General features: G+C 56.8%; 50 protein-coding genes, 1 tRNA gene and 3 pseudogenes (1 of these 54 running past the window's edge). 22 read left to right on the top strand and 32 right to left on the bottom strand.

The annotated features are described in order from the left end of the window. Window positions 1-22: 22 nt before the first annotated feature. Window positions 23-1,396, bottom strand: coding sequence for a nucleotide 5'-monophosphate nucleosidase PpnN (ppnN, locus tag AC3ISI_RS15430; protein ID WP_489332698.1), 1,374 nt, complete (start codon window positions 1,394-1,396; stop codon window positions 23-25). Window positions 1,397-1,612: 216 nt separating this feature from the next. Here ppnN and AC3ISI_RS15425 point away from each other — a divergent pair, with 216 nt between their 5' ends. After that, window positions 1,613-2,140 (top strand): DUF3087 domain-containing protein, encoded by a 528-nt coding sequence (locus AC3ISI_RS15425; RefSeq protein WP_489332697.1) that lies wholly within the window; start codon window positions 1,613-1,615, stop codon window positions 2,138-2,140. Between the two features lie 256 nt (window positions 2,141-2,396). Then, entirely contained in the window at window positions 2,397-3,845 is a 1,449-nt protein-coding gene (locus AC3ISI_RS15420) for a sensor domain-containing diguanylate cyclase (protein WP_489332696.1), read from the top strand. Window positions 3,846-3,847: 2 nt separating this feature from the next. On the opposite strand, the gene AC3ISI_RS15415 is transcribed toward AC3ISI_RS15420, so the two are convergent. Both AC3ISI_RS15415 and AC3ISI_RS15410 read right to left on the bottom strand, forming a co-directional pair. After that, complete coding sequence (locus tag AC3ISI_RS15415; RefSeq protein WP_489332695.1) at window positions 3,848-4,765, bottom strand: LysR family transcriptional regulator; 918 nt, start codon at window positions 4,763-4,765, stop codon at window positions 3,848-3,850. A gap of 23 nt (window positions 4,766-4,788) precedes the next feature. Next, complete coding sequence (locus AC3ISI_RS15410; protein WP_489332694.1) at window positions 4,789-5,163, bottom strand: DUF2784 domain-containing protein; 375 nt, start codon at window positions 5,161-5,163, stop codon at window positions 4,789-4,791. 181 nt (window positions 5,164-5,344) lie between these two features. Between AC3ISI_RS15410 and AC3ISI_RS15405 the strand changes: the two genes are divergently transcribed. The 3 genes from AC3ISI_RS15405 to AC3ISI_RS15395 are packed head-to-tail and all read left to right on the top strand — an operon-like array spanning window position 5,345 to window position 6,569. Then, the gene (locus tag AC3ISI_RS15405) at window positions 5,345-6,046 is read left to right on the top strand and encodes an AzlC family ABC transporter permease (RefSeq protein WP_489332693.1); all 702 of its coding nucleotides are present in this window, start codon (window positions 5,345-5,347) and stop codon (window positions 6,044-6,046) included. Beyond that, a complete protein-coding gene (locus AC3ISI_RS15400) occupies window positions 6,046-6,357 on the top strand; it encodes an AzlD domain-containing protein (protein ID WP_162830874.1) in 312 nt (103 codons plus the stop codon). Before AC3ISI_RS15405 ends, AC3ISI_RS15400 begins: the two co-directional genes overlap by 1 nt. Window positions 6,358-6,416: 59 nt before the next feature. Continuing rightward, a complete protein-coding gene (locus tag AC3ISI_RS15395; RefSeq protein WP_489332692.1) occupies window positions 6,417-6,569 on the top strand; it encodes a hypothetical protein in 153 nt (50 codons plus the stop codon). A gap of 91 nt (window positions 6,570-6,660) precedes the next feature. Here the strand turns inward: AC3ISI_RS15395 and AC3ISI_RS15390 are convergent, their stop codons facing one another. Next, window positions 6,661-6,939: a hypothetical protein gene (locus AC3ISI_RS15390; RefSeq protein WP_489332691.1), complete on the bottom strand. Its 279-nt coding sequence runs from the start codon at window positions 6,937-6,939 to the stop codon at window positions 6,661-6,663. A gap of 270 nt (window positions 6,940-7,209) precedes the next feature. Continuing rightward, window positions 7,210-7,890, bottom strand: a complete 681-nt coding sequence (locus AC3ISI_RS15385) for an SOS response-associated peptidase family protein (RefSeq protein WP_489332690.1) — start codon at window positions 7,888-7,890, stop codon at window positions 7,210-7,212. Between the two features lie 227 nt (window positions 7,891-8,117). On the opposite strand from AC3ISI_RS15385, the gene AC3ISI_RS15380 reads away from it, so the two are divergent. Beyond that, entirely contained in the window at window positions 8,118-9,017 is a 900-nt protein-coding gene (locus tag AC3ISI_RS15380; RefSeq protein ID WP_489332689.1) for a polysaccharide deacetylase family protein, read from the top strand. Here the strand turns inward: AC3ISI_RS15380 and AC3ISI_RS15375 are convergent. After that, window positions 9,014-9,904: a LysR family transcriptional regulator gene (locus AC3ISI_RS15375; RefSeq protein ID WP_489332688.1), complete on the bottom strand. Its 891-nt coding sequence runs from the start codon at window positions 9,902-9,904 to the stop codon at window positions 9,014-9,016. The genes AC3ISI_RS15380 and AC3ISI_RS15375 overlap by 4 nt on opposite strands. A gap of 127 nt (window positions 9,905-10,031) precedes the next feature. Here AC3ISI_RS15375 and AC3ISI_RS15370 point away from each other — a divergent pair, with 127 nt between their 5' ends. From AC3ISI_RS15370 to AC3ISI_RS15350, 5 genes are all read left to right on the top strand, one after another. Beyond that, window positions 10,032-11,180 carry a muconate cycloisomerase family protein gene (locus AC3ISI_RS15370; protein ID WP_489332687.1) on the top strand — a complete coding sequence of 383 codons (1,149 nt, stop codon included), beginning with the start codon at window positions 10,032-10,034 and terminating at the stop codon, window positions 11,178-11,180. 9 nt (window positions 11,181-11,189) lie between these two features. After that, on the top strand, window positions 11,190-11,480 hold the full coding sequence (catC, locus tag AC3ISI_RS15365) for a muconolactone Delta-isomerase (RefSeq protein ID WP_008053771.1): 291 nt from the start codon (window positions 11,190-11,192) through the stop codon (window positions 11,478-11,480). Between the two features lie 55 nt (window positions 11,481-11,535). Continuing rightward, window positions 11,536-12,465, top strand: a complete 930-nt coding sequence (gene catA / locus AC3ISI_RS15360; RefSeq protein WP_489332686.1) for a catechol 1,2-dioxygenase — start codon at window positions 11,536-11,538, stop codon at window positions 12,463-12,465. A gap of 111 nt (window positions 12,466-12,576) precedes the next feature. Next, complete coding sequence (locus AC3ISI_RS15355; RefSeq protein ID WP_489332685.1) at window positions 12,577-13,530, top strand: AraC family transcriptional regulator; 954 nt, start codon at window positions 12,577-12,579, stop codon at window positions 13,528-13,530. 93 nt (window positions 13,531-13,623) lie between these two features. Further along, on the top strand, window positions 13,624-14,427 hold the full coding sequence (locus AC3ISI_RS15350; protein WP_489332684.1) for an alpha/beta fold hydrolase: 804 nt from the start codon (window positions 13,624-13,626) through the stop codon (window positions 14,425-14,427). Window positions 14,428-14,448: 21 nt separating this feature from the next. Here the strand turns inward: AC3ISI_RS15350 and AC3ISI_RS15345 are convergent, their stop codons facing one another. Then, on the bottom strand, window positions 14,449-14,811 hold the full coding sequence (locus AC3ISI_RS15345) for an NUDIX hydrolase (RefSeq protein ID WP_489332683.1): 363 nt from the start codon (window positions 14,809-14,811) through the stop codon (window positions 14,449-14,451). Window positions 14,812-15,021: 210 nt separating this feature from the next. Here AC3ISI_RS15345 and AC3ISI_RS15340 point away from each other — a divergent pair, with 210 nt between their 5' ends. Continuing rightward, entirely contained in the window at window positions 15,022-15,219 is a 198-nt protein-coding gene (locus AC3ISI_RS15340) for an SPOR domain-containing protein (protein ID WP_489332682.1), read from the top strand. 92 nt (window positions 15,220-15,311) lie between these two features. Here AC3ISI_RS15340 and osmE read toward each other — a convergent pair whose 3' ends face one another. Both osmE and AC3ISI_RS15330 read right to left on the bottom strand, forming a co-directional pair. Then, the gene (osmE, locus tag AC3ISI_RS15335; protein WP_489332681.1) at window positions 15,312-15,656 is read right to left on the bottom strand and encodes an osmotically-inducible lipoprotein OsmE; all 345 of its coding nucleotides are present in this window, start codon (window positions 15,654-15,656) and stop codon (window positions 15,312-15,314) included. Between the two features lie 13 nt (window positions 15,657-15,669). After that, entirely contained in the window at window positions 15,670-15,909 is a 240-nt protein-coding gene (locus AC3ISI_RS15330) for a hypothetical protein (RefSeq protein WP_489332680.1), read from the bottom strand. Window positions 15,910-16,088: 179 nt separating this feature from the next. On the opposite strand from AC3ISI_RS15330, the gene AC3ISI_RS15325 reads away from it, so the two are divergent. Together AC3ISI_RS15325 and AC3ISI_RS15320 are read left to right on the top strand one after the other, a co-directional pair. Continuing rightward, the gene (locus tag AC3ISI_RS15325; RefSeq protein WP_489332679.1) at window positions 16,089-16,307 is read left to right on the top strand and encodes a hypothetical protein; all 219 of its coding nucleotides are present in this window, start codon (window positions 16,089-16,091) and stop codon (window positions 16,305-16,307) included. A 72-nt stretch (window positions 16,308-16,379) separates the two neighbouring features. Then, a complete protein-coding gene (locus AC3ISI_RS15320; protein WP_489332678.1) occupies window positions 16,380-16,715 on the top strand; it encodes a hypothetical protein in 336 nt (111 codons plus the stop codon). 26 nt (window positions 16,716-16,741) lie between these two features. Here AC3ISI_RS15320 and AC3ISI_RS15315 read toward each other — a convergent pair whose 3' ends face one another. From AC3ISI_RS15315 to AC3ISI_RS15295, 5 genes are all read right to left on the bottom strand, one after another. Then, window positions 16,742-17,146, bottom strand: coding sequence for a DUF6555 family protein (locus AC3ISI_RS15315; RefSeq protein WP_489332677.1), 405 nt, complete (start codon window positions 17,144-17,146; stop codon window positions 16,742-16,744). Continuing rightward, entirely contained in the window at window positions 17,085-17,285 is a 201-nt protein-coding gene (locus AC3ISI_RS15310) for a hypothetical protein (RefSeq protein ID WP_489332676.1), read from the bottom strand. The genes AC3ISI_RS15315 and AC3ISI_RS15310 overlap by 62 nt, the downstream gene beginning before the upstream one ends. A 120-nt stretch (window positions 17,286-17,405) precedes the next feature. Beyond that, entirely contained in the window at window positions 17,406-18,734 is a 1,329-nt protein-coding gene (locus AC3ISI_RS15305) for a TolC family outer membrane protein (protein ID WP_489332675.1), read from the bottom strand. 1 nt (window position 18,735) lies between these two features. Continuing rightward, window positions 18,736-20,076 carry an HlyD family type I secretion periplasmic adaptor subunit gene (locus AC3ISI_RS15300; RefSeq protein WP_489332674.1) on the bottom strand — a complete coding sequence of 447 codons (1,341 nt, stop codon included), beginning with the start codon at window positions 20,074-20,076 and terminating at the stop codon, window positions 18,736-18,738. A gap of 6 nt (window positions 20,077-20,082) precedes the next feature. Further along, on the bottom strand, window positions 20,083-21,819 hold the full coding sequence (locus AC3ISI_RS15295; RefSeq protein ID WP_489332673.1) for a type I secretion system permease/ATPase: 1,737 nt from the start codon (window positions 21,817-21,819) through the stop codon (window positions 20,083-20,085). A 672-nt stretch (window positions 21,820-22,491) separates the two neighbouring features. Here AC3ISI_RS15295 and AC3ISI_RS15290 point away from each other — a divergent pair. Next, complete coding sequence (locus tag AC3ISI_RS15290; RefSeq protein WP_489332672.1) at window positions 22,492-33,330, top strand: peroxidase family protein; 10,839 nt, start codon at window positions 22,492-22,494, stop codon at window positions 33,328-33,330. 287 nt (window positions 33,331-33,617) lie between these two features. Here the strand turns inward: AC3ISI_RS15290 and AC3ISI_RS15285 are convergent, their stop codons facing one another. From AC3ISI_RS15285 to AC3ISI_RS15230, 12 genes are all read right to left on the bottom strand, one after another. Next, the gene (locus AC3ISI_RS15285; protein ID WP_489332671.1) at window positions 33,618-35,321 is read right to left on the bottom strand and encodes an arylsulfatase; all 1,704 of its coding nucleotides are present in this window, start codon (window positions 35,319-35,321) and stop codon (window positions 33,618-33,620) included. Window positions 35,322-35,586: 265 nt separating this feature from the next. After that, on the bottom strand, window positions 35,587-36,495 hold the full coding sequence (locus tag AC3ISI_RS15280; RefSeq protein ID WP_489332670.1) for a MurR/RpiR family transcriptional regulator: 909 nt from the start codon (window positions 36,493-36,495) through the stop codon (window positions 35,587-35,589). A gap of 127 nt (window positions 36,496-36,622) precedes the next feature. Continuing rightward, window positions 36,623-37,387: an ABC transporter ATP-binding protein gene (locus AC3ISI_RS15275; RefSeq protein ID WP_489332669.1), complete on the bottom strand. Its 765-nt coding sequence runs from the start codon at window positions 37,385-37,387 to the stop codon at window positions 36,623-36,625. Between the two features lie 18 nt (window positions 37,388-37,405). Then, window positions 37,406-38,518 carry a succinylglutamate desuccinylase/aspartoacylase family protein gene (locus AC3ISI_RS15270; protein ID WP_489332668.1) on the bottom strand — a complete coding sequence of 371 codons (1,113 nt, stop codon included), beginning with the start codon at window positions 38,516-38,518 and terminating at the stop codon, window positions 37,406-37,408. 9 nt (window positions 38,519-38,527) lie between these two features. Continuing rightward, on the bottom strand, window positions 38,528-39,226 hold the full coding sequence (locus AC3ISI_RS15265; protein ID WP_489332667.1) for an ABC transporter permease: 699 nt from the start codon (window positions 39,224-39,226) through the stop codon (window positions 38,528-38,530). A gap of 12 nt (window positions 39,227-39,238) precedes the next feature. Beyond that, window positions 39,239-39,928: an ABC transporter permease gene (locus AC3ISI_RS15260; protein WP_489332666.1), complete on the bottom strand. Its 690-nt coding sequence runs from the start codon at window positions 39,926-39,928 to the stop codon at window positions 39,239-39,241. A gap of 91 nt (window positions 39,929-40,019) precedes the next feature. Then, entirely contained in the window at window positions 40,020-40,796 is a 777-nt protein-coding gene (locus AC3ISI_RS15255; protein WP_489332665.1) for an ABC transporter substrate-binding protein, read from the bottom strand. 609 nt (window positions 40,797-41,405) lie between these two features. Then, window positions 41,406-41,849 (bottom strand): TM2 domain-containing protein, encoded by a 444-nt coding sequence (locus AC3ISI_RS15250; RefSeq protein ID WP_489332664.1) that lies wholly within the window; start codon window positions 41,847-41,849, stop codon window positions 41,406-41,408. Window positions 41,850-42,758: 909 nt separating this feature from the next. Next, window positions 42,759-43,667 carry an IS5 family transposase gene (locus AC3ISI_RS15245; RefSeq protein ID WP_489337723.1) on the bottom strand — a complete coding sequence of 303 codons (909 nt, stop codon included), beginning with the start codon at window positions 43,665-43,667 and terminating at the stop codon, window positions 42,759-42,761. 364 nt (window positions 43,668-44,031) lie between these two features. Further along, window positions 44,032-44,970 (bottom strand): hypothetical protein, encoded by a 939-nt coding sequence (locus AC3ISI_RS15240; protein WP_489332663.1) that lies wholly within the window; start codon window positions 44,968-44,970, stop codon window positions 44,032-44,034. A 117-nt stretch (window positions 44,971-45,087) separates the two neighbouring features. Beyond that, window positions 45,088-45,396, bottom strand: a complete 309-nt coding sequence (locus AC3ISI_RS15235; RefSeq protein ID WP_489332662.1) for a hypothetical protein — start codon at window positions 45,394-45,396, stop codon at window positions 45,088-45,090. A gap of 55 nt (window positions 45,397-45,451) precedes the next feature. Then, window positions 45,452-45,841 carry a hypothetical protein gene (locus AC3ISI_RS15230; RefSeq protein ID WP_489332661.1) on the bottom strand — a complete coding sequence of 130 codons (390 nt, stop codon included), beginning with the start codon at window positions 45,839-45,841 and terminating at the stop codon, window positions 45,452-45,454. A gap of 383 nt (window positions 45,842-46,224) precedes the next feature. On the opposite strand from AC3ISI_RS15230, the gene AC3ISI_RS15225 reads away from it, so the two are divergent. The 3 genes and pseudogenes from AC3ISI_RS15225 (at window position 46,225) to AC3ISI_RS15215 (ending at window position 48,160) form a co-directional block, all read left to right on the top strand. Continuing rightward, window positions 46,225-46,560, top strand: a complete 336-nt coding sequence (locus tag AC3ISI_RS15225) for a phage holin, lambda family (protein WP_489332660.1) — start codon at window positions 46,225-46,227, stop codon at window positions 46,558-46,560. Between the two features lie 379 nt (window positions 46,561-46,939). Then, window positions 46,940-47,302, top strand: a pseudogene (locus AC3ISI_RS15220) (NUDIX domain-containing protein). Between the two features lie 30 nt (window positions 47,303-47,332). Beyond that, window positions 47,333-48,160, top strand: a complete 828-nt coding sequence (locus AC3ISI_RS15215) for an EamA family transporter (RefSeq protein WP_489332659.1) — start codon at window positions 47,333-47,335, stop codon at window positions 48,158-48,160. A 322-nt stretch (window positions 48,161-48,482) separates the two neighbouring features. Here the strand turns inward: AC3ISI_RS15215 and AC3ISI_RS15210 are convergent, their stop codons facing one another. Together AC3ISI_RS15210 and AC3ISI_RS15205 are read right to left on the bottom strand one after the other, a co-directional pair. Next, a complete protein-coding gene (locus tag AC3ISI_RS15210; RefSeq protein ID WP_489332658.1) occupies window positions 48,483-49,523 on the bottom strand; it encodes a DUF1214 domain-containing protein in 1,041 nt (346 codons plus the stop codon). Between the two features lie 373 nt (window positions 49,524-49,896). Further along, entirely contained in the window at window positions 49,897-50,826 is a 930-nt protein-coding gene (locus AC3ISI_RS15205; RefSeq protein WP_489332657.1) for a LysR family transcriptional regulator, read from the bottom strand. 318 nt (window positions 50,827-51,144) lie between these two features. Here AC3ISI_RS15205 and AC3ISI_RS15200 point away from each other — a divergent pair, with 318 nt between their 5' ends. Then, window positions 51,145-52,581: a purine-cytosine permease family protein gene (locus tag AC3ISI_RS15200; RefSeq protein ID WP_489332656.1), complete on the top strand. Its 1,437-nt coding sequence runs from the start codon at window positions 51,145-51,147 to the stop codon at window positions 52,579-52,581. A gap of 109 nt (window positions 52,582-52,690) precedes the next feature. After that, a complete protein-coding gene (locus tag AC3ISI_RS15195) occupies window positions 52,691-53,668 on the top strand; it encodes a carbon-nitrogen hydrolase family protein (protein ID WP_489332655.1) in 978 nt (325 codons plus the stop codon). A gap of 253 nt (window positions 53,669-53,921) precedes the next feature. On the opposite strand, the pseudogene AC3ISI_RS15190 reads toward AC3ISI_RS15195, so the two are convergent. Together AC3ISI_RS15190 and AC3ISI_RS15185 are read right to left on the bottom strand one after the other, a co-directional pair. Then, window positions 53,922-54,130: pseudogene (locus tag AC3ISI_RS15190) on the bottom strand (hypothetical protein). A gap of 206 nt (window positions 54,131-54,336) precedes the next feature. After that, window positions 54,337-54,424, bottom strand: a tRNA-Ser gene (locus AC3ISI_RS15185). 123 nt (window positions 54,425-54,547) lie between these two features. Here AC3ISI_RS15185 and AC3ISI_RS15180 point away from each other — a divergent pair. Both AC3ISI_RS15180 and AC3ISI_RS15175 read left to right on the top strand, forming a co-directional pair. Then, the gene (locus AC3ISI_RS15180) at window positions 54,548-55,219 is read left to right on the top strand and encodes a Bax inhibitor-1/YccA family protein (RefSeq protein ID WP_489332654.1); all 672 of its coding nucleotides are present in this window, start codon (window positions 54,548-54,550) and stop codon (window positions 55,217-55,219) included. Between the two features lie 766 nt (window positions 55,220-55,985). Further along, a pseudogene (locus AC3ISI_RS15175) lies at window positions 55,986-57,017 on the top strand (IS110 family RNA-guided transposase). 138 nt (window positions 57,018-57,155) lie between these two features. On the opposite strand, the gene AC3ISI_RS15170 reads toward AC3ISI_RS15175, so the two are convergent. Then, entirely contained in the window at window positions 57,156-57,482 is a 327-nt protein-coding gene (locus AC3ISI_RS15170; RefSeq protein ID WP_489332653.1) for a YceK/YidQ family lipoprotein, read from the bottom strand. Between the two features lie 57 nt (window positions 57,483-57,539). Further along, window positions 57,540-57,671, bottom strand: the final stretch of a protein-coding gene (locus AC3ISI_RS15165; protein WP_059182827.1) for an Lrp/AsnC family transcriptional regulator. The gene runs 306 nt beyond the window's last position; 132 of the gene's 438 nt are visible here — the last part of the coding sequence; its start codon lies off the right edge, out of view; the stop codon is at window positions 57,540-57,542.

Below are 57,671 nucleotides of genomic sequence, written 5' to 3'. Positions count from 1 at the left end.
TAGGTGTTAATCGGGTCGAGGGCTATGCCACGACCTGATAACACGGCACATAAGCTGCACCACCCGGCAGTTTCATCCGGTGCTGGGCGACGAAGGCTTTGAGCAGTTGATCCAGTGGATGCATGATCGCTGCATCGCCGCGGATCTGGTAAGGCCCGTGCTGTTCAATCAGGCGGATGCCCTTGTCCTTGACGTTGCCGGCGACGATGCCGGAGAACGCGCGCCGCAGGTTGGCCGCCAATTCGTGGGCCGGCAGTGCCTGGCTCAGTTTCAGGTTGGCCATGTTTTCGTGGGTCGGGTCGAACGGGCGCTGGAAACCTTCGTCGATCTTCAACAACCAGTTGAAATGGAACGCGTCATTGCGCTCGCGGCGGAACTGTTTGACCGCTTTGAGCCCCTGCGTCATCTGCCGTGCGACTTCAGCTGGATCGTCGATGATGATTTCGTAATGTTTCTTCGCGGCGTCGCCCAGCGTGGCGCCGACGAACGCGTCCAGTTGTTGCAGGTACGGGGCGGCATGTTTAGGGCCGGTAAGGATGACCGGGAAGGGCAGGTTCTCGTTGTCCGGGTGCATCAGGATGCCGAGCAGGTACAGGAACTCTTCAGCCGTGCCCGCGCCGCCGGGAAAAATGATGATGCCGTGGCCGACGCGCACGAACGCTTCCAGGCGTTTTTCGATGTCCGGCAGAATCACCAGCTCATTGACGATCGGGTTTGGCGCTTCGGCCGCGATGATGCCCGGTTCGGTCAATCCAAGGTAGCGACCGCCGTGGATACGCTGCTTGGCGTGGGCGATGGTCGCGCCTTTCATCGGGCCTTTCATCACGCCGGGGCCGCAACCGGTGCAGATGTCGAGGCTGCGCAGGCCCAGTTCGTGGCCGACTTTCTTGGTGTATTTGTATTCTTCGGTGTTGATCGAGTGTCCGCCCCAGCAGACCACGATCTTCGGCTCGACGCCGGGGCGCAGGGTGCGAGCGTTGCGCAACAGGTGGAACACGTAGTCGCTGATGCCTTGGGAGGTGCTCAGGTCAATGCGTTGGCTGTCGAGTTCGTTTTCGGTGTAGACGATGTCACGCAGGGCGCTGAACAGCATCTCGCGTGTGCTGGCAATCATTTCGCCGTCGACGAAGGCGTCGGCCGGGGCGTTCAGCAGCTCCAGGCGTACACCGCGGTCTTGCTGGTGGATGCGGATTTCAAAATCTTTATAGGCTTCAAGGATGGTTTTGGCGTTGTCGACATGGGCGCCGGTGTTGAGGATGGCCAGGGCGCATTGGCGGAAGATGTCGTAGGTGCTGCCGGAACCGGCTTCGCTCAGTTGTTGGACTTCGCGTTGAGAAAGGGTTTCCAGGCTGCCTTTAGGGCTGACCGAGGCGTTGATTACTTGTCGTTGGGTCATTCAATAATCCTTAAAACGATGTCACTCACCGAGCCGCGCGAATGGCATCCGAATAGAGTGTATCCATGGATGAAGATGGCACGAACTGCGCTGTACCGCCATGTCCCCCGTTTGACGATGAAAAGATGAAAAGGAGCCCCAGCATAGCTAAATCCCTCGCAGAGGCGATAATGCCTGGCCTACTTTTTTGCTCATGCCCCAAGGAACCCTGTCGCGATGTTCGAAATCCAGCCGAAGAATGCCCAAGCCTATCGACAGCAGACGCGCCGCAGCACCCTGATAATTGCCCTGATTTTCCTGGCGCTGGCCATGGTGCTGTCCACGGCGGCGGTGGCGTTGTTCGGTGAGCCCGGCGGCGACAACCTGCGGTTTAACGTCGGCGGTGTGTTTATCGCGGTGTTGCTGATGGCGGCGCTGATGCGCGGCAAATTCTGGAACCAGCCATGGATGGCGCCCGCGGTGTACGGCTGGCAGCTCAAGCGCAGCCTGATGAGCATCACCAACATCATGCATCAGGTTACCGCAGCGGTTGAGACGGGTGATCCGGTGGCCATGAAGTTGCTGCGTTTTTACCACCTGGGCTTGAACCAGATGCACGAACTGGACGGCAACTCCAGTGACCACAGTCAGTTGATCCGCGAGATGGATCAGCACAAGGCGCAGATGGATGCGCTGGGCATCGACACCGATCAAACCCGTCTGGATCCGGCCTGGCTTGAGGCGGTGAAACAGTCCTCGAAGTAAGACTTTCAGGGCGGATCTCCCACACAATCCCATCATGAAGCTGGCAAATCGCCTATCTTGTTGCTGGTACGGCATTCATGGGGCTAACAGGAAAAGTTGCCCTGTCATAACGAATCAGGGACCGTTTTGGGGGCATTCGTCCATTAAAGATCCAACTGAAAGCTCCCGTTCCGCCACGCCGTGGAAGCCCAGCCAGCGTGCGTCAACGCTCAAGGTCCGATACGCGGTAGTTCTGCTCGTGGCGGTGTGCCTGTCGATGACGGCAATCGTAATCTGGGAAGCCTGGAATTCGCGCCAGTACCATCTGCATGACAAAGAAGTGGCGATGTCCAACCTGGCGCAGACCCTGGCGTCGCAAACGCAAGCGTCAATAAAACAGGCCGATACGCTGCTGTTTGCCCTCGTGGATCGCGTTGAAAACGAGGGCGTCGGTGCGCAACAACTGCCCAGATTGCAACGTTTGCTCAGCGCTGAACGCAGCGAACTGAAGCAACTGCATGGCTTGTTCGTCTTTGACGAAGAGGGGCGCTGGATCACCAACTCCAATGGCGCCGAGGTGCCTGACGCGAACAATTCCGACCGTGAGTATTTCATTTTTCATCGTGACCATCCCGACCGCGGCCCGCATATCGGTCAGTCGATAAAAAGTCGCTCGAGTGGTGAATGGATCATGCCTGTGTCACGCCGGATCAATCATCCGGATGGTCGATTTGCTGGTGTGGCGCTGGCAACGATCTATCTCAGTCATTTCCTTGAGCTTTACGACAGTATCGAAATGGGCCGCAACGGGGTGATCAGCCTGTTTGCCGATGATGCCAGCATTGTTGTGCGGCGGCCGTTCAATGAGGCTGACATTGGCATCAGCGTGGCCAAGGCGCCGCTGTTTACCCAGCTGTTGCCCAAAGGCGATTCCGGCACGGCCACCGTCAAGTCATATGTGGACGGTGTGGAGCGGGTAGTGGGGTTTCGGCGTGTCAGCGGGTATCCACTGATCATCTTTGCTGCGCTGGACAAGGAGGAAGTCCTGGCCGGCTGGCGCAAAGAGACGGCATTGAGCGCAGGTATTGTGGTCTTGCTGCTGCTGTTTCTGGGCGGGCTCGGTTACCGCCTCATTCACGTCATGAAGCAGCAACATCACATCCAGCGCGCGTTGCTCGATGGCCAGGAGCAACTCATCGAGGTCAATCGCAGCCTTGAGTTGCTGGCCCTTGAGGATGCGTTGACTGGTCTGTCCAACCGGCGTCAGTTCGACGTGTTTATCCTTGCGGAAATGGGCCGCGCACGGCGCACTCAGACTGACCTTGCCCTGCTGATGATCGATGTCGATCACTTCAAGAGCTTCAATGATCGTTATGGTCATGTGGCCGGTGACGATTGTTTGCGCCGGATCAGCACGATCATCAAGGACAATATCAAGCGTCCCGGTGACCTTGCCGCCCGTTATGGCGGCGAAGAGTTTGCGGTGGTGCTGCCTGGCACCGACTATGCGGGCGCTTTTCTGGTGGCCGAAAACATCCGTCACGCGGTACTGCAGGCGAATACTGAGCACTGCGAAAGCCCAGAGGACAGGGTGACGGTCAGTATCGGTGTTTGCGCCTACAACCAGGCCTCGCAGGACCAACCGGATGATTTGGTTAGCGCAGCGGACAAGGCGCTTTACGTGGCCAAGGCCAGCGGGCGGAACATGAGTGTCACGGCCGACTGAGTTCAGATAAAGCGGTCGCTGCCCTGAACCAGCTTGGTGGACAGGTACGATTGCTTGAGTTTTTCCAGCCACCAGCCCAATGCTCGACCGTCATGATCGCCGCGCCAGCCGGCATACAGAATGTTTGGTTCGCGGGGGTCGGCCATCTGCTTTTCGACCAGGCTGCCGTTTTTCAGCAGCGAGCCCACCCGGTGCCGGGGCAGCCAGCCAACGCCCAGGCCATCGCATTGAGCCAGAACTTTTGCACGCATGGTCGGCACCGCGAGTACCGGTTGGCCGCCAGAGACGCCGTAGGTGCTGCCCTCCGTGACCCTTGAAGAATCGGCCACGACAATCGCCCGGTGCTGCGCCACCATCGCCCGGGAAATCGGTTCTTTGGCCTTGGCCAGCGGGTGTTTGGGCGACACCGCGAACACCCACTCCATTTCCCCCAATTGCATCCAGCGCAGGGTCGGGATCGCCGGCGGCTCGTTGGTGGCACCGATGATCAAGTCCGCGCGGCCTTCTCTCAGGGCTTCCCAAACGCCCTTGAGCACCTCTTGAGTGATGCGCAGAGGCACCCCGGATTGCAGCGCATCGAACTCGTGGATCACTGGAATCAAGGCTTCGAATTCGAGCAATTCGTCGGTGACAATCCATAACCGGCTTTCCCAACCGTTGGCCACTTGCTGCACCCGCTGGGTCAGCCGGGACACGTCCTGCATCAACCGCGCCGCCTCGTTCACCAGCAACTCGCCGGCCGGGGTGAGCTGCAAGCGGTAACGACGGCGGTCGAAGAGCAACGCGTCAAAGCGCTCCTCCAGTTGTCGCGCGGCGTAGGACACGGTCGACGGCGCCTTGCCCAAGTGCGCGGCGGCCCGCGACAGGCTGCCGGTCTCGCGGATCGCCTGGAGCAGCGTCAGGTCTTCAATCGACAACATGGATTTAATCCTCGGCGTTTGTGTCAGGCGGCCCGGCGAAATTTCCACAGCCTGATCAGACGAAGATAGACCAGCACGTTGATTGCCAGCACCACGCTACCCAGCGCCAATTGAATCGCGGGTGTCAGGCCGGCCGGGTAAATGATCGGCCACACGTAGTGTTCGATAAAACCGCCCCCGTAGCCGGTTTGCCCGGCCGCCTGGCGCATGAGATTTTCCCACTGGGTCAGCGGGCAGGTCAGGTGCAAGACTTCAACCGTCACACCCCACGCGGCGGAGGGCAGGTGGGCCCAGATCAGCGGTTGCCATTTGAGCGCCAATAGCCCGCCGAACAGCACGAACAGAATGAACAACAGATGAAACAGCACCAGCCCGTCGGCGGCGATCCGGTAAAGCATGTCGCCTCCCTGACCTGTTTTGCGAATGGCTTCATGGTACTCGGGCGTTGGCTGTTGCTCTATGGGTATCCGGTGTTCAGCAAAATCAGCGAGTTCGGCGCGCATCAGGCCGGTGAGTTGGACTCGATATTCGCCGCGACAGCTGGCAAAGTCTCGGGTCTTTCACTGGTTGTAGGGCGTTATGTCGAACTCACTCATGCCGCGCAGCGCGTTTCTGCGTGGTGCGGCAGCAATCATGCCGCTGTCCCTGGCCACTGCGCCGTGGGGCTTGCTGGCCGGGTCCATGGCCATCGAGGCCAATCTCACGCCGCTGCAAGGCCAGGGCTTGTCGAGCATCGTGTTTGCCGGTGCCGCGCAGTTGGTCGCCATCGGCATGCTCAAGGGCGGTGCCGGGATCTTTTCGATTCTGCTGACCACCGTGTTGCTGACGTCCCAGCACTTGCTTTATGGCATGAGCATGCGTTCGGTGATTTCACCCTTGCCGGGGCGTTGGCGGGTAGGGCTGGGCTTTTTGCTCACCGACGAGTTGTTTGCCCTGACCAGTCAGCACGACAAACAGCAATTCAATCGCTGGTATGCGCTGGGGGTCGGGCTGACGTTTTACATCGCCTGGAACCTGTTCACGCTGGCGGGAATTGTTCTGGGCAGCAGCATTCCGGGGCTGGAGCATTTGGGGTTGGACTTCTCTATCGCCGCCACCTTCATCGCCTTGATCACTCCGGTGGTACGCAGCGTGCCCACCGTGGTGTGTGTCGCGGTGTCGCTGTTCTGCTCGGTGTTGTTCAGTTACTGGCAGTGGGGCTCGGCGCTGGTCCTGTCCGGGTTGGCGGGCATGACCGCAGGCTTTATTTGCAACAAACTCTACAGGGGGCGCGCAGCATGATGGTGTGGGCGGTGATTATCGGAATGGGCGTGCTGGTGTTTCTCAACCGCTACGTGTTTCTCGAACCCCGGTTGCCAGTGCGCTTGAGCAGCAATGCCCGGCAGTTTCTCGGTTTTGCCGTACCGGGCATGTTGACCGCGATCTGCGGGCCGATTGTGTTCATGCCCGACAAACAGCTGAACTTGCAGTGGGACAACCCTTACTTGATTAGTTCGCTGGTGGCGGTGGGGCTGGTGCTTTACACCCGCAACACCTTGCTCAGCATGCTGCTGAGCATGGGGTTTTTCTTCTTGCTGCGCTGGTGGCTTTGAATCGAGCGCTGGAATTTGTTCTACGCTTAATAGGTCCCTTCACAGGAAGAGAGGTGCGCATGGCCAATGATCCCAAACGTCCGGATGTAGAAGATGAGGATGAACCCTCGGAGGAAGAGATCAAGCGTCAAGAGCGATCGCGGCAGGACTGGAAACATGACGACAGCCGAGAACTGTCAGACCGCGATGAAGAACGCCCGTTGAAGCCCTGACCGATCCCCATAAACGAAGAGCCCCGCTATCAGCGGGGCTCTTCTTTGAACGCTATGGTTGGCTCAGTTCTTTGCCGAACGACACCGGACGTCATTTCAAAAAGTCTTCCAATGACGAAAAATCCGGATGGAAAGCCCGGTAGCCCAAGGTCTTGTCGATCCATGCATTCAACTCGTTGACCATGACCGGTGGTTTGCCGGAGTAGTTCGCAAGGGTAGTACGCAGGATGTCGCTGATATTGGGGACAGGGCGCAGGTTTCGGGTCTTTATGTATTGCCCGATAAAGCAGTCAAGTTGATAGCGTTCTGTCATCGACAGGTGCACACATTCCAGGCTGCTGACTTGATTGATTACCAGATCGTCGCGCAACTTAGTTCTCTGCAAGGTTTGTTGTTTTGGGGATTTCCTTCTTCGTTGACTCTTCGGTCAACTAGGCAAAGCTACGGAAATACGCGCGCATCCTAGCTTTAGTGATACTAAATGTATGTACAGCGAGCGAGTTGTCAGACAAGTGGTTAATGGGAAATCCCCTCATTCAGCAGCAAGTGTTTTTCGCGCAAAACAGAATGTGTAACCTTTATGTGTTCTGTTTATTGGCTAGTATTTGCCCTGCTTATAAAGGGCTATATGGGATTTGCATTAAATAAGCTTATTTATCAATGTACTACTCTGGTTTCTGACATTGCCGACGGCTTTGTCGACCCTGTACCACTCGAATTTTTCGCTGGTTTCACCCTGTAAAAGCACCATTTGTTCGGCGCGCTCTTTCGGGAGGGTCGGTTCGAGCCATTCACGCGCCAGTTCCGCTGAAAACACCACTGGTCGCCGGTCATGAATATCGAGCATGCCGCCAGCGCTGTCCGCCGTGATGATGACAAAACCGTCGTCGCTGCGCGGCTCGTTGTCAGCAGTGGGAAACTGGCCAATGGACGCGCAGTAACTCGGTGCGCCGTCCCGTCGGCGAATCAACCAGGGCTCTCGAGTCGAATCGCCGGCATCGACCCATTCGAACCAGTTGTCGATCGGCACAATCGAGCGGTGTGGCCAGATCGCCCGGAAGAATGGGCCATGAGCGACTTTCTCCACCCGCGCATTGATCGGCGCGGCGCGATCTTTCGCCCAGTGCGGACGCCAGCCCCAGCGCACCGGATCGGCGTGTAACCCGTCAGGTTCAAGGTGCAACAGGGCGAGTTGGGTGGTGGGCGCAGCGTTATAGCGGGCCAAGGGCTCATCCCCGACGTGATTGATCATCGCGTCGGGAATGCTCAGCACGGCGACAAAATCGTGAATGCCACGGTACTGCGACAGTCGTCCACACATTGGCTGACCCTGCGGTTGGAAAGCGCTGACGGGAATGTTCAGTTTAGCTTTCGGATCACGAGTGAGTGTCTTGGCGCAGTAAGTGAGGCGGGTGGGCGGAGGAACCAAACACTGTGTACCCTGATCCAACTTCGGCCCGCAAAACTGGCGGGCCGGCGAAGGATGAACGGGCGAAGGATTTTTGCCATTTGATGAGTTGACGGTCACGGTCTGATCCAAGGCAAAACATGAAACAGCTGTTCAAACTATTCAGCACACTGGCCATCGTCGTCGGGCTGGCGGGTTGCATCTCAGCACCCATCGAGCTGACCCCGCAGACGGAACAACGTCTACAGGCGCAGGCACCGATTCGTTTTCTGCTCACCTACGACGATGGCCCCAGTGCTTCGAGCTTCTGGAACCCCACCGCAACCGTGCTCGACAGCCTGAAGGACAACCCTCTACAGCCGAACATCAAAGCAGTGTTTTTCGTGCAGACCGGGGCGCCAAGGGCTGGCGACAGTGATATCGGGCGCGAACTCATGCATCGCGAACAGGCAGAAGGGCAGGTGCTGGGATTTCACACGGCCACCCATTGGCACACCAATCACCGTTCGCTGAGCCCGGAAGAACTGGAGCAGTCGTTGCGCAAAGGCAGTGCAGACATCGCGGCTATCACCGGCGCGCCGCCGACTCTGGTTCGTCCGCCATTCTGGAACTACGACAAACGCGTCTTCGCTGCCTATCAGCGGCACGGCATGCATGTATTGCTGACCGATTTGAGCGCCAACGACGGCAAAATCTGGGGCTTCAACGCCAGCCCCCGGCGTCGGTCTCATATGCTGCGTTCGATGTCTGAAGTCCGTGAGCGCATCGCGCTGGGTGAGTTACCGACCGTGGATGGGGTAATTCCGGTGGTCGTGACCTTCCACGATCTCAATCGCTACACCGCCCGGCACACCCGGGAATACCTGCAAATTCTGATCGACAGCGCCAAGGCTACCGGCGTGCCACTGGCGCAAAAACCGTTTTATGACGATCACGATGCCGTACAGCGCGCGGCGATGGCGCGCACCGTCAAGGACAGTTCGCAGCCAGTAGAGCTGCCGGGTTTTTGGAATTGGTTCTGGGACAAAAATTCCCATTAAAACTTCGCCGGCGGCTGCAACTCCCCGATCACTTTCAAACAATGATTCAACCCCGGTGAGACATCGCCCACCCGCCGACTGAGAATGATCGGTGAGGTGGCGTTGTCTTCCAGCAACGGGGTAAAGCCAATGTCGTCGCGGTGCAGCAATTGCACCGAGGCCGGCACCAGCGTGACACCGATCCCGGCACCCACCAGGCCGATTGCCGTTTGCAGTTCGTTGGTCCATTGCGCGACGTGAATGCTCACGCCATAGGACTCGAACAGGGCGATCACATGGTCGGCATAGCTCGGGCGCGGGTTGCCGGGGTACAGCACAAAGGGTTCTTTGGACAGTTGGCGAAGGCTGACTGGCCCGGCCAGCAGTGGATGACCGGCGGGCAGGGCGGCGACCAGCCGGTCTTCGGTGAGCACCGTTTGAATGATCGCCGGGTCGTCGATGCGAATCCGCCCGAAGCCGATATCGATACGCCCGGCCTTGAGCGCCTGGACTTGTTGCAGCGTGGTCATTTCCGACAGCCCCAGTTCAAGCTCCAGAGGCTCGCCGCTACGCAGACGGCGGATCAGTTCCGGCAGCACACCGTACAGGGTGGAAGGCGCGAAGCCGATGCCCAGCCAGGTCTTTTCCCCCAGACCGATCCGCCGCGTGTTGTCGCAGACCTTGTTCAGTTGTTCGAGCAGGGCGGTGGAGTGCTCATGAAAAAACCGCCCGGCCTCCGTCAGCTTCAGCGGCCGGCCACGTTCCAGCAGCAACACGCCCAGCTCGTCCTCCAGTTGCTGGATCTGCCGGCTTAGGGGCGGTTGAGCAATGTGCAGCAGTTCCGCGGCGCGGGTGAAATTCAGGGTTTGGGCCAACACCTGAAAATACCGCAGGTGACGCAGTTCCATGGGGCCTCCGGGTGTTTGTCGTTTGCATACCTTAAAGGTATCAAGTCAGACCAATTCTATATTGGCATCGCGAAAAAAGCCGTACGAGAATCGGTTCCAGAACTTTAAGAACCTGACGGGTATCGACATGCGTGCAACAGCCATTGAATCGATCGAGACGATCATCGTCGATCTGCCGACCATCCGCCCGCACAAGCTGGCGATGCACACCATGCAGAATCAGACCCTGGTGATCATCCGTGTGCGCTGCGCCGATGGCATCGAAGGGATCGGTGAGTCCACCACCATCGGTGGCCTGGCCTATGGCAACGAAAGCCCGGACAGCATCAAGACCAACATTGACACACACTTCGCGCCCCTGCTGATCGGCCAGGACAGCGGCAACGTGAATGCCGCCATGTTGCGTCTGGAACGCAGCATTAAGGGTAATACCTTTGCCAAATCCGGGATCGAAACCGCGTTGCTCGACGCCCAGGGCAAGCGCCTGGGCCTGCCGGTCAGCGAATTGTTGGGCGGGCGTGTGCGTGATGCCTTGCCAGTGGCCTGGACCCTCGCCAGCGGCGACACCGAAAAGGACATCGCCGAAGCGGAAAAAATGCTCGACCTGCGCCGCCATCGGATCTTCAAGCTGAAAATTGGTGCAGGTGAAGTCAATCGCGACCTGGCCCACGTCATTGCGATCAAAAAAGCCCTGGGTGATCGCGCCAGCGTGCGGGTCGATGTCAATCAGGCCTGGGATGAAGCGGTTGCGTTGCGCGCTTGCCGGATCCTCGGCACCAACGGCATCGACCTGATCGAACAGCCGATCTCGCGCAACAACCGCGCCGGCATGGCGCGTCTGAATGCGATGAGCCCGGCGCCGATCATGGCCGACGAATCCATCGAATGCGTGGAAGACGCCTTCAATATTGCGCGCGAAGGCGCTGCGTCGGTGTTTGCCTTGAAAATCGCCAAAAACGGCGGTCCCCGCGCCGTGCTGCGCACTGCCGCGATTGCCGAAGCGGCTGGCATCGGCCTCTACGGCGGCACCATGTTGGAAGGCGGCATCGGCACGATGGCCTCGGCCCATGCCTTTATCACCCTGAACAAACTGGCTTGGGACACCGAACTGTTCGGCCCCTTGCTGCTGACCGAAGACATTCTCAGCGAGCCGCTGGTGTATCGCGACTTCGAACTGCATGTCCCGCAAACACCGGGCCTGGGCTTGAGCCTGGACGAAGAACGCCTGGCGTTTTTCCGTCGCGACAAAACATCCACTTCCGTTCATCAAGCCTGAGGAGAGATCATGCTATTCCACGTAAAAATGACCGTGAATCTACCGGTCGACATGAACCCCGAAGCAGCCGCCAAACTCAAGGCTGATGAAAAAGCCCTGGCCCAGCGCCTGCAAGAGCAGGGCAAGTGGCGCCACCTGTGGCGCATCGCCGGGCACTATGCCAACTACAGCGTATTCGATGTCGACAGCGTTCAAGAACTGCATGACCTGCTGATGCAACTGCCGCTGTTTCCGTACATGGCGATCGAGATCGACGCGATGTGCCGGCATCCTTCTTCGATTCGCGACGATGACCGCTGAGCCCAGCCTGCTCAGTTCGCTAGGCTAATAATTACAAGATGAGGAACCTAACAAAATGAACGTCAAGATCTCCCACACTGCCCAAGTCCAGAAGTTTCTCGAAGAGGCCAGCGGCCTGCACAACGATGCTGGCAATCCGCGGGCCAAGGCCCTGATCTACCGCATCCTGCGTGATTCGGTAAACATCATCGAAGACCTCGCCGTGACCCCGGAAGAGTTCTGGAAAGCCGTTAACTACCTTAACGTACTGGGCGCGCGTCAGGAGGCTGGGCTGATAGTCGCCGGGCTCGGTCTGGAGCATTACCTGGACCTGCTGATGGACGCTGAAGACGAACAGGCCGGCAAATCCGGCGGCACGCCACGCACCATCGAAGGCCCGTTGTACGTGGCGGGTGCGCCGCTGTCCGAAGGCGAAGCGCGACTCGATGATGGCCTCGATCCAGGTGTGACGCTGTTCATGCAAGGGCGCGTGTTCAACACCGCCGGCGAACCGTTGGCAGGTGCCGTGGTAGACGTGTGGCACGCCAACACCGGTGGCACTTACTCGTACTTCGATACTGCGCAATCGGAATTCAACCTGCGCCGCCGGATCGTCACCGATGCTGAAGGTCGCTACCGTTTCCGCAGCATCGTGCCGTCGGGTTACGGCTGCCCGCCGGACGGTCCGACCCAGCAACTGCTCGATCAACTGGGCCGTCACGGCCAGCGTCCCGCGCACGTTCACTTCTTTATCTCGGCGCCGGATCATCGCCACCTGACCACCCAGATCAACCTCGATGGCGAACAATACCTGCACGACGATTTCGCCTACGCCACCCGTGATGAGTTGATCGCCAAAATCACTTTCAGCGACGATCAACAACGCGCAGCGGCGTACGGTGTCAGCGGCCGGTTTGCCGAAATCGAATTCGATTTCACCTTGCAGTCCAGCGCGCAACCTGAAGAACAGCAGCGCCATGAACGGGTTCGTGCGCTCGAGGATTGATCACCTCTAGCACCGAACCGGGCCGCGAGATAACTGACCGTTTATCTCGTGGCCTTTTGTGTTTGGGCCAGGGCACTAGAATGGCCCGATAACAACAACGAGAGTGACCCAATGATGCACGCGCAACTGTTGAGTCAGCGCAGCAGAGTGTTCGACCATGCCGACCCTTATGCGGTATCGGGTTACGTCAATCAGCATGTCGGCAACCATTGCATCCTGATGCCCAAGGTCGGTCGCCCCCTGGCCAGCCTCGATCACCGCAAATTCGCCAGCCTGGACCTGTGCCGCATCAGCTACGGCGCCAGCGTGCGTGTGACGTCAGGCGCACTCGACAGCGTTTATCACTTGCAAGTGCTGCTGCGGGGCAATTGCCTATCGCGTGGACGGGGTCAGGAACGTTACTTTGCCCCCGGTGAATTGCTGCTGATCAACCCCGATGAACCGGTCGATCTGACCTATTCCGACGATTGCGAAAAGTTCATCCTCAAAGTCCCGACACGGCTGTTTGAGTCGGTGTGCGATGAACAGCGCTGGCACTATCCGGGGCAGGGCGTGCGGTTCCTGGAGAACCGTTACCAGCTCGATGAGCTGGAAGGTTTCGTCAGCCTGCTGGCGATGATTTGCCAGGAAGCCGAAGCCAGCGAGCAGATTCCGCGTGTGCAAGAACACTACGCGCAGATCATCGTCAGCAAGATGCTCAGCCTGATGAAAACCAATGTTATCCGCAGTAACCTGGGTTCGCCCTCGTTCGAGGTGATTGCCGATTACATCGCACGCCACCTCAAGCATGACATCGACAGTGAAGAACTGGCGCGCGAGGCGCGGATGAGCTTGCGTTCGTTGTACGGGTTGTTCGAGCGCAATGCGGGAACGTCACCGCAAAACTACATCCGGCAGAAGAAGCTGGAACGCATCAACCTGTGCCTGAGCGACCCGACGTGCAACGTGCGCAATGTCACGGAAGTGGCCATGGATTATGGCTTCCTGCACTTGGGACGATTCTCCGACAGCTACCGTAAACAGTTCGGCGAACTGCCCTCCGACACCTTCAAACGTCGGCATTGATTGGTTATCCAGGTGCACGGAGGCAAGGACTCTTAATTTGTGGAGGCACGAGGTATTCTCCAGCCCCGCCTGAAAGATCAGTTGAGAATTTCAATGTCATCAGTTGTCAGTGTTGAAACGCTTTGGATCGATACGCCGCATGGGCGGCTGTTTACTTGGCGCTGGTTCCCGGCGGGTGAGGCGTGCAGTCAGCTAAAACCGCCCATTATTCTTTTTCATGATTCCCTTGGATGTGTCGAATTGTGGCGAGATTTTCCCGAACGACTCTGTCAGGCAACGGGTCTTGAAGTCATTGCGTACGACCGGCTCGGCTTTGGGCAGTCGGATCCTCACCCCAAGAGTTTGCCGATGCATTTCATCCGCGACGAAGCCGAGTGCTTCTTTGCCTATATCAAATCTGCGTTGCAAATCGACCGCTTTGTCGCCTTGGGCCATAGCGTTGGCGGTGCGATGGCGGCGTGTTGCGCATCCTTGTATCCGCAAAGCTGCGTTGCATTGATCACCGTTTCTGCACAAGCGTTTGTTGAGGCACAGACGCTGCGCGGTATTCAGGACGCCAAGGTGCAGTTTGAAGGACCCGGGCAAATGGTGCGCCTTGAGAAATATCACGGCGATAAAGCGCAGTGGGTGCTGTCCGCCTGGACGGATACTTGGCTTTCGGAGTCGTTCAGCGGGTGGACGATTGAAGACACCATCGAAGCGATTCACTGCCCACTGCTTGCGTTACATGGGGCACAGGATGAGTACGGATCCGCGTTACATCCCATGCGCATTGCCAAACTTTCGAAGGCACTCGGGAAATATCTGATTCTGGAAGATTGTCATCATGTCCCACATCGAGAAATGCCTGACGTCGTTTTGGAGGCAGTCGGTCGGCTACTCGAATCAAGCCGCTGATGGGCGACAGCCAAGAAGCGCTTACAGGCGACGCAGAAACGCTTTGACTATCTGGCGCGTGGCGTCGCTCGTGCTCAGGTTGTCGACCGTCTCCAGTGGATGCCAGATGCAGTCGACGATTTCATTGAATGGTCGGGCCAGATAAAGGTTCGGCGCCCACGCTTCGTAGACATGGTGGCGGGTGCCGCCCGATTCCAGCTCCATGAGGTACAGCAGGCTGTCGGCGCCAAGGCCGGTTTCTTCCCGAAGTTCACGCAGCGCCGCACTCGCCGTGGTTTCACCGAGCTCGACTTTTCCCCCGGGCAAGCTCCAGCGACACCTGGGTTTACGTACGAGGAGAACATGTCGGTCCAATTCGCAAATGACCGTTGCGCGTACTTTCATTTGTTACCCAACTAACGGATGCCATGAAAAAAACATCATAAAGCAATATTTGGGCCGTGATCTCTGCTTCACGGGTTAGAGCAATGCTCCTCGCGAAAAGTGCAATTGAATGCTGGAATACTGGCGCGACGTCTGGTCGGCACCTGGGCACAGGTCGGGTGTAAGGTTATCGGGTCAATTGTCGACTTCACTGCCGAACAGGAGGTGACTATGAGCGCTCCGATGTTGAACAAAATGCACATGAATGGTTATGACGTACTCAGCGTAAACAATGGCCCCTGGCGGGTGTGCACCCAAGGTGACCGGTTGGGAGACTTCAGCAGCAGAGAGGAAGCACTGGCCTATGCCGCATCGCTTCCCGCCTATAGAGCCCGGACGGTTCGCTCTTCAAGCCAGAAATCAACATGACAGCACGTTTGTAGCCCCGGGATGCCGGGGCTTTTTCTTTGGATGCCTGCAATAAGTGTGTGTACGGCTATCGCTTCAGCACGTCTGAACGGTCAGTAGCCTCCACCCGAGTGGGAGGGCTCCCTGGCTTTTTCTTGCGCACGGCTCCACTGCGCGCAGGTCATGAAACTTTTGTGATCGACGTTACCGTTGCCATTGAAGCTGACGCTGTACGGTTGATGCTGATCTGCCTGCGTCAGCGTGTAATCGAAACACGTGCCAGGTTCCACCGTGCGGTCCGTTACCGAGACAGGTTGACCGCCGATCTGCTGCACTTGGGCCTTGCTCATCCCTGTCTCGACCCTGGCGACCAGCGGCTGGGCAGCGTAAATGTGTTCCTCAGTGCTGCAGCCACCCGCCGCCAGTACGACCACCAGCGTGAACAGAGATTTGTTCATCGCAGTGCTCCCGTTAGTGAACTTTCGTCCGACTGATCACCTTGGCTTTCACTTCTTCGGCATAGCCCGCCAGTCGTCCTTCATCGCCCTGAAACAACTCGCACAACCTGAGAATGGCTTGTGCATCCACATCATTGCCCGCCTGGCGTAGCTGCTCCGCAATGCGCAGCAGCTCTACTGCCGACCATCTCAAATCCGACGCAACGCTTTGCAGGTCGCGGCGAAGTTCGTTTTCATCTTCGTTAAGCCACATGACAACCTCCTGCAATTTCTCGCAAGGAAATAATAGTTCCATTTGGTATGACACAGCGTTTGTTCGTCTGATCCCTGAGCGATAGAAGGTGCTGCCATTGGTCGGGAAGTTGAGTGCGAGTGACACCGCCCGATGTCGTACGAACGTCAATGAGTATCGTCAGGTCGAGGCCACCCTAAATGAGCAATACCGATGATTTCAGATTGCATGCCCATGAGTTGATGGTTGATCTGGATGCCGCCACTACCGAGATGATGAAGCTGATTTCAGCTCGTCAACTGAGTGGCTCAGAGTGGGAACGGGTCACGCAATGGCAGCATGAAGCGTATGAACGGTGGATGGCCTTTCTGAACAAAAGAACCTATCCCGACCAGCCTCAAAACAATGCGTCACATTGAGTTGTGTTCAATAGATGGATGTCCGGACGGCGACGCGGTACATTTCGCGTTTTTACGGGATAAGGGTGCGTCATGCGGATGTTGATTGGGGGAGTAATGCTGGCAATGCTGGCGGGTTGTTCGTTGCCAGCGTCTGTGGTGCCGGGTGAGCCTAACGTCAGCAAATACAGCGACAAACCGCCGAAAGAACTGGCCGCATGCATTTTGCCAGCGTGGCAGAAAGAAATTCCGAAGTCGACTCAGGCCGGTATTTCCAATGGCTACCGGATCACGGCACCGAGCATCATCACGGCGGATGAGATTCTGGACATCGTCAAATACAAGGACGGCAGCCGGGTTTCGCTATATCAGGGGCCGCCGTGGGCCAAGTCCGAAGCAATGCGCAAGGCAGTCAAGGCGTGTTTGTAGTTTGATAAGGGCGCGTAGCGGTCTTGTCAACTCGGTAATTCTTCCCGGCTGACGTCGATCAAGCCGCCTGTTTGCGCATGGCTTCGAAGTACATCGTAGTTTTGTTGAGCATGCCCATAGGAAAGCCCAGGTCCGGAATGCAGGCAGGCGTAAAACCAGGCGTCCGCGTGACTCATGTGCGTGTCCGGCTGTACGAAAATGTACCGATCATCATTGAAGCGGTAGGTACTTTGGAAGTAGCGAGTGTGATCATCCGATATTGCAGGTGCTTGCGCTACGACATAAAGACGTAGCGCCAGTTCCCTTGGATGTCGAACTTCTGCTTGCATGACCAAAAGGTAAGTTTTTAAAAAAACATGCGCACGCGGGTTACCGAAGTGTGTCGTGATCAGCGTTGCGCCGACCAGTGCCTGAAGGGTTGCCAAGGTCAATCAGCCGTCTTTCCAGCAAAATGTTGTCGAGTGCCTGGCGCGCGGCGGGGTCCAGTTGGTGTTCTCTCTCCTTGAGCTCCAGCAGAATAGGGTTCGACCAGGCTCGATAAGTTTTTTCGGCGTTGCGAACGGACATCATTATCTCTCCTTGATCAGTGGTCCCACTTATCAGTGGGGACATTTGATTGCGTAGAGACCCTAGTTGAGGAATTGGATTTTCGCCAATGCATTGCACTGCAATGGTGCATTCAGCGGGCAGTCAGTTGGTGACCAGCAGTTCCGGTCCGAGGTAGTTGTTGATTTGCTCAATGTCGTCGTCGCCCAGACTGCCCACCGAAGAGGCCAGGCGCAGGTGCGACATCAAATAGCGCAACTTGGCCTCGAACAGATCGTGGCGTGCAACGAAGAGCAGCTCTTCGGCATTGAGGACGTCCACGTTGGTGCTGGTCCCTCCCTCTTTGAAGCCCTTGCGTGTCGAATTCAGTGAGCGTTCGTTGGACTCTACGGCTTTCTCCAGCGCGTGAATGCGTTTGGCGCCACTCTGTATGCCGCGAAACTCACGGGTGGTTCCGGAGATGACTTCCAGTCGCGTGGCGTCGAGTTCGTCCAGGGCCTTATCGCTATTGGCACTGGCCTGGCGTGTCAGCGCACTGACGCCGCCACCGTTGAACAGCGGGAAATTCACCTCCAGACCGATTGAGCCGTAGTGGTTGCGTTGATTCAATTCGGAGAGTGATTGGCTCTGGCCACCGGTGTAGCCCGCAATGAAATCCAGTGTTGGCCAGTGGCCGGCGCTGGCGCGCTTCACTTCTTCTTCGGCGAGGTCGCGGCTATAACGGCGCGCGAGGATCAGCGGACTATCGGTTTGGGCTTTGATCAACCAGTCCTGCAGGTTGCTCGGTAGCAGGGGCGGTGTATCAAAGTTCGAACGTAAGGTCGTCAGCGATTCAGGGGTTTCACCGATATATTCCTCAAGTTTGCTGCGCGCGTTGACCAGGTTGTCCTGCGCTTCGATCAGTTCGGCCTCGGCGAGGTCGCGGCGAGCGACTGACTCGTCGATGTCGGTGATGGTGCCGGCACCCAGCTCCATGCGCCGTTTCGCCGAGGCGAGTTGCTCCTCGAAGGCGCGCAGCTTGGACTTGGCCAGGATGATGGTTTCGCTGGCCAGGAGCACGTCGAAATAACTTTCGGCCAGACGCACCGCGGCGTCCTGGGTCTTCGCATCAAACACCGCGACGCTGTAGTCGGCACGTTGCTGACCTTGGCGGTACTCGGCCATCTTCTGTTTGTTGAACAGCGGCTGGCGCAGGCGCACGTTAGCGCCCTTGGAGGTGTAGTCGAGATCTTTGTCGACGCCGCTCTGGCGTTGAGAGCCATTGACCTTGTTGTCGTAGGCCGAGGCATTGATCTGCGGTAGCAGGCCGGCTGTACCGATGGCGCGGTTTTCCGAACCGGCTTCTTTTTCATGCACGGCGGCGCGGTAGATGGGGCCCTGGAACTGCAACAGGTCCCAGGCTTGTTTGAGGTCCATGGCACTGGCTGGTAAAGCCAGCCCTAGCAGGCAGAGAAACAAGCAATGACGTTCCATTTCATTGTTCCTTGAATGAGCTGTCTACACGGTCGAGCATTGGCTTGAGAAGATAGCTCATCATGTTGCGCTCGCCGGTCTTGATGGTGACGGTGGCAGGCATACCGGGGCGAATGTGATTGCTGCCCAGCAGGCCCATGCCAGCGGGCGTGACTTCCACCTGGGCCAGATAGAACGGTTCCTTGCTTGCCTCGTCGAGCAGGCGATCGGCGGAGATGGTCTTCACGCGGCCGGGGATGTTGGGCGTCTGGGCATGGTTGAAGGCCGGGAAGGCAATGTCCACGGCCAGGCCGGGAATCATTTTGTCGATGGCCTGCACGGGGATCATCGCGTCGACTTGCAGCGGTTCGTTGACTGGAACGATTTCCATGATCTTGAAGCCGGGTTGAATGATCCCGCCGACGGTGGCAATGCTCAGGGCCTGGACCATGCCATCGATGGGCGATCGAATCACGGTGTGGGTTACTTCATAGTCCAGCGCGCGCAAGCGGTCGGCGAGGGTGGTGTTTTCCTTGGCGGTGTCGGTCAGTTGCGATTCGACTTCCTTCAGGTAATCGTGCTGGCGCTGCAGGATGCGCAGCTTGATTTCGGTGGTCTGGCTACGCACGCGAGCAATGTTGTTGAGGTTCTCGGCCTGGCCGGCGGAGAGGTCGGCATTGCTGCGTTCCAGCTCAAGCAAGCGATTGCGCGGCACGTAGCCTTCGGCCGCCAGTACGCGGGTGCCCTGTAGTTCCTGGTTGAGAAAGTTGATCTGCGAGGCGCGGGCGCTATAAACCTGCTGCAGGCCCTTGAGCTGCACCGCCGACGCCGCCAGGTTTTCCTCCAGGATGCTGATTTCGCCAGCGAGACCGGCGCGCCGGGTGTCCAGCAGGCGCTGTTGCAAGTCCATGGCGGCCATCAGGCGATGGTCATCCCCGAAGCGCTTGAGCAACTCGGGATCGAATTTCACCACATCGCGGTTGTCACGTTCCGCCTCCAGGCGGTTTTCTACTGTCTTGCTGACGATGTACTGGGCGCTGACCGCACCTTGTTCGGCAACGGCACGCAAGGAGTCGAGGCGCACCACTTCCTGACCTTTTGCCACGACATCGCCTTCTTGAACGAGAATTGCCTCCACGGTACCTCCGCTGAGATGCTGCACGGCTTTGCTTTTGCTGGTGACTTTGACCGTGCCTGTGGCTACCACGCCGGCATCCAGCGGCGCCAGCCAGGACCACAGGAGAAAGCCGCCGAAGCCGGCGAGCACCAGCCACATGCCCCAGCGCGCGGGTGTATTGATATTCAGATCCACTTCGTTCTTGGGATCGATATGAATCATCTCGGTGTGTTGGCTCATTTGCATGATCGATCACTCCCGTGATTTGACGGAGGCCAGCGGAGTTGACGCGCCTGCAGGCATTACAGCGGCCTTTCGCAGCGCTGCGAATACTTCGTCGCGCGTGCCGAGCATCTGCACACCGCCGTCGCGCAGCATCAGCACCTGATCGACGGCGCAGAGCACGTTGGGGCGATGGGAAATCAGAATGACGGTGGCGCCACGCTCCTTGAGTTTGGCCAGCGCATCGACCAGAGCCTTTTCGCCGACGTCGTCGAGGTTGGCATTCGGCTCATCCAGCACAATCAAATTGGGTTCGCCATACAGTGCGCGAGCCAAGGCAATGCGTTGCTTCTGGCCCCCGGAAAGAGGGCTGCCATCGGTGCCCAGGCGAGTGTCATAACCCTGCGTAAAACGCAGGATCATTTCATGCACGCCAGTGGTCTTGGCGGCGCGGATGACCGCATCGCTGTCCACTTCGCCAAAGCGCGCGATGTTGTCGGCGATGCTGCCCTCAAACAGCTCCACGTCCTGGGGCAGGTAGCCGAGCCAAGGGCCAAGTTCGCCCTTGTTCCAAGTGAATATGTCCGCACCATCCAGGCGCACCTTGCCGGCCTGCGCCGGCCAGACGCCAACCAGCAGGCGTGCGAGGGTGGATTTGCCCGAGGCGGATGGGCCGATAATGCCAAGGCTTTCGCCGGGTACGAGGCTGAAACTCACGCCGCGCACTATGGTGTTGTTGGTTCCAGGGGAACCGGCGTACACATTCTCCACCGCCAACATGCCCAGCGGCCGCTGCAGCGACATGCTCGGTGGACGACGCGGGTAATCGTTCAGCATCTCGTTGAGCCGACCCCAGGCCGAACGGCAGCCAAGCAGTTGTTTCCACGACGCAATGACTTGTTCCACCGGGCCCAGCGCGCGGCCGGTGAGGATCGAGCAGGCAATCATCATCCCAGGAGTGATCTTGCCTTCGATCGCCAGCAGCGCGCCGGCGCCGAGGATCAGCGACTGCAAAGTGATACGCACGAAGCGTCCAGTACTGCTGATCAGGGCGGCGCGATCGGAGGCCAGCGTTTGCATTTCCAGAATGCGCAAATGGCTTTGGTACCAGCGCTTGCCGATCGACGGCAGCATGCCCATGGCCTCGATGACCTCGGCGTTACGCAGGTTGTTGTTGGCATAGCTGGCAGAGGAAAGGGCGGCCTGATTGGCTTCGGCCAGCGGCTTCTGCGTCGCCTTCTCGGTGAGCCAGGCCAGGCCCACCAGAATCAGCGAGCCGATCAAAGTGAGCAGTCCAAGCAGCGGGTGGATCAGATAGGCGATGAACAGGTAGATCGGCGTCCATGGCGCATCGAAGAAAGCGAACAGGCTATTGCCAGTGAGGAACTGACGAACCTGTGCGAGATCCTGCAGAGCCTGGGCCGGATTACCTCCGGCGCGGCTCAGGTTACGCTCGAATGCAGCGGTGAAGATGCGCCGATTGAGGTCCATGTCGAGGCAGTTGCCGACCCGGATCAGCATGCGGGTGCGGACCATTTCCAGCGTGGACATCAGCAAAAACAGGCCTATCACCAGAAAGGTCAACATCGTCAGGGTCGTAACGTTGCGACTGACCAAGGCTCGATCATAGACCTGCAGCATGTACACGGAGGGTGTCAACATCATGACGTTGATCACGCCGCTGAACCCCGCCAGCGCGTAAAAACTGCGGCGCAGGCGAAAGAGCGCGTCGGCAAGTTCGGAGCGGGTGCTCGACTGCTTGTGCATTTGGATCTCCCCTTCGAAATGCCGGGTCCCTTCCAGCGCAACAGCTAACGGTAGATGTCATTTTTGAGGCAACTAGTCGACTCACAGGCTGGTCGCTCTAATGGCGAGTCTTGCGAATCTCAGCGGTGCTCCCGCATGGAAAAGCGTAGGTCGTAGCGAAACACTCCGAAATAACATTTTGCTCTATGGCTGCTCTTAAAATTCTATAAGTCGCGTAAAAACAGTCGGTTACAGGTATTGATGCCGGTCGTCTGTTTTTGTGGCGTTAAATTGACATCCGTTTGGTATAGAACTTTAGTCTTAGTTATCGGGGGGACCGCCCGCCTGGAGCTTGCCATCGCTTTGGCAACGCAAGGCGACGTGATTTCCCTGAGGGAGCACAACATGTCGATCATTTCGTTCTATTGCGAAGGGAAGGGGCCATTCAGGAAGTTCGCCATTACTTCCAGTTTCCATGGCCCACCCATGGCTCGGATTCGCTCTGCTTGATCGTCCGGCGAGCACTACATTCCGCGAATTCCAGGTGCATATCCCGGGGAACGGCCTTGCCTTTCCCGCGCCTGCTCTCGCTAAAAAACAGAACCATAAAACTGCGCAAGCCAGCACCTGACTGGGCGTGGGTGGATTTTTATCGTCCCGTGCCTTTCTCCATATAGATCGAGGGCAATCGAAATGGCTAATTTCAACAAGGCAGACCTGGAGTTCATCCTCAAGCAAATCTTCATCGCAGAAGCGCATGCCCATGGTGCGAGCCTGAGTGATTTGCTACCCAATAGTCAGGTGCCATTCGGCTTGCGTACCGTGGATGGCAGCTTCAACAATCTGGTCGCCGGGCAAAGCGAGTTTGGTGCTGCGGACAATTCCTTCTTGCGCTTGCTTGATCCCCAGTATCGAAACGCGGCTTACGCAGGGGCTGGCTCGGTGTCCGACCCGCAGCCACGGATTATCAGTAACCTGATCGTCGACCAGACCGCCAAAAACCCTGCTGCCTATGCCACGGCTTACGACCCGGGGCCGGACGGCGTGCTCGACTATGGTGCGGCGGGTAATGACGACGTGCTCAAGGATGGCATACAGATAGTTGCCAGCCCCGGTCTGGATGGTGTATTCGGCACGGGTGATGACAAGGACGTGTTCTTCATCCCCAACGTGTCGGCGGACGTCGGTCTGACCGCTGGCTTCAACTCGTGGATGACCTTCTTTGGCCAATTCTTTGACCACGGCCTCGATCTGGTCACCAAGAGCAGTACCGATGTGGTGTTTATTCCGCTGCAGCCGGACGATCCGTTGTACGACCTGGAAAGTCCGACCAACTTCATGGTGCTATCACGTGCAGTGCGCACTGCCGGCGCGGACGGCGAAATCGGTACTGCTGATGATGGCCAGATCAACACCACCTCGCCATTCGTTGACCAGAGCCAAACCTACAGCTCCCACCCCTCGCATCAGGTGTTCTTGCGTGAGTACGTCATCAATGCGGCAGGTGACCCTATTGCAACGGGGCGTTTGATTACCAACCGCGATCTCGGCGCTGATGGCAAGTTCGGCACTGCCGATGATGGCAGCGGCGAAAATGGCGGCATGGCGACCTGGGCCGTGGTCAAGGCCCAGGCCCGTGACATTCTCGGCATCAACCTGACCGACGCCGATGTGCATAGCGTGCCGCTGCTGGCAACCGATGCGTATGGCAACTTCATTCGTGGGGCGAGTGGCATGCCACAGGTGGTGATGCGTGTCAGTAACGGTGCTGACGGTATTGCCGGCACGGCTGATGACGTCACTCAACTGGTTGAAGGCAACCGGGATGCTCCGATCAGCCTGGCCAATGCCGTGAGCGCCGGGCATGGCTTCCTCGATGACATCGCCCACAACGCCAATCCAACCGCAGGGTTGACGGCTGACGCCGATCTCGTCATCAGCACCGATCCCCTGGCGGCGGGTACCTACGACAACGAATTGCTCGACGCGCACTACATTGCCGGCGATGGCCGGGCGAACGAGAACATCGGCCTGACTACCGTGCACCATGTGTTCCACTCCGAACACAACCGCCTGGTCGAGCAAACCAAGGAAACCATCCTGACCTCCGGTGACCTGGCCTTCCTCAATGAGTGGCTGATAGACGACGTGACCGCGATACCCACTACGCCCGCTGAAATCGCAGCGTTGGTGTGGGACGGAGAACGCCTGTTCCAGGCTGCCAAATTCGGCACCGAAATGCAGTATCAGCACCTGGTGTTCGAGGAGTTTGCGCGGACCGTTCAGCCGCAGGTCGACGAATTCCTGGCCCCCAACGGGTATGACACCTCGATCAACCCGGCCATCCTCGCCGAGTTCGCCCACGTGGTGTATCGCTTTGGTCACTCGATGTTGACCGAGACCGTCGATCGCTTCGACCCCGAGTTCAACCCGCTCCTCACTGATCCGAACAACCCGGACTCGCAACTCGGCCTGATCGCAGCCTTCCTCAACCCGCTGGCGTTTGCCGGTAGCGGAGATACTGCGGACGAAGCGGCAGGAGCGATCATTCGCGGTGCGACCCGCCAGCTCGGCAACGAGATCGACGAGTTCGTCACCGAAGCGTTGCGCAACAACCTGCTCGGTCTGCCGCTCGATTTGCCGGCGCTGAACCTGGCACGCGGTCGTGACACCGGTATCCCTACGTTGAATGAGGCGCGCCGTGAGTTCTACGCATCAACTGGCGACAGTCAACTGAAGCCGTACATAAGTTGGGTTGACTTGGCGGAAAACCTCAAACACCCCGAGTCGTTGATCAACTTCATCGCGGCCTTCGGTACTCACGCAGCATTGACTGCGGCAGATGTGGACACGCTGGCCGAGATGCGTGCGGTCGCCGCTGCGCTGGTGTTTGGCGGCAGCGCGGTGATCAATGCCGGCACCGACAGTGAGCGTACCTTTACCGCCGATACTGCGGATCGCCTGGCATTCCTTAACAGTTCGGGCATCTACGCCATGGTCAATGGTGTCACCACCACCGGTGTGGACGACATCGACTTCTGGGTCGGCGGCCTCGCCGAGGAGAAGATGCCTTTCGGCGGCATGCTCGGCTCCACGTTCAACTTCGTGTTTGAAACCCAGCTGGAGGCATTGCAGAACGGTGACCGCTTCTATTACCTCTCGCGTACCGCAGGGCTGAACTTCGGCACTGAGTTGGAGAACAACTCCTTTGCCAAGCTGATGATGCTCAACACCGATGTCACCCACCTGTCGAACACTGTGTTCCTGACGCCGACGTTTACCCTCGAAGTGAATCAGGACAATCAGTTCACAGGCCTTGGCTCTGACGGCAAAGCCGATCCGACTGGCGGCCTCATGATCGACGGTCGGGAAGTCGTGGCGCTGGTGATCCGCGACAACCCCGACACCGTAGGTCCGGACAGTAATTATCTGCATTACACCGGTGAAGACCATGTCGTCCTGGGCGGTACCGCCGGCAATGACATTATTATTTCCGGTGATGGCGATGACACCGTTTACGGCGACGAAGGCAACGACCGTCTTGAAGGCGGCGCCGGGAACGATGCGGTGCTTGGCGGCGCGGGCGATGACATCATCACCGACTCGTTCGGCGACAACCGTCTGGAAGGTAATGCCGGTAACGATGTGATCGTGGCCGGTAGCATGGGTGTTGCAGGCAACCTGATCCTGGGGGGCGATGGCCAGGACTTCATCGTCACCACGGAAGACATCACCACGACCTTCGGCGGTCGGGGGGACGATTTTATCCTTGGTGCCAAGACCAACTTGCCACCGACCGGCAACGAAGGTGATGACTGGATCGAAAAAGGCACACAGGACGGTGCGCCTGGCGATAACGCTGCGCCGTTGCTCACTGACGATGTGCTCGGCAACGACATCTTTGTCGGTGGTGGTGGCTTCGACGAAATGATTGGCGAGGGGGGCGATGACATCTTTGTCGGCAGCGATGCCCAGGACAAGATGGACGGCATGTCCGGTTTCGACTGGGTGACCTACAAAAATGACAAGTTCGGGGTGACCGCTGACCTGTCCCTGGCGGCGCTGGCGCAACCACACGGCAACGCGCCCAACCAGAACGCTGGGGTGTTCAATCCGGTCGGTGCTTCGCCGGCCTCGATTCTCGACCGTTTTGCCGAGGTCGAAGGCTTGTCCGGTTCGAACTTCGCCGACGTGCTCAAAGGCGATGATGTGGATGCGGACACCATCATCAACCACGGCGGTGCCACAGGCAGTGCGCTGACCAATGTGGCGTTGATTCGTGGGCTGGCGCAATTTCTGTCCGACGCCGGTTTACCGACCACTGGTTTTGCCACGGGCAACATCATCCTCGGTGGCAATGGCAGCGACCTGATCGAGGGCCGCGGTGGCGATGATCTGATCGATGGCGACAAATGGATCAACGTCAGAATTGCCGTTTATGCGCCTGGCGACGTCAACCATACAGGTCCCGAGATCGCCAGCTTCGACAGCATGGTCGATATGATCCCGTACATGCTGGAACGCACGTATAACCCGGGTCAGCTCAAGGCTGTGCGGGAAATCATGCCCGGCACCTCGACGGGCGGGGCGGCCTTTGACACCGCCATTTTCTCCGGGAATCAGGAAGACTATGACGTTATTCATGACACCCGCGGAACGGACGATTTGGCGGACGATGTCTATACGGTGGTAGATTCCGTCGTTGGTCGCGACGGCACCGATACCCTGCTGCATATCGAACGCCTGCAGTTCGCCGATTCCCAGGTTGTGCTGGTGCCAGGGCTGAATAAAGAACCGACTGGCAGTCCGACCATCACGGATGGAAACGGCCAAGATATCACGGTGGGCGACACACTGACTGTCAGCGTGACCGGGGTGCGTGATGGCGACAACATCAACATCGCGGCGGGTAATCCGCTGGGTACGCTCAACAACTCATCGGTGTCCTACTACTGGCAGTTCGAGGCCGATCCAAACAGCGGCGTATTCGAGGACATCATCCTGTTGCCGGCCGGCGACCTGGCATTCCAAAGTGCCGACGGCACCACGTTCAAAGTCTCTCCTGATCTTGTCGGATTGTCATTGCGCGTCAAGGCGATCTACCAGGACGCTCATGGCACGACGGAAGTGGTGTTCTCGCAGCCGACTACTGTGGTAGCTCCCGGCGCAACGGTGGTGCCAACGGCGCAGGTACCTGTCGTCGACGCCACCGCGGGTGGCGAGGGCCTGCACATGGTCCGCTCCGACCTCAACTTCATTCTTGATCAGATCAAGATTGCCGAGGCTGAAGCAGACGGTCAGAACATCCTCTCGCTGATCCCGAATATCCGCGCGCCGTTGGGCCTGCGTGCGGTCGATGGGTCGAACAACAACCTGCTGAACCTGAACGGCCACAACAACACCCAATATGGTGCCGCCGATAACGTCTTTCCGCGCTTGACCGATCCGGTCTTCAATCCAGCGGAATTGGGAACAACGTATGCGAGCAATGGCGGCCTTGTGATTGACTCGCAGCCGCGCACCATCAGTAATCTGATCGTTGACCAGACGGCGAATAACCCGGCGGCTTATGCCACGGCTTACGACCCGGGTGCGGACGGCGTGCTCAACTTCGGCGAAGTGGGTGAGGATAATGACGACGTGCTCAAGGATGGCGTACGGATAGTCGCCAGCCCAGGTCTGGATGGTCAGTTCGGCACCGGCGACGACCACGATGTGTATCTGTTCGAGAACACCACGGCGGATGCGGGCTTGTCCGCACCGTTCAACGCCTGGATGACGTTCTTCGGGCAGTTCTTCGATCACGGTCTGGACCTGGTCACCAAAGGCGGCTCGGGCACCATCTTCATCCCGCTCAAACCGGATGATCCGTTGTATGTGCCAGGCGGCAACACCAACTTCATGGTGCTGACCCGCGCGACCAACCTGCCAGGGGCGGATGGCGTTCTTGGCACGGTCGACGACATCCATGAGCAAACCAACACCACGACGCCGTTCGTGGACCAAAACCAGACCTACAGCTCGCACCCCTCGCATCAGGTGTTCCTGCGCGGTTATGTCATGACCGACGACGGCCCCATCGCGACGGGTAGGCTGATCACTAACGTTGACCTGGGGTTGGATGGCAAGTATGGCAGCGGCGACGACACCGAAATCGGTGGCATGGCGACCTGGAAAGTGGTCAAGGCGCAAGCCAACGACATCCTGGGTATCCACCTGACCGATGCCGACGTCGATAACGCCCCGCTGTTGGCGACTGATGCCTATGGCAATTTCATCAAGGGGCCGAACGGCTTCCCGATGGTCGTGATGAAAGGGGATGACGGTATTGGCGGCACGGCGGATGACGTCCTGGTCGAAGGCAATCCGGATGCCCCGATCAGCCTGACCAATGCCGTGCGTACCGGTCACCAGTTCCTGGTCGATATCAACAACAATGCCGTGCCGGTAATCGTCGACGGGGTTCTGCAGGCGGATACTGATACTGATGTCGGCAATGCCCAGCCAATGGGCCCAGGCGGCAACAACCTGACCTATGACAACGAACTGCTCGACGCGCACTACATCGCTGGTGACGGCCGGGTCAACGAGAACATCGGCCTGACCGCGGTGCATGCGATCTTCCACGCCGAGCACAATCGGCTGGTCGCGCAGACCAAGGACACGGTGCTCGATTCGCATGACGTGGCCTTCCTCAACGAGTGGCTGATCAATCCGGTCACCACGTTGCCCGTCAGCCAGGCTGAGATCGATGCGCTGGTGTGGAATGGCGAGCGCTTGTTCCAGGCGGCCAAGTTCGGCACCGAGATGCAGTATCAGCACCTGGTGTTCGAGGAATTTGCGCGGACCATCCAGCCAAGAGTCGACCTGTTCTTCGCACCGACCCAGGTCTATGACGTCGACCTCGATGCCTCGATCGTCGCCGAGTTTGCCCACACCGTGTACCGATTTGGCCACTCGATGCTGACCGAGACTGTCGATCGTTACGACGTCGATTTCAACGCGATTGGTGATCCGAACAGTGCTGATCCCGATCAGCAACTGGGCTTGATCGCGGCGTTCCTCAACCCGTTGGCGTATGCCGCCAGTGGGGTGACACCAGAGGATGCGACCAGTGCGATCATCCGTGGGGTGACTCGCCAGGCCGGTAACGAAATCGACGAGTTCGTCACCGAGGCGCTGCGCAATAACCTGCTCGGACTGCCGCTGGACCTGCCGGCGATCAACATCGCCCGTGGCCGCGACGTCGGGATTCCTTCACTCAATGCGATCCGCCGCGACATCTACAGCCAAACCGGCGATACCCAACTCAAGCCGTACAGCAGCTGGGTTGACCTGGTGCAGCACCTCAAACATCCGGAGTCGTTGATCAACTTCATCGCGGCCTATGGCACGCATGACACGATCACCGCGGCGACCACGCTGGAAGGCAAACGCGCGGCTGCCATGGCGCTGGTGTTCGGTGGAACCGGTGCGCCGGCTGACCGCCTGGACTTCCTCAACAGCACCGGTGAGTTTGCCAACGTAACGCTGAACGGCAAGGATGGGCAGCCGGGTACTGCCGACGACCTGAAGGGTGTGACCGTCACGGGTGTCGATGCCATCGACCTCTGGATCGGTGGCCTGGCCGAAGAGAAAACTCCGTTCGGCGGCATGCTCGGCTCGACCTTCAACTTCGTGTTCGAGAACCAGCTGGAAAAACTGCAGGACGGCGACCGCTTCTACTACCTGGAACGTACCGCTGGCCTGTCGATGAATGCCGAACTTGAAAGCAACTCGTTCGCCAAGCTGATCATGGCCAACACCTCGGCCACCCACTTGCCGGGCCTGGTGTTCTCGGACCCAGGGTTCTATCTGGAAAGGGACCAGAGCAAGCAGTTCAACGATGGTCTGGGCCACGCCGATCCGCTTGGCGCACACGGCGAGCAAGTGGTGTTCCGCGACAACCCGCTGACGGCGGGGCCGGACGCCAATTACATCAAGTACACGGGTGACGAGCACATCGTGCTGGGCGGCACCAATGGTGTAGACATCCTCGTCGCGGGTGGTGGCGATGACACGGTCTGGGGTGATGCCGGCAACGATCGCATCGAAGGCGGTAATGGCAACGACCAACTGCGCGGTGGCGCTGGAGACGACATCATCACCGACCTGGGTGGCGACGATAATATCCAGGGTGGCGATGGCAACGACGTACTCCACGGAGGCAACGGCGTCAACCTGATCATTGGCGGGTTTGGCAACGACTTCATCGTCACTGGTGAGGACGCTTCCGAGGCCATTGGTGGCCAGGGCAACGACTTTATCCTGGGCAGCAAGGCCAACGAGCAGGACATGGGTAACGAAGGCGATGACTGGATCGAGAAGGGCACGTCCGACGGTGCACCTGGCGACAACTTCGACCCGCTCGGCAACGATCCGGTGATCGGCAACGATGTGTTCATTGGCGGTAACGAGAACGATAAGTTCAACGGCGAAGGCGGCGACGACATCATGGTCGGCAGTCTCGGCTTTGGTGACCGTTATATCGGCGGTTCCGGCTATGACTGGGCGACCTTCAAGGGGCTGGCCCAGGGCGTGAGCATCGATTACAGCGACCGCTTTTTCGATGTGCCACCGGTGCCAGGTTCAGGTGCGTCGGCGCTGGTGCGATTCGACATCATGGAAGGTCTGTCGGGTTCGGCGCACGGTGACTTCTTGCGTGGTGATAACGAAGATTCCACTTCGCTACCCACCGCGGGTGCAACCGGCAGTGTGCTGACCAACATCAACTTGATCAACGGCCTGGCGGATCTGCTGCCAGCTGGAGCGACGTTCTTCGACGGCGGCAACATCATCCTCGGGGGTAGCGGCAGCGACCTGATCGAAGGTCGCGGTGGTGACGACATCATCGATGGTGACAAGTGGCTGAACGTGCGCATCAGCGTACGGGCGAATATTGATGGCACGGGTCCGGAAATCGCCTCGTTCGACAGCATGGAACCGATGGTGCCGCTGATGCTGAACGGTACTTACAACCCAGGCCAGTTGGTCATCGTGCGGGAAATTTTGACCGGCAATAACAGCTTCGACACCGCGGTGTTCTCCGGTCTTTCCACGGACTACAACGTCGTTGTCGATGGCGACACGGTTATTGTGACCGACTCGGTGGCGGGGCGTGATGGTGTCGATCGGTTGACTGGCATCGAGCGTCTGCAGTTCTCTGATGTTTCGCAGGCGTCCGGAGTTGGCACCGCCGTAAACAACGACCCATCAGGGCATCTGGCGATCCTTGATGCTGGCACCGGTTTGCGTGACGATACGCCGATCGCCGGCCAGTTGCTGCGCGTCTCCGATCGGGCGGTACACGACGCGGACAACGCCAGTCTGCTCAATCCGACCGGTGCGGTTACCGGTGGGGTGGCTTACTACTGGCAGGTCGAAAACCTTCCTGGCTCGGGCGTCTTTGAAGACATCACCTTTGTCGCCGCCGGCGAGGTATCGCGGGCGATCGGCACCACCTATCGGGTGGCGGACGATGTCGCAGGTCTGAACATCCGCGTCCGGGCCGTGTATCAGGATGCCAAGGGCACGCTGGAAATCGTCGACTCGTCGGCGAACAGTGCACCGACTGCAGGGCCGACCGTAACCGGGCTTTTGGTGCAGAACCAGGTATTGACCGCTGATCCGTCGACCATCATCGACGTTGATGGTCTGAGCAATCCGCAGTTCACCTACCAGTGGCAGGCGACCAACGGGGTCAGCTTCGTCAACATCGCCGGAGCCACCGGTAGCACGTTCACGCTGGGGCAGGATCAGGTCGGCGATCAGGTGCGCGTGGTGGTCAGTTACGTGGATGACTTCGGTGTGGCCGAAAGCGTAGCGTCCCCCGCCTCGGACCCGGTGGCCAACGTCAACGATGCACCCACAGGTGCGTTGCTGATCAGCGATACGACACCGGATCAAGGCCAGGTGCTGACTGCGCTAACGGGCGGGATTGCCGATGCGGATGGGTTGGGCACATTCAGCTTCCAATGGCAGCAAGGTACCGGCGCTACCTTCACTAACATCAACGGCGCGACCGCTGCGACCTTCACCCCTGGTGTGGCGCAGGTCAATCAGCAACTGCGGGTGATCGTGCGGTACACCGATGGCTTCGGTGCACTGGAGTCGGTGACCTCTGCGGCAACGACGGCGGTTGCGGTATTCGCTGGCGTAGTGCTGACGGGTAATGCCGGGGCGAACACCCTGACCGGCAACGTGGGTAACGATGTGCTGTCTGGTTTGGGCGGAAACGATGTGCTCAATGGCCTGGCCGGTAATGATCAGCTGTTTGGTGGCACTGGCAACGACACACTCAACGGCGGAGACGACAACGACATCCTCAATGGTGAGGACGGCACCGACACCCTCAACGGCGGGCTCGGCGCGGATACCATGAACGGTGGTGCCGGCAACGACACCTTTGTGGTCGACAACGTCGGCGACATTGTTATCGAAGCGCTGAATGGTGGTACCGATCTGGTGCAAACCACGCTGACAACCTTCGTGCTGGGTGCCAACGTCGAGAACCTGACCTTTACAGGTGCCGGTAACTTCACCGGTACCGGTAATGCGCTGGCCAACACCATCACTGGCGGGGTGGGTAACGACTTCCTCGATGGCGGTGCAGGTAATGACCGAATGGTGGGTGGGGCCGGAAATGATACCTACGTCGTCAACGCAGCTGGGGACGAGGTGGTCGAGGTGAATGGTGGCGGTACGGATACCGTGCAGACGTCGCTGGCCAGCTACACGCTGGGCGCTAATGTCGAGAACCTGACCTACACCGGCGTCGGCAGCTTCACTGGCAACGGCAACGGGTTGAACAACGTCATCACCTCTGGAGGGGGTAATGACACCCTCAATGGTGGCGGCGGCGACGACATCCTCACCGGTAATGGCGGTAATGACACGCTCAATGGCGACGCCGGTAATGACCAACTGTTGGGCGGTCTTGGCACGGATACCCTAAATGGCGGCGCTGGCGATGACAGCCTTGACGGCGGAGAGGGGAACGATGCATTGATTGGTGGAACAGGCAACGACACGCTGCTCGGCGGGCTGGGTAATGACAGCCTGGATGGTGGTGCCGGTACCGATCTGCTGGAGGGAGGCGATGGCAGCGACACGCTGCTCGGTGGTGCGGGTAACGACACCTTGTTGGGTGGAATCGGCAATGACTCTATCGATGGCGGTGCTGGCAACGATACGGTCACTGGCGGTGCCGGCAACGACACGATGTTTGCCAACGATGGCAACGATGTCTTTGTGTTCGCAGCGGGCTTCGGGGTCGATCGGATCAACAACTTCGATGCCATCGCGGGGGGAGGCCAGGATCGGCTCGATATTTCCGCATTCAACATCACGGCGGCGACCTTTGCCGGTAGCGTAAACATCGCTGATGTCGGTGCGGATACCTTGATCAGCTTCGCAGGAGCTGACTCCATCCGCCTGGTAGGTGTGGCCGACGCAACAACCGTGACTGCCACGGACTTCATTCTGGCCAGTTGAGGTCCTGGTCAGTACTGTCGCAGGGAGCGCGGATAACGGAGGGGAGGGCAATGGATGCCCTCCCTTTTTTTGTCTGGCCGTTCGTTTTTTTTGGGGGGGGAGGCAGGCAATGAAGTTTTCGCAGCCCTTGGAGTTAGAAGGGTGTTGTTGTGTTCGCTAAAGAGTATTCATGCTGGACATTTATCGTCGTATACGACGCCTCGCGTGACTAAGCGGTTAACCACCGACTTCTTGAGCGATGTAGCGGAGCAAGAAATCGGTGGTTATATCACGCTCACCCCCGCGCGCTATTCGCCGGCATGACTCGACGCTCTGGAGGCTGCCATTTCCGCCATGATACCGTCGAGGTTGTAGGTTTCAGGTGCTTGCAAGGGTGGGAACTCTTTATACGTTGCGAGTTCTTTCATCCACAGCAACTGACCAAGGGGCAGCATATTCCAGTCATAGATATAAGCTGTGGCAGGTGCAGCAAGTGCCCCGGCGTAACCGGCGATGGATTTAGGATCGTCCAGCCCACCCGCAATCTCAAACGGATCGCGCTTGATATTGTCAACCATGGTCCAGGAGTAACTTACAGCTCCTTTCATAGCCCCCGTAGGATCGGTTGGCACCATCGTGTAGTACATCTTCCAGTTTTTGTAGCGCACCGCCGAAGGTTTCGCGCCGGTGTAATAGAAGAAGATCTCGCGCGCGGACTTATCACTCTTGCCTGTCAAATAGTCAACTTGATTGACGCCATCAAGTGTGGTCTTGACGATGCCAGGGTACTTGCCACCTTCTATCTGTGTTTTCAGGTCATTCCCCTTCGGACCACCGGCTATATCGACCAGGGTTGGCACCCAGTCCAGGGATGAAAACATCTGACTCCTGACGGTGCCCGGCTTGATATGTCCTGGCCAACGTACAACCATCGGTGCACGCATACCGCCTTCCCAAGTTGTCAGCTTGCCACCTTTGAAGGGGGTGACGCCGCCGTCAGGATAGGTAATGACTTCAGCGCCGTTGTCAGTGGTAAACACAATAAGGGTGTTTTCCAGTTGCCCCATGTCTTCAAGTTTCTTGATGACATACCCGATATTGTCATCCATTTGCTTCATCCCAGCTTCATTGACGCCCCAATCCTTGCCACCTTGGGTGCCTACCATGGCCAGATACTTGTCAGACAGCACGGTAGTGATGTGCATGCGTGCAGGGTTGTACCAAACGAAGAACGGCTTGCCCGTTTTTTTAGGGTCGTTGCGGTCGAGGAAATCAATGACGTGTGTAGAGATTTCCTCATCGACGGTTTTTGACCGGTCCAGGGTCAACGGGCCTTCATCCTTACACTTCTGATTCTGCTGTGTCCCGTCGGAGGATGCACAGGCAAGCACTGGTCGAGGCGGTGTCAGGCAGTTCGCGACCCTGGGGTCGACAGACCCTGGAACCTCGGGAACCCCGGGCAGCGGTTCATTTTTGCAGGGCGGTGCAATGACTTGTTCAGTAGGCGACTTGTTGATATCGGGAAAACTCACTCCTTGCATCGCATCCAAGTGATAGAGGTAGCCCCAAAACTCTTGAAAACCATGGGCAGTTGGCAGTGCTGCCGGATGATCTCCCAAGTGGTTCTTGCCGAACTCACCCGTGGTATAGCCTAAATCGTAGAGGAATTTGGCCAGTGCTGGCGTGCCGGGCCGCAGATAGGAGGGACTGCCTGGTAGTTGTGGCGGGATCATGCCTGTGCGCAGAGGATGCATGCCAGTGAAGAATGCGTTGCGTCCAGCAGTGCAACTTTGCTCGGCCAAATAGTCCATATAGATCGATCCTTCATTAGCAATACGATCTATATTGGGTGTTTCGCCGACCATCAAGCCTCGGTGATAGACACTAGGCTGCATCCATCCAATATCGTCTCCCATGATGAAGACTATATTCGGTTTGGAAGTATCAGCGACGGCAGCTCCACTTAGCAAAGGCGCGAAAACCAGGGTCAATGTCAATAAGGTTGTTTTCATGGTTGCTCTCCAAGTTGTACAGCAACCCCCCAAGGCCGTTGAGTCTAGTTCAAGACTTCAAAACCGTGGCGCAGGACGGGAGTATCGCGACTCAGTGGTCGAAATCTGTAGAAAACAGGGTGTTTACTGAGCGCTTGAGTGGCGAGCGGACACTTGGTTTTTGGCCACTGAAGTTTTGAACCGTGGCCGTCTCAATGCGGGCTTGTTACCCATCTTGCTGGGCAGCAGGACCGGCAGCAATGAAATTGGCGGCACGCCGGGCCTATCATTTTTTCGCGGGTTTACCGCTGGCAGGGATGTGCAGGTACGACATCACGCTTTCAGTCAGTTCGGTGGCCAGTTTCACCGCTTCTTTATTGCGCGCCATCACGCCGGCGACCAAGCCTTCGATCAAGGCCAGCACGGCGATGTTGGAACTGGTCAGCACCGGATGATCGCACGGCGCAAACAGCGTGTGCTCGGCGATACCCGTGAGTGGTGAGGCGGGCGAGTCAGTAATGGCCAACACCGAGGCGCCACGTTCATGGGCGAAGCGCGCCAGTTGCAGGGTGTCTAGGGAATAGCGCGGCAGGGAGATCGCCAGCAACACGTCCTGATCAGTGATCGCGGCCAGTCGGTACGCGGCATTTTCGTTGCCACCCTCCATGCTGATGGCCGTGGCGTCGGCACAGAAGGGCATCAGGGTCGAGGCGGCAAGACCGGCGAAGTAAACACTGTTGCCGAACCCCAGGATGTAGATTTTGCGGGCTGTGGTCAGGCGCGTGACGAACGCTTCAAAGGTGTCGGCGTGGTTGTTGCTCGTCGCCGTAGTCAGGTTGCTGCTGGCACTCTGGAGTTGTTCCTGCAGGCCGAACGAGCCGCCCGGACGATGGGCCAGTTCGTTGCGCAGTTTGTCGACCGGCGACACCATCTGCTGCAACGTTGCGACCAGCTCGGCCTTCATGCCGCTGTAGCCACCGAGGTCCAGCGCTTTGGCCAGTCGGTTGACGGCAGCGGGTGAGGTCAATGTTTCGTGAGCCATCTCCTCGATGGTCAGCGTCGCGGCTTTGAGCGGGTGACGCAGGATAAAGTCCGCCACCTTGCGCAGTGACGGCGGCAGTTCGGAAACGATTTCCGTCAGTTTTCGCATGACCGGCGCGGCATAGACCGTGGTGTCTTTCGATGGGGTGGGCATATCCGGCTCAACAATTCCTGAAGGTAAGAGAAGGGCTGTGCCTGATGCCCTGACAAGGTTGGCTGGAGTGTATCCGAAGCCAACCTTGTCAGGGCATCGCCGAGCAGTGGGTGGGTAGGCGGCGGTCTTACTTCAAGCTCCCGGACAGAAACTGCTGGAGGCGCTCGGACTGCGGATTGACGAGCACCTCACGCGGGTCGCCGCGCTCTTCGACAACGCCCTTGTGCAGGAACACCAGTTGATTTGACACCTCGCGGGCAAAGCCCATTTCGTGAGTCACCACCACCATGGTCCGGCCTTCCTGCGCCAGATCCTGCATGACCTTCAGCACTTCGCCGACCAGTTCGGGGTCGAGCGCCGACGTCGGCTCATCAAACAGCATCACTTGCGGTTCCATCGCCAGTGCGCGGGCAATGGCCACGCGCTGCTGCTCGCCACCGGACATATGCGCCGGCCAGGCGTTCATGCGGTGCGCCACACCAACTTTGTTCAGGTAGTGCTCGGCCTTTTCCCGTGCCTCTTTCTTGCCCAGGCCCTGCACATGCACCGGGGCTTCCATGACGTTTTCCAGAGCGCTCATGTGTGACCAGAGGTTGAAGTGTTGAAACACCATCGATAGCTGCGAACGCATGCGTTGCAACTGCTTGGGTTCGGCCGCCTTCAGCCCGCCAAGTTTGTTGGTCACCAGCTTGAGCGGTTCGCCATTGAGCACGATATTGCCCGCATTGGGTTGCTCCAGCAGGTTGATGCAGCGCAGGAAGGTACTTTTGCCAGAGCCGCTGGAACCGATGATGCTGATCACGTCACCGGCCTGTGCTTGCAGGGACACGCCCTTGAGCACCTGGTGTGCGCCGTAACTTTTATGCAGGTCCTGAACTTCAAGTTTGTACATGGTTTGAACTCTCTGGAATCAGTCGCTGAGCAAGCGACCCTGGCGAATGGGGGTAGAACCGGCCACTTTGGCCAGCCACAATCCGGGCTGGGCAAAGCGCAGCCGTTCGCGGGCATAGAGAATGCCGTCGGTGCTGGCGCGCACCACGCTATGGCGGTCGGTCAGCGGGTCGATGACCTCGAACAGCGGATCGCCGACCTTGACCTGCGCGCCCAACGGTTGCAGAAAACTCACCACACCCGGATGGGGCGCACAGGCGTACTGCGCGCCGGCGAATGGCACGGCCTGGCATTGGCTCGGCGGTGCCGCAGGCCAGTCACCGCTGATCAGGCCTTGATCGGCGAGATAGCCGAGAATGGCGTGCGCACTGTCGACGCACTGCTCGCGTTCGGTGTCTGCCATGCCCCGCAATTCGATGGTGGTCGCTGCGCATGCCAGGGGAATATTGGCTTCAGGAAACCGCTCCGCCAGGCGTAACCAGGCAATGGCACAGGCTTCGTCGAAGGCACTGCCGCCCGCATCTTCGGCCAATAACGTGACCCCGGCGCCGAGGCGCGCTGCCAGTGACTGCAGGCGTGACCAGTGTTGCGGCATCGCATACAACAACATGATCGATTCGAAATCGCAGTGCAGGTCCAGCACCAGGTCAGCGTCACAGGCATGCTGCAGCAACAGGCGGCGCAGGCCGTCGAGTTCCGAGGTCGGTGCTGGCATGGCGGCGAGGGCATCACCCATGGCGCGGCGGATGAGGGCGATGTTGGCATCGGCATCGTCTCCCAATTGGCCTTTCAGTAGCGGCGCAACCGCATCGACCAACTCCGGGAAGTCGCGATTGAAGTTCTTGCCGCTGGAGAACTCGAAGCGCCCCTGATGGGTGGCCTGAAACATCTGGGCGATCCCGATCGGGTTGGCCATGGGCACCAACTCGATTACCCCGGTCAGGCGGCCTTGTGCTTCCAGTTCCAGCAGGCGTTGCTTGAGTTCCACGGCGACACGCATGCCCGGCAATTCGTCGGCATGCAATGACGCCTGGATGTACGCTTTGCGCGGTCCACTGCCAAAACGAAACAGGGTCAGCGTGCGTTCGGTGCCCGATGCACTCCACGGCAAGCGGTATTGAATGTGCTCCATAGCAACTCCTTAGTGCTTGCGCGGTGCCAGATACGCCAGCCAGCGGCGCTCGGCCAACTTGAACAGACGCACCAGAATGAAAGTCAGGACGAGGTAGATGAGGCCGGCGGTGATAAACGCCTCGAACGGCAAATAGAACCGTGAGCTGACAGTCCGCGCGGCACCGGTGATGTCGACGAGGGTGACGATGGAAGCCAGGCTGGTGGTTTGCAGCATCATCAGCACTTCATTGCTGTACTGCGGCAAAGCGCGGCGCAAGGCCGACGGCAGGAGAATGCGCCGATACAGGGTCAGGCGTGACATGCCCATGGCCCTGGCGGCTTCGATTTCACCATGGGGCGTAGATTTCAAACTGCCGGCCAGCAGCTCTGCGCTATAGGCACTGGTGTTGATCGCGAAGGCCAGGCAGGCGCAAAAGGTGGCGCTGGAGAGGTAAGGCCAGAGCACGCTTTGGCGCACGGCTTCGAACTGCGCCAGGCCGTAATAGATCAGAAACAATTGCACCAGCATCGGCGTGCCGCGAATCACGTAGGTATAGAGCCAGGCGGGGAAGTTGATCAACGGCGATCGCGACACCCGCATCAGTGCCAGTGGAATCGCCAATACCAAACCCAGGGCCAGGGAAATGAGCAGGACTTTGAGGGTCAACAAGGCGCCATTGAAGTACAGCGGCAGGTTTTCCCAGATCAGGTTGTAGTCGAGAATCATGGATGGTTCCCCTCACAATTCGGCGGTTTTGATGCCGACCGAGTAGTGTTTTTCCAGATAGCGCAGCACCAGCAAGGACAGGCTGGTGAGCATCAGGTACAGCGCTGCCACCGCGAGGAAAAACGTGAAGGGCTCGTGTGTGGCATCCGCTGCGTTCTTGGCTTTGAACATCATGTCCTGCAAGCCGATCACCGAGATCAGCGCAGTGGATTTGGTCAGGACCAGCCAATTGTTGGTGAACCCGGGAATGGCGAAACGAATCATCTGCGGCACCAGAATTCGCCAGAACACCTGCGCACCGCCCATGCCATAGGCCACGCCAGCCTCGGCCTGACCTTTGGGGATTGCCAAGAAGGCGCCGCGAAAGGTTTCCGAGAGGTAGGCGCCAAAAATGAAGCCCATGGTGCAGACACCGGCGATAAAGGGGTTGATATCGATATAGCGGGTGTAACCGAGTGCCAGGGCCATGCGGTTCACCAGATCCTGGCCGCCGTAGAAGATCAGCAGGATCAGCACCAGGTCTGGAATGCCGCGAATCAGGGTGGTGTAACTTTCCCCGAGCAGGGCCAGCCATTTGAGCGGTGACAGGCGAAATGCCGCGCCGATCAGCCCCAGGGCAATCGCCAGGGACATGGACGTCAAGGCCAGGTTTATGGTCAGCCAGGCGCCATCGAGAATGCTCGATCCGTAGCCGTGGAGCATGATGAAGTTCCTCTAGCGAGCGCCGCGAGGCGCGCAAGACAAGCCCCAAGTGACGCCTGCAACGGGCCGGCGCCAGGGCTATGGGTAGGGCTTACTCGCCGTAGATATCGAACGCGAAGTACTTGGCCATCACTTGCTGGTACTTGCCGTTGGCGCGAATGGCGTCAATCGCGGCACTCAAGCGCGCAACGTTGGCACTGTCGCCTTTTCGCACGGCGATCCCGGCGCCTCGACCAAAGTATTTCGGGTCATTGATATCAGGCCCTGTCAGTGCGAAGCCCTGGCCGGCGGGTGTCTTGATAAAGCTCTCATCGGTGTTGACGATGTCGGCGAGGGTGGCGTCCAGACGGCCCGAGGCCAGGTCGAGGAAAGCTTCATTCTGTGATCCGTAACGCACCACGACGACACCGGCTTTTTCCAGTTGCTCGGTGGCAAAACGATCGTAAGTCGAGGAGCGTTGCACGCCGACTTTTTTGTCCTTGAGGTCCACCAACGGGTCGTTGATCACGTTGCCGGCCTTCATCGCGAACTTGCCCGGTGTGTGGTAGTACTTTTTGCTGAAGTCCACGGACTTCATTCGGTCTTCGGTGATCGACATCGACGACAGCACGGCATCGATCTTGCGCACTTTGAGTGACGGGATCATGCCGTCGAACTCCTGAATGACCCACTCGCACTTGACCTTCATTTCTTCGCACAAGGCGTTGCCGATGTCGTAATCGAAGCCGCTGACTTTGCCCTCGGGTGTTTTGAAGGAGAAGGGCGGGTAGGCGGCCTCGATACCGATACGCAGGCTGTCTTCGTCGGCCTGTGCCAGGAAGCTGAAAGCGCAAAGCGCCAGAGCACCTAGAAGTTCTGTCTTGTTCATATTGTTGACTCCTTGGAGGGCATTCGGGGGAAACGGGTGCCCGCCATCCGGGTTGGCGCGGTGGATCAGTCCTGTGATCGGCGAGGCTATAAATGACACAAAAAAAATCCATCTGCAACATTAATGAAAAAAAACGTATCAATCCCGGGCGTGACAAAGCGCACCAATGCCCGATCGGTGCAGGCACTGGTGACTGGTTCTGCGGGGGATCACAATGATTGTTCCGGAGGGGGGGATGACCGCTTTTTGGCAGTTCATGATCGTCCCCGCCACGATCTAGGCGATCAGAAGATTAGGCAATCGCAGGCGTTTTCACACACCCCTGGACCCATTGCTGACGTTCAAATCAGTCTACGAAAACCAGGTGATTCAGCTCACGCTATCCGTTGTTGTATGCGCTAGTTCTGGTGACATTTTTGCTCTTTACTGCTTTCCGAAAAAGGTAGTTTTGACTTTAAAAAACAGGAAATATCCCGAAAATAAAAGGTTTTTCTTTGTAGTTAAAGTGGTAAAAATCTGAAGAAAAAACACCCGCCTTGGCGGGTGTTAATTATGTAAGCTGAGTTTATTCCATGCGCTGGCATTTTCATGCAAGTGTTATTTCACGGATTAGAACCAGCCTTTTTTTCCGACAACATAAGTTTGCTCAAAGTCCTCTTCGGACTTAGTCAAATAAATAATAAATTCAACAAATGCTATGATCCCGATAATGAAGGAAGGAATGCCGAGCAAAATCCATCCAAACAGGAAGACCAGCAGCATGATCACTGCCTGAGAGGTGTAGCCCAGATAAAACTTGTGGGCTCCAAATGCGCCGAGAAAGAATGCGAGCAATAAGGCGGGTATCTTTTTAGAGTTTCCGGTCAGCGACACACTCTCCAGATAAATCGCCTCAGCCGCTCCATTCTCAGCGGAGAAGTCCACACGGCTACCCGCTTTAGGTAGAATTGTGCTTTTCCACTGTGCGACGGAAAATGTGTAACGGTTACCATCATCGCCTGAGATGACACCACTACGGCTCGTTGAATCAAACTCGAGAACCTTGCCTTTCATTTACCACTCCCTATGAAATTTCACACCGCATTCAGTGTTTTTTTGAAGTGAATCTCAATAGAACTTGAGCATGCCACTAGCGTGAGTCGGACATGGAACGCACTACGGTATACACGTCAAATGAAGCTACTAAACGCATCTGCCACAGCGCGAGCGCCGCGACTTAGCGGTATGGCCTAGTAGCAGAAAAATGATTAATGTGCCCGCAACTGCATAACCTTTAGTACAAAAAAATGATTGAAACATGCCGATGATGGCATTTCAATAGCATCTAAGTTTTTTTTGAGCGAGGGTATGTTGGCAATGTGAGATGTTCTCCGCCACCTCACCAAAGCTCATGCGAAAACACACAGGATCAGCTTCCTCATGTAGGTATTCATAGTAATGCCATTTTTTTGTTGAGCCAGAAGGGTTGAGCAGCAGGGAAGGGAGTAGGTCAGAGTTGAGGATCGGAAGACCTTCATGGTGATTTTTTCAGCGTGGCCGCGAAAATTGAGAGAATGCGTGGGCTTGTAGATCGGCAGAGCGACCTGGAAAAAGTCAGACAACCCAGGATGGGTCCCGGAGATGTGGGGTGGGATGCGGAAATGGTCAAAAATGCGGAAACAATCAGAGAAGTGGCGGCAGGAAAAGCCAAACCCCAGAAACGACAAAGCCCTGAAAAATAAGGGCTTTGTCGTATAAAGATGGCGGAGGCGATGGGATTTGAACTCATGGACCTGTTGCAGTCGACGGTTTTCAAGACCAACCGATATTTAAAGTCGCTTAGGAAGGTCTGAAGTACCCAGCGATTTTTTGATACTCCAACCATTTGGAGTTCAAAAAATCGACGGCCTGAAATCAGACTTTGGCTCTTCTTAATTCATTGTTTTTCCTTGAGCCGCGCCTTTTCTCCGCGCATTTCGCGCATCACAGACGCACCTCTCCCGCAACCAACAGCCGTTTTCGCATCATCCACAGGTTTGACAGGGCAAACAGCGTGGTCTGTTGCGCGGTATTTTTTATCAGCCCGCGATAGCGCACTTTCGTATAGCCAAACTGGCGCTTGATCACCCGGAACGGATGTTCGACCTTGGCTCGCATCTGGGCCTTTGCGTATTCGATTTTGCGACGCACCTGAGCGATCAAACTCTGCTTGCCGTGCTTCTTATACGTGCTGGGCCGTGCGGCAATTGACCAGATCATCTGGCGATCTTGATGTTCCGGACGCTTGTCCACGCCGGTGTAACCGGCATCGCCAGAGACGTAAGTTTCCGCTCCATGCCGTAACTGATCGACCTGGGTCACGTCCTCCACATTCGCCGCCGTGCCCACCAGGCTGTGCACCAAACCGGATTCGGCATCGACTCCGATATGCGCTTTCATCCCGAAGAAATATTGATTTCCTTTCGTCGTCTGGTGCATTTCTGGATCACGTTTACCGTCCTTGTTCGTGGTCGAACTCGGCGCATGAATGATCGTTGCATCGACCACCGTCCCCTGGCGTAGCAGCAAACCACGGTCGCCCAGATAGCCATTGATGACCTGCAAAATCCCGGCAGCCAATTCATGTTTTTCCAGCAGGCGGCGGAAGTTGAGGATCGTGGTTTCATCCGGAATCCGATCCAGATGCAGCCCGGCAAACTGGCGCAGAATCGTGGTTTCGTAGAGGGATTCTTCCATCGCCGGGTCGCTGTAGCCAAACCAGTTCTGCATCAGATGAACCCGCAGCATGGCCATCAACGGATACGCCGGACGACCGCCTTCACCCTTCGGATAATACGGTTCGATCAACGTAACCAGACCTTTCCAGGGCACGACCTGATCCATCTCAATCAGGAAGCGCTAGCGGCGGGTTTGCTTGCGTTTGCCAGCGTATTCGGCATCGGCGAAGCATATTTGCTTCATCGGGGCTCAACCGTTCAGTTCGTGGGACAGGCGTATTTCAGCAGACTTGGAAGTCTTTTTCAGAGTTTCCCTAGTGGCTATCTGACCGGCTTATCCCTGAACGACTGGCAAAGCTAACTCTTGATCTTGACCAGTTTGCAGTTTCTAAACCGCCGCCCAAGGCCTTCACGGCCAAGGACGGTAAAGTTCTAAAAGGCCCGGTATCCGGTAAAACGGAATGCTGCCCCGCTAAAGAGTACGGTATTACGTATACGTAGGCCTTTTCGGATAATTAGTTAGTTTCGTTTTCAGGAAATTACAGTTTCACGCTATACAGCACTTCGCCGGCCGGGGAGACGAAGTCAGCTCGCTGGGGCTTGATGTTGAGATAGCGATCTGTGTCTTGGACACGATCGGCATGTTCGACGCTTTTCAGGTAGCCATAGATGACTACGCTGGTTTCGGTACGCACCGCTTCAATTTTGCGAGCAATATTTTGGTCTTCAACTGAAACAAATTGCAATGCAGTTGCTTCGGTGAAGCCATAGTGCAAGCTAATTGGATCGCCGTTGTAATATGCGCGTATGGGCGGGTGGCTGGCGCCGATGGACATACCCTTACCGTCGGATTCGGTCAGGTCACGCTTGTCGGTGAACAAGCCCTGACTCAAGCTGAAGCCTTTGCGGTTGAAGTCGTAGGTCCCGACTTTGGCATCTTTTGGTTTGATTTCGAACCTAGCGTAACGAACGCCGTTGATCTTACTGCTCTCAGCAACAACCAACTCTTTAAACTTTTTGGCTATATCGATCTTGGCAAAGCCATCGTTTTCAGAGATGTATTTTTTGGAAAGGTCGGCGATCCCTTTTGGGTAACCTTCGTACTGGGTATAAACCTTCAAGGAGTTGATGAGCGTTTCGTCTGATTCATTGAAGCCATTGAAGGCTATGTAAAGGTTTTCAGCCATCCACGGCTTATGGATGTCCAAATAGGATGATTCATTCGCCACCGGCAAATCAGGCAGCACGTTGCTGTTGGCTTCGTGCTTGGCGAGAGAGGCTTTCAGAGCGTCTTCTATATTTTTCCGGGTTTCTTCCTCATATTGTTTGTGCTTCCTGTCGGACTCTTCCTGCGCACGCTGAGCGATCGATTTACCCTCTTTGTCAGCGAAATTTTCAGGCTCTTTACCGCAGCCAGTCAGTACGAGCGCGGATAGCGCGAAAGTAATCGCCAGGGCAAGTGAATTTTTATGTAGCATTTTTAGTTCCTTTTCATTTGGAAAGCACTCAGACGATACGGTCTGCCTTTCTGCATCCGCGGCTAAATCCTCTGATGTATAACGGGATAATTAACCGCGGAAGTTGTCTGATCGAGATCAATATCGAAGTGTGGTTTTTTCCTGAATGCCCTTATCTACATAGGCAATTACCTCATCGGCGGTCTTACCGTTAACCGACTGAGCGAAGGTTTCTCCTTTTTCATGAATGCCTAGCGTTTGTCCCATTGCGATGGAATAGCTGAACTTACCTTTTTTTGTTGCATCGGAAATGTTTTCATATATGGATAATGAAGACTTCTGGAAGCTTTCAGATGTGCTGCCGTCAATTTTTTTATCACCACAGCCCGCAAGCATTGCCATTGTGATTGTTAGAGCCGCTGCAGTTAAAACTTTTGCTTTGTTCACAAATCATCCTTGTTTTCAATTTAATCGCGCAGAAAACTAATGGTAAGCCATGGTGTTACATGCCAGCAGCGTCCAGCATCGGATTGCCGCTTTGTCCAGCAGTGCCGCCAGATTTGTAAGAGTTGGTTAGCACGCCGGACCTATTGAATTCGAAGACGGTGCTTTCTGACTTGTTCTCGCCCACGAACGGGATCGCGGTGATGAGCGTGTAGGGGTAAGTCCAGATCTCTTTATCCCCGATTTCGTTGCGAGTCGGAGGATAGCCGATGGAAGCGACGACGTCGGATTGACGGGTTTTGCCTTTAACGAACGTCGACATTTTTTCGGCAGGGATGTAAGTCCCGGTTTTCATGTCAAGCTTATCCGCGACTTTATGCACGCCCGCACAGCCGTTAAGCAGTGCCACGGACAGCGTTACAACTGCGAAAGTCCTTACTTTGTTCAAAGCTAAACTCCTTGTGGTACCATCTCATCGATATGGTGGCCAAGTGATGCCATCATCCGCTGATCGTAAACATATTTTGATACAAAGTCATCTAGGAATGAGCATGCATGCAGTGAGTGCTCAAGTTGGGTAAAATTTCGCTTTTACTGCGGAAAAGCCTTTTCCGCGCGGAATAGACCTGCTTTCATAGCAGCGTGTGTTGCTGTGAACGCAGCGAGACGCTTTTCAAAAAACCGACCATTGAGTCGGTTTTTTTGTACCTGATTTCAAGCCCGGCCACTCCGCCGGGCTTTTTCGTTTTTGGCTCCGCCACGCCCATCGCTTCGAGCTGGAAAGTGCTGCTGGAGCCAATCTATTGCGCTTCTCGAAAGGGAGGGATTTGGATGACAAACATGCCCGATAAACCAGACACCTGGATGCTCGTTCTCGCGTGGCTGGGGCAGCATGCGCCGACGATCTACGCGGGAGCATTGTCATTCGTGGTCGGTGCTTTGCGCATCATTTACGGCGGCGGCACCCGGCGACAGGCGCTGCTTGAGGCTTCGCTTTGCACGCTGATCACCATTGGATTGATTCCGCTACTGGAGTACTTCGGCTTACCGCAGAACTTCGCCACGGCTGCTGGTGTGTTCATCGGTTTTCTTGGCTTGAAGAAGATTGCCGATCTGGCTGATCGGTTCGCCGACTTCAAGTTTCCTAAATCGGATTCGACGCCATGAAGCGCTGTTTTTGGGTGCTGCCTCTTGTGCTCCTAATGGCCTACGCCATCACGGGGCACATCCACTGTGGTGAGTCGCCTGCATGTCAGCTGTCACTTTGACAGCCCGCTATGGGTCGATTGCTGCCCTTCGTAATCGGCAGCAAAGCATCCGCAAACGATGCTGCTAGGTCGCCTTATCGGCTTTTGGGAAAAGTCGGATCTGAACTGACTGCTATCGGCCAAACGCAGTCAGTCGCCAAACATATAAACACCACTGATTGCTACGGCAACCTAGGCACTTTTGTGAGCTAGGCTGGCTCTTATATTGCACACATAGAGAAGCACGCTAAAAATGGCATTTTTATTTCAATTAAATGACATGTATTTCAGGCCAGAAAATGAGAGTCAGAACAACTGTCATATGCGAGAGAGATAGGGAAATCTTGTTCGTTCGCAAACCGAGATCAAAATGGTCTTTACCGGGTGGCAAGGTAGAAGCTGGCGAAGCTATCGCGGAAGCTGCCGCTCGGGAACTCCAAGAGGAAACCGGGCTAAACGCCGATCAGTTCCTGTACATTTTTGAGCTTAAGGCAGGAAGCACACGGCACCATGTTTTTGAGGCCTCTGTTCCAGATGCCGACAGCGCCACACCTCAAAACGAGATCACCGAGTGCGCCTAGCATTCCTTGAGTACGTTTCAAGAACTGGACACAAGCGAAGCTACGAAATCAATTATCAGGTCATTTCTAAGGCGCCTTTAGTCCCCCGATAAATCACCACTAGGATGGTGCATGCCCTATCACATCATCTTGCTAATACTTTTCGCAGCGCTCTTGCATGCCAGCTGGAATGCCGCGTTGCGCGGTGGTGCCGATAGACTTTGGTCGATGACGATCATGTGCGTGGCGGTAGCCATCGCCAGCGTCGCAATAGCCTTTTTTTTGGAGGCTCCGGCCGAAGCCAGCTGGTTCTACGCAGCGCTTTCAGCGGTCCTCCACGTTGGCTACAACTTGTTCCTGGTGCGCAGCTATAAAGTTGGAGACCTTGGGCAAACTTACCCTATCTCGCGGGGCTCCTCGCCTATCCTGATCACCCTCGCTGCTTCGGTTTTTGCCGGGGAAACGGTCGGGGCAGTCGCTATGTTCGGTATTTTACTGGTCTCAGGCGGCATCATCTCGCTGGCCTTTAGTGGACGCAAACTAGCCGTTCCCAGCCTGCCTTACGCTCTGGGAACCGGTTGTTTCATTGCGGCCTATAGCGTGACGGATGGCATTGGCGTCCGCTTGTCTGGCGCGCCGATGGCATACACGGTATGGATGTGCGCCTTGTGGGGCGTCTTGATGCCGTTGGTGTATGTCGCCGTGCGCGACACGAGGAGTTTATTTACCTTCCGACCCGGGCTCATAACGGCCTTCATCGGAGGTCTGATTTCACTTCTGGCCTATGGGATCGTCATCTACGCCATGTCCGCCGCGCCCATGGGAGCGGTATCGGCATTGCGCGAAACCAGCGTGTTGTTCGCAGCATTGATTGGATATTTTTTCTTGGGGGAGACACTGACTGTCCGAAAGATACTGGCATGTGCAGTGATTGTCATCGGCACGATCCTCATTGGCTGACGGCAGGGGCGCAAAGCCGATGGTCAGCTTTGGGTCGACTTCAGCCAGTCGCGACCGGCAGAAAGCGGCCAAAAAAGGGCGCTGGATTGTTAATGCCGAGGTTTGAAAACAGCGACTGGGACCGTTTTTAGCGTCCCGGCGAGGCTTGTGGGTAATTGCACGGACTTGCCCACCCATTAGCATTCGACCTGAACAGTAATTTGCATCGGATTTGACCAGCACGCTTCGTGGACATGACCGGCAGAGAACGACCCATAGCTGCCCTTCGGGAATGACAGCAAAGGGTCTTGGAGGCCACTCGCTGCCGGTCGTAACGGCGGGTTCAGTTGACCGGGTTAGCGTCGGGGAACTTCCACGCGCCGCTGAGAACTTCCGATTTTGGCCGATACAATCGCACGGTATAATTCCAGCCTTTCATGGTCGGCAGGCAATTGGCGGTCTGCGAGTTACACCCACCGAACTGAACCGTGATCGAACCGTCATCGGATTTTTTCGACGTTAGATTGTTCAGCGTGTACGCATTGGCAGCGTTCTTTTCAAAGTATCCTTCAGCGTTGTAGAGACTAACGGACCAAAAGCCATCGACAGGAACATCTTTCACAGTGAGGCGATACACGGTTTTCCCATCGTTGTTGGCCGGAGTTACGTTCAGGTAGGTCGCGTCCTTGTCCGGGTTACCGCCCCAGGCGGCAGCAGAACCCAACAAGTGGCGTACGGGATCAACCTCGGCCTGAGTGCCAAACGCCTTCTTGAAGTCGGGAATAGTTGAAGACAACACCAGCAGTGCATCGCGGACTTTCTTCTGGCTGGCGGCATCCCATAATGGTAGCTCCAGCGTGCCGGGATTCTTTTGGCTTACGCTGACAGCGTCCTGTAACGCGTGAACTTGTTTGACATCATCCGGGTTATTAGGGTCAACCAGCGTACGGATGGCGGTGACCACATAACGGGTGCCAACGTTTTCGCGGGTCAGGGTGTGCGTACCAGCGCCGTAGAATACATTCGGGGTGTAGTGGTCCTCGCTGATGATTTGCAGCGCCATGAAGCGCTTACCGGGGTCGGGTAAAGTAATTGTCACTGGGCCAGCATCGAGGTCGAAAACCCCTGAGGTGTAGAGCGTGTCTCGATTGAGCCGTATAACAGTCTGATGCCCAATGTCGGCCGCTTCACGACGATGAAGTAGCTTGCCGAGGCCACCTTGTTTTGCCAGTGAACCGATGTACAGGTCTGACTCAGCCCTCACGAAGTTATCAACCGTCACTGGCGTTGCACCTGGCTTGGTCGAAGTCTCATCGGCATATGCGCCGGCCATGAATGTGAAGGTGGTGCACGCGAGAATATTGAAAATAGTTTTCTGCTTCATACGAATCCTTTCAGTTTGCCGAGAGACTTTTTCGAAACGGTTTTTTGGCGTCGACACTATAGTCTGAGTCTGGGCGCGCTAAAAGGATGTCCGCTTTTGGCCGATTCTGTTGAAAAAGTCGGTCTGCCCAAACTGCCTGATCATTGACTGGTGAAAACGCCTTTTTTGCACGCTGCTACGTGAAATCCGAGTCCGGAAGCCTCTGCCAAAAGTGGGGATTCCATGCAGCAGCGCGCAAAAAAGGCGTTTTCTGCGGTCAGTATGCGGGCAGTCTGGAAGAACCGACTTTTTCAACAGAATCGACCCAAACCGGTCAGTCGTGACAAGCAGTCATCGGCCAAAACGTCGATGCGCTTGATTCCTCCGACCAGTGCTATGGAATCGACTCCACTTCAAATTTCAGTTTTTGTTGGGCGGTAAATAGCGCGTGAAGGAACTGCTCTGATGCGCCTTTCGGCATTTGTCCCTGACGAGTAATGCAGTGAAACGCCGCGCTATAGGCCAGCCTGGTGGACAAAATAGGGCGTAGCAACCCGCGACTGACCCAGATATTGGCATAGTGCGTCGGTAGATAACCGATACATGTCCCGGAGCACACCAGCATCGCGATAGCTTCCATGGAGAATGCGCTGACCGAATTACCGAAATGCAAGTTGTGCGGTCTGCGGCTTTCCAGCATATAGCCACGATTGACGTAGTCCGCTGCGCAGATTTCATCATCACTCAAGCTATCGTCCGAGCGCGAAAAGAACGGATGTCCTTTTCCGCAGTAGAGGTTCTGCTCTTCCTCGAAAAGCGCTTGATAGTGCAACCCTGAAAGCTGATGGTTGAAGCAGCCAATGGCCAAGTTCAGGCGTCCCTCAAGAACAGCTTGTTCCAGTTCATCTGCGCGCATTATTTGCAGATCGATCCGGGTTTCCGGTGATTTTTTGCGAAAAAGAGTGATTGCCATAGGTAAAGGTGCAACGTCGAGGGTGAGCAGGTTATCGACGCTGCCAATCTGCAAAAATTCAGGAAAATGCTCGTTGAGCATGGCGACGCGCTGGCGAAAACGGTCAATGTCCGCATACAACTCCTGCGCAGCCGCATAGGTCTGCGCCCCTTGCTCGGTTAACTGGAAACCACCCTTGCCTCGCAAGCAAAGCGTGAAGCCCAGGCGCACTTCCAGATCCCGTACCAACACGCTCAGGCGCGACAAACTGGTGTTCAAGCGCACTTGCGCTGCTGTGAAGCCACCTGCATCGACGATAGAGCAGAAGATGCGCAGCATGCGCAGATCAACGTCGGAGAGATTGGTCAGCATGAGGGTCCCCTCAGATCAGAAAGTTTCCGCTCCCAAAGCGGCGCGCTTTATATCAGCAATATCAGGTTATGGGTTATCCGCCGCAACGCGGACTGATCGATCATGACACCTTGAATGCTGGGCTGGCAGCGCGTTTTGTAACGTACAGAGCGGGCTCGGTTTCTCACTTTCGTTTTTACGAAAGTCAGGTTCTGCGTTGTGGAATTTACCCCCGATCCCTTTATACCAATACTGAATCCAGTGCCGGGCAGCGTTAGCCGAAGGTCACGTACACGTTAAACCCTCAAAAATAAAAATTAACTTGTAACGGAGTGCTATATGGCAACTCAGCTTAAGTCGGGACAAGCCAGACCGACCATCGAGGTCCGCTCCATCGATTATGTTCCGCGTGCGGAAAGGCACGGGAAGGTATGGCATCAAGGTCCGTTCTGGTTCACCGGCAATTTTGTCTTTCTCACCATGATGGTGGGCTTCATCGGGCCGAGCATGGGCCTTGGCATTCTTTGGAGTGTTCTGGCGGTGGCCATCGGAGCGTGTTTCGGCACGGTGTTCATGGCGTTGCACGCCAATCAGGGACCAAAGCTTGGTTTACCGCAGATGATCCAATCACGGGCACAGTTTGGTAGTCGAGGCGCCATCGTGCCCTTTGCCGCAACCATCTTTGTCTATGTCGGCTTCATCGTGTTCGGGATCATTCTGGTAACGCAGGCATTGCAATTGGTATTCCCAGGATCGAAGTGGTTCTGGTACCCACTGCTCATTGCGCTGAGCATTTTCATTGCCGTGGTGGGCTATGATCTACTGCATTTTGTCCAGCGTTGGCTGACTTACCTGCTGATCGCGGTTTTTGGCATCGTGACTGTGATGGCGCTGACAGCACTGCCCGCCGCCAGTGGCGTGATGCCGACAGGCGGGTGGAACATGACCGCGTTCCTGGTGCAGTTGTCGCTCGCTGCGGGTTACAACATCAGCTATTCCGTCTACGTCTCGGATTACTCCCGTTACCTGCCCGATGATTCATCAAGCCCGAAACTGATCTTCTGGACCTACTTAGGCGCCGCCGCCTCCGCCGTGTGGTTGATGTCGCTCGGCGCCGTTCTGGCCAGCTTCATTCCCGGTTCCGATGGCATTGTTTCACTGGTGCAGGTCGGTGATTACTTTTTCCACGGCTTCGGGACCATCGTCGTGCTGGTCGGTGCTATTGCCCAGCTATCGGTGACTGGGATCAACTGCTACGGAGCGATGCTCACCGGTGTCAGTGCCCTGGATGGCTTTAAACCCGTGCGGCCGACTATCAGGCTACGAGTGATGGGGCTGCTGTTGGTGGGCACAGCGTCGCTGGTGATCGCCCTGGCGATTCCAGAAGCCTACCTGGGCAGCTTCAACGGCTTCGTGCTGCTGATGCTGTATTTCCTGATCCCCTGGACGGCGGTCAACCTTGTGGACTTCTACGCCATTCGCAAAGGCGAATATGCAATCGCCGATATTTTCAATCCTCAGGGCGTGTATGGCCGCTGGGCATGGCGTGGGGTGTTGGCGTACTTCGCCGGATTCGTAGCGATGATTCCATTCTTCTCGATCCCGTTTTTCGTGGGGCCCGCGGCACAGGCCCTGGGTGGGGCTGACATTGCCTTCGTGCCCGGCTTACTTGTCGGCGGTGGCCTGTATTACCTGCTGGCGAGAACGGTCGAGCGTTCGGCTGAGACAACGGCGCGGCACCAGAGCCAGCTCGCGCTCGAAGGTGCCATCGAATAAAGCCAGCGGGTTCGTTTACAACCCTTTCAAATGCTTTTTCACGCCCCTCAAACGGGGCGCTGGAAAGCGTCGTAAAGCAGCCACAACTCCGAACTCTTAAGGATTTGCAATGACAAGTCAGACCGAAAAAACTGTCGCCATCGTGCAGAAGCCGGCAGCCGTACTCGATGTACCAGAGTCCCTGCGACGGGCTGCTGTCCATATTGCCGAAGCGGCCTCATTGGGTGCAGAACTTGTCGTGTTTCCCGAAACATGGCTGAGTTGCTATCCCGCATGGGTGTTCGGGATGGCCGGATGGGACGATGCAATCGCCAAGGCTTGGTACGCAAAATTGCTTGCGGACAGCCCAGTCATTGGTCTACCCGATCAGATGGATGATGACCTGGCCATACTTCGTGAGGCTGCCCGGGAGCATAGGGTGACCGTCGTGATGGGGATGAACGAGCGATCCCGTCCGCACGCTGGTTCGCTTTACAATTCACTGGTCACAATCGGCCCTGCCGGACAGGTTTTGAACGTGCACCGCAAGCTAACGCCCACGCATACCGAGCGAACGGTATGGGCCTGTGGGGATGCGTCCGGACTGCGCGTAGTCGACACCCCGGCTGGTCGCGTGGGTGGATTGGTCTGCTGGGAGCATTGGCATCCTCTCGCACGTCAAGCACTGCATGCTCAAGACGAGCAGATACATGTGGCCGCTTGGCCGGATATGCCGGAAATGCACCATATCGCTGCAAGGTCGTACGCATTCGAGGGGCGATGCTTCGTTTTGTGCGCCGGCCAATACCTTTCGACAGATGACATCCCCGCAGACCTGCTGGCTGCATATCGACGTGGTGTGGGACAGGACGCTCCGGAAAAGGGGCTTTTGTTCAATGGCGGTTCGGCGGTCATTGCGCCTGACGGTTCATGGGTGACGGCGCCGCTCTTTGGCGAACCTGGCATTGTTTTAGCCAAAATTGACCTCTCGCAGATCGACGCACAGCACCATGATCTCGATGTGACGGGGCACTATCTGCGACCTGACATCTTCGAATTGTCAATTGATCGGCGTGTGCGTACGGGTTTGAACCTTTGTGACAGCTGAAGCCAAGGAGAACTCGCATATTGCGTAAACATACAGGTTGACTGCTATTGGCCGATTCTGTTGAAAAAGTCGGCTGTGGTTTACGCGCAGAAAAGTATGCGTTTGAGGTTGAAATCTTTACTTTGAACAGAGGATTCCATGTTCAGATTTCGTGCAGCAGCGTGCAAAAAAGGCGTTTTCAGCGGTCAGTATGCGGGCAGTCTGGAAGAACCGACTTTTTCAACAGAGTCGGCCGATTGCTGCGCTTGCGTGCTCACTCCGGCGTCATGAGTACTGCGAGGCTCATTTTGATAAATTCTTCGTTCCTGTCGATCGTTTGCAAGGCGCCGCGAACGTTGCCGGCTACCTCCGCTGATCCTCTTTGCTCAACCCAAAGCGTCAGCTCCATGATCGCAGCTTCGAGCGCAAGTTGGTTTCGTTGATCTTGAACAGCAGGGAAGGGAGCAAGTCTGAGTTTGGCATCACGAATCCTCCTTGGAGACGTCAGCGTAGCATTTAGTTACAGAGGGCGTGTTTCATGATCGGCAGGACGCCGTAGAAGGGGAAAAGCGGGTCTAGTTCTGGAACGCTTCCAAAATAGTTCTGGAACACATGACCAGTGGGGGAGATCGCCCCAAACCCCAGAAACGAAAAAGCCCTGAAAAATCAGGGCTTTTTCGTATAAAAGGTGGCGGAGGCGATGGGATTCGAACTCATGGACCTGTTACAGTCGACGGTTTTCAAGACCGTTGCCTTAAACCACTCGGCCACACCTCCGTTTGTGTTGCGGGCGCCATAATACCTGAATGAAACACACTGTCAAACTCTCTGCGTAGCTTGTTACAGAGCGTCTGTTATGATCTTTGCGACTGAACGTTTCAAACCAACAGGAGTGTCGCTATGCGCGAACAGGATTACGCAGTTAATAACAGCGTGCAGGCTGAGCAGCTAGAGGTTAGCCGCGTCCTGCGCAACACATACGGCTTGCTCGCTCTCACCCTTGCATTCAGCGGCGTGATGGCGTTTGTCGCTCAGCAGATGCGCGTCGGGTACCCGAACGTGTTCGTGGTGCTGATCGGCTTCTACGGCCTTTTCTTCCTCACCAACAAACTCCGTGATTCTGCCTGGGGCCTGGTTTCTGCTTTTGCCCTGACCGGTTTCATGGGTTTCCTGCTTGGCCCGATCCTCAACCGTTACCTGGGAATGCAGGGCGGCGCTGAAGTGGTCAGTTCGGCGTTCGCGATGACGGCGCTGGTGTTCGGTGGTCTGTCGGCTTACGTGCTGATTACCCGTAAGGACATGAGCTTCCTGGGTGGTTTCATCACCGCAGGCTTCTTCGTGCTGCTGGGTGCGACGCTGGCGAGCTTCTTCTTCCAGATCAGCGGCCTGCAACTGGCGATCAGCGCAGGTTTCGTGCTGTTCTCCTCGGTCTGCATTCTGTACCAGACCAGCGCCATCATTCAGGGCGGCGAGCGCAACTACATCATGGCGACCATTAGCCTGTATGTATCGATCTACAACCTGTTCATCAGCTTGTTGCAGCTGTTTGGCATCATGAGCCGCGATGATTAATCGAAGGCCTTAAGTAAAAAACCCGCTCAGGCGGGTTTTTTTTATTGGGTGCGCCAGGCATGGCGCGTTGCGCGCAAGCGCAACCAGCTTGGCTGTGGTGGCCTCGCTGGTGACTTGGAGGTGAAAGTCCTCTACACACCCGGCAAGGGGAGTTTTAGCCAGAGGCAAGGGTGTCGCGGGTGACTGCGAATCTGAAGGAAGCCCGAGGCAAAATGCTGGCCTGACGAACAGGAAGCGGATTAGGCGGTGCAGCGGGGTAAGAAGGCCAATATCTTCAAAGCCCAATACTTGCACGGAACGCTGTGACGTAGATCCGACAGGCATAAGCAGGAAGGTCGCGCGAATTACCCTGGGAGATCTGTTTAGCCTGCCAAGTGCTACCGGCGTCGCGAGATGGCGGGATGGGCGACAGAAGTCAGCATAGGCCGTAGTAGTTGCTCGAAACCGGAGTAATGAAGGGCTGAACCTGTCATGAGTGGATAGTCGGGTGTGATCTCTGTTGGAGCGTAAAGCAGAAACTCCGCGTAGCGGGGTCGAGACCATCAGGAGGTAGGAGCCGGAAGCTCCGAGGGCCGGTCTGGGCGCTTAGATACCGCAGGCGACACATCAACGGAATCAAGCTCGCTGACGTTGTATGTCAGTAGGCAGGAACCGCCGTATACGGAACCGTATGTACGGTGGTAATGGAATGGACGCCCCCTGTCCTAACGGCATCGATGTGCCAAAGTGAAAGTGTTAATAGCACTTAACGGAAGGGAGCGTCCTCATGAAGCTTACGACTGTTGGTATCGATTTGGCAAAAAACGTGTTTCAAGTACACGGAGTTGACGAGCGAGGGAAACCAGTACTGAAGAAGCAGCTCAAACGTGACCAGCTTGCCCCTTTCTTTGCAGTATTGGCGCCGTGCTTGATCGGTATGGAGGCTTGCGGAAGTGCCCATCACTGGGCAAGAAAGCTGCAAGCATTTGGACATACGGTCAAGTTGATGGCTCCACAATTTGTTAAGCCCTATGTGAAAACGAACAAGAACGACGTAGCCGATGCAGAGGCCATTTGTGAAGCGGTCGCTCGACCCAATATGCGCTTCGTGCCGATCAAGACGACAGAGCAACAAGGGATATTGGCCATGCATCGGGCGCGGCAGGGTTTTGTGAAGGCTCGTACTGCGCAAGCTAACGCAATTCGTGGGCTGCTCGGTGAGTTCGGCATTGTCATCGCGCAAGGGATCGGGCATATCGCCGAGCGTTTGCCAGGCATCCTGGAAGATGGCGAAAACGGTCTGCCCGGTTCATTCCGGCAGTTGATGCAGCGCCTGGGCGATCATCTGAAGGAGTTGGACCGGCAGGTGGGTCAACTTGAACGGGAAATTCAACAATGGCATCGAGGGAATGAGGCCAGTTGCAAGCTTGCAGAAATACCGGGTATTGGACCGATCACCGCAAGCGCTCTGGTCGCTTCGGTAGGTGATGCGAAGAGTTTTGCCAACGGTCGGCAGATGGCGGCATGGTTGGGATTAGTACCGCGACAGCATTCGAGCGGAGGCAAGTCCACGCTGTTAGGTATCAGCAAGCGAGGAGATAGCTATTTGCGCACATTGCTGGTTCATGGTGCGCGAGCGGTGGTTCGTTACGCCGAAGTTAAAACCGACCCCTCATCGGATTGGCTGAAGGGTTTGTTGGCGCGTCGCAACACGAATGTGGCAGTCATCGCGTAGGCCAACAAGAATGCCCGGATTGCCTGGGCGCTGCTGTCCCACGACCGCAGATTCCATCAGGGACAGAGGCAGAGCCTCATATAAAGTCCGGATGTATGGCTGCAATCTCAACCCCGTCTGTGTTGTCACGAATTGAAAGCTCGGCAAACTGGGGGCGTCCATGTATGTGAGAGGACGGCGGGGGCAACCCTGCCTCCTACTCGATCCTGACATTCAGGTCTTTCAGTCAATGACTATGCTGCCATCGGCCTGTTGACGGTAGATGGTGTAGGGCAGCAACAAGGTGTCGAGTGCGCCGGACATGACCACGTCGATCAGCACGATGGCTGGAGCATCGGTGTGGTCTTGTGCATCCAGCCCTTTTTTCAGCGGTGCATTCAAACTGCAAAAATCATAGCTCACACCGCTGTAGATTCGCGGAACTGCACCACAATAGCTCTTCTGTTCCTTGAGGCTTTCAGCCGCCACTTTGTCGCCGCGCACCACTGTTTGAATCGTGCCACAGCCCGCCAGCATCAGCGCCGCCAATAGCATTGCCTGAGTTTTCATACCGCCAATCCTTCGCCGGAAAAACCTCAATCTACGCCATTGGCCAACAAACATCACTCACGCCATCGGTGGCAACCGGCGTTTGACCGGGGTCTTCTTGACGATCGCCGTGTTGGTTTCTGCGTGGGTATTGAGGCGATCGAGGAGGGTGTCCAATTGTTCCATGGACCGCACGTGCAGGCGTGCGAT

The organism is Pseudomonas sp. GL_139_B, assembly GCF_057834475.1.
Note: the sequence above shows the minus strand (reverse complement) of the source record. Positions and strands in the feature narration are given on the sequence as shown.

Coding starts and splice junctions, on each gene's coding strand:
- AC3ISI_RS15425 (WP_489332697.1), top strand. CDS start 1,613: ATGTTCGAAATCCAGCCGAAGAATGCCCAAGCCTATCGACAGCAGACG.
- AC3ISI_RS15405 (WP_489332693.1), top strand. CDS start 5,345: ATGTCGAACTCACTCATGCCGCGCAGCGCGTTTCTGCGTGGTGCGGCA.
- AC3ISI_RS15250 (WP_489332664.1), bottom strand. CDS start 41,849: ATGAAAGGCAAGGTTCTCGAGTTTGATTCAACGAGCCGTAGTGGTGTC.
- AC3ISI_RS15330 (WP_489332680.1), bottom strand. CDS start 15,909: ATGTGGCTTAACGAAGATGAAAACGAACTTCGCCGCGACCTGCAAAGC.
- AC3ISI_RS15310 (WP_489332676.1), bottom strand. CDS start 17,285: ATGATGTCCGTTCGCAACGCCGAAAAAACTTATCGAGCCTGGTCGAAC.
- AC3ISI_RS15370 (WP_489332687.1), top strand. CDS start 10,032: ATGCGTGCAACAGCCATTGAATCGATCGAGACGATCATCGTCGATCTG.
- AC3ISI_RS15385 (WP_489332690.1), bottom strand. CDS start 7,890: ATGTGTGGACGACTGTCGCAGTACCGTGGCATTCACGATTTTGTCGCC.
- AC3ISI_RS15295 (WP_489332673.1), bottom strand. CDS start 21,819: ATGCACAAGCAGTCGAGCACCCGCTCCGAACTTGCCGACGCGCTCTTT.
- catC (WP_008053771.1), top strand. CDS start 11,190: ATGCTATTCCACGTAAAAATGACCGTGAATCTACCGGTCGACATGAAC.
- AC3ISI_RS15375 (WP_489332688.1), bottom strand. CDS start 9,904: ATGGAACTGCGTCACCTGCGGTATTTTCAGGTGTTGGCCCAAACCCTG.
- AC3ISI_RS15240 (WP_489332663.1), bottom strand. CDS start 44,970: ATGCTACATAAAAATTCACTTGCCCTGGCGATTACTTTCGCGCTATCC.
- AC3ISI_RS15290 (WP_489332672.1), top strand. CDS start 22,492: ATGGCTAATTTCAACAAGGCAGACCTGGAGTTCATCCTCAAGCAAATC.
- AC3ISI_RS15265 (WP_489332667.1), bottom strand. CDS start 39,226: ATGATTCTCGACTACAACCTGATCTGGGAAAACCTGCCGCTGTACTTC.
- AC3ISI_RS15415 (WP_489332695.1), bottom strand. CDS start 4,765: ATGTTGTCGATTGAAGACCTGACGCTGCTCCAGGCGATCCGCGAGACC.
- AC3ISI_RS15210 (WP_489332658.1), bottom strand. CDS start 49,523: ATGAAGCAGAAAACTATTTTCAATATTCTCGCGTGCACCACCTTCACA.
- AC3ISI_RS15380 (WP_489332689.1), top strand. CDS start 8,118: ATGAAACAGCTGTTCAAACTATTCAGCACACTGGCCATCGTCGTCGGG.
- AC3ISI_RS15410 (WP_489332694.1), bottom strand. CDS start 5,163: ATGCTTTACCGGATCGCCGCCGACGGGCTGGTGCTGTTTCATCTGTTG.
- AC3ISI_RS15355 (WP_489332685.1), top strand. CDS start 12,577: ATGATGCACGCGCAACTGTTGAGTCAGCGCAGCAGAGTGTTCGACCAT.
- AC3ISI_RS15395 (WP_489332692.1), top strand. CDS start 6,417: ATGGCCAATGATCCCAAACGTCCGGATGTAGAAGATGAGGATGAACCC.
- AC3ISI_RS15285 (WP_489332671.1), bottom strand. CDS start 35,321: ATGAAAACAACCTTATTGACATTGACCCTGGTTTTCGCGCCTTTGCTA.
- AC3ISI_RS15420 (WP_489332696.1), top strand. CDS start 2,397: ATGACGGCAATCGTAATCTGGGAAGCCTGGAATTCGCGCCAGTACCAT.
- AC3ISI_RS15325 (WP_489332679.1), top strand. CDS start 16,089: ATGAGCAATACCGATGATTTCAGATTGCATGCCCATGAGTTGATGGTT.
- AC3ISI_RS15305 (WP_489332675.1), bottom strand. CDS start 18,734: ATGGAACGTCATTGCTTGTTTCTCTGCCTGCTAGGGCTGGCTTTACCA.
- AC3ISI_RS15345 (WP_489332683.1), bottom strand. CDS start 14,811: ATGAAAGTACGCGCAACGGTCATTTGCGAATTGGACCGACATGTTCTC.
- AC3ISI_RS15340 (WP_489332682.1), top strand. CDS start 15,022: ATGAGCGCTCCGATGTTGAACAAAATGCACATGAATGGTTATGACGTA.
- AC3ISI_RS15255 (WP_489332665.1), bottom strand. CDS start 40,796: ATGAACAAGACAGAACTTCTAGGTGCTCTGGCGCTTTGCGCTTTCAGC.
- AC3ISI_RS15320 (WP_489332678.1), top strand. CDS start 16,380: ATGCGGATGTTGATTGGGGGAGTAATGCTGGCAATGCTGGCGGGTTGT.
- AC3ISI_RS15275 (WP_489332669.1), bottom strand. CDS start 37,387: ATGTACAAACTTGAAGTTCAGGACCTGCATAAAAGTTACGGCGCACAC.
- AC3ISI_RS15225 (WP_489332660.1), top strand. CDS start 46,225: ATGACAAACATGCCCGATAAACCAGACACCTGGATGCTCGTTCTCGCG.
- osmE (WP_489332681.1), bottom strand. CDS start 15,656: ATGAACAAATCTCTGTTCACGCTGGTGGTCGTACTGGCGGCGGGTGGC.
- AC3ISI_RS15300 (WP_489332674.1), bottom strand. CDS start 20,076: ATGCAAATGAGCCAACACACCGAGATGATTCATATCGATCCCAAGAAC.
- AC3ISI_RS15200 (WP_489332656.1), top strand. CDS start 51,145: ATGGCAACTCAGCTTAAGTCGGGACAAGCCAGACCGACCATCGAGGTC.
- AC3ISI_RS15195 (WP_489332655.1), top strand. CDS start 52,691: ATGACAAGTCAGACCGAAAAAACTGTCGCCATCGTGCAGAAGCCGGCA.
- AC3ISI_RS15280 (WP_489332670.1), bottom strand. CDS start 36,495: ATGCCCACCCCATCGAAAGACACCACGGTCTATGCCGCGCCGGTCATG.
- AC3ISI_RS15205 (WP_489332657.1), bottom strand. CDS start 50,826: ATGCTGACCAATCTCTCCGACGTTGATCTGCGCATGCTGCGCATCTTC.
- AC3ISI_RS15170 (WP_489332653.1), bottom strand. CDS start 57,482: ATGAAAACTCAGGCAATGCTATTGGCGGCGCTGATGCTGGCGGGCTGT.
- AC3ISI_RS15350 (WP_489332684.1), top strand. CDS start 13,624: ATGTCATCAGTTGTCAGTGTTGAAACGCTTTGGATCGATACGCCGCAT.
- ppnN (WP_489332698.1), bottom strand. CDS start 1,396: ATGACCCAACGACAAGTAATCAACGCCTCGGTCAGCCCTAAAGGCAGC.
- AC3ISI_RS15260 (WP_489332666.1), bottom strand. CDS start 39,928: ATGCTCCACGGCTACGGATCGAGCATTCTCGATGGCGCCTGGCTGACC.
- AC3ISI_RS15400 (WP_162830874.1), top strand. CDS start 6,046: ATGGTGTGGGCGGTGATTATCGGAATGGGCGTGCTGGTGTTTCTCAAC.
- catA (WP_489332686.1), top strand. CDS start 11,536: ATGAACGTCAAGATCTCCCACACTGCCCAAGTCCAGAAGTTTCTCGAA.
- AC3ISI_RS15180 (WP_489332654.1), top strand. CDS start 54,548: ATGCGCGAACAGGATTACGCAGTTAATAACAGCGTGCAGGCTGAGCAG.
- AC3ISI_RS15215 (WP_489332659.1), top strand. CDS start 47,333: ATGCCCTATCACATCATCTTGCTAATACTTTTCGCAGCGCTCTTGCAT.
- AC3ISI_RS15270 (WP_489332668.1), bottom strand. CDS start 38,518: ATGGAGCACATTCAATACCGCTTGCCGTGGAGTGCATCGGGCACCGAA.